We start from the raw sequence: 54853 nt of genomic DNA, 5'->3' as shown, positions 1-54853 counted from the left end.
CTGGTGGGCGAGGGCGCGCAGAAAGCCCTGGGAATCGGTGTGGTTGCCCGGCCAGGACGGCGGCAGCGGCGGCAAGGCCGCGACGCGCACCTGCACGATGGCGGCCAGCAGTTCCGCCAGCTCCGTCAGCAGGGTCCCGTCGACCGGTTCGCCGGGGCCGCTCAGCTCGGCCAGCGAGGTGCCCTCGACATGGCTGTGGAGGGCGAAGCCGTCCCCCTCCAGCAGGCACTCCGGCACGTTCGGCAGCACGGCCCGCACCGCCCGCAGGATCTCCGGCTCGCCGGCCCAGGTCCGGATCACCACCGGCGGTACGTCGGGCCGCGGCACCCGCACGGTCACCGGGGTGCCCGGCTCCCGGCCGAGCAACCGGGCCAGCGGCTCGGTCAGCGGCAGCACGTGGTCGTCGTGGTGGAAGCCGGTGCCCCTCGGCCGGGTGGCGACCGCGCGGGCCACGAAGGCCCGGACGACGTCCGTCCGAACTCTGCCGGCGTGTCCCTGGGCCGCGGCACGGGGAACAGGCGGTGCGCCCACTGGCCGCTCCGGGGTCGATCGCGCGGAGAGGAAGGCTGGCCGTTCCTCCCGCGCGGTTACGCACGCGCCCGAGCGGTGACTCGGACGTGTCGGCATGCTAGCCGACCGGGCGGCTGCTCCGGAGCAATCGCAGCAGAGGCTGGAGCGACCGTACGACCCGTTGGGCGCCCGCGGCGCGCAGCACCGCCTCCTTCGCCTCGTTACGCGCGTAGCCGAGGAACGGAACGCCCGCGGCGCGGGCCGCGGCGAGGTCCGAGGGGGCGTCGCCGATCATCAGGGCGGCCGAGGGCGCGGCGCCCATCGCGTTCAGGGCCCGGTTGAGGCACTGCGGGTGCGGTTTGAGGTGGTGCAGCTGATCGGTGCGGCCGTACAGATGCGGGCTGAAGCAGCCGGTGAGGCCGCGGGTCTCCAGGTAGGTGCGGGCCGCGCGGGGCGAGTTGTTGGTGGTGACGGCCAGCCGGGCGCCGACGGCCGTCCAGGTGCGGATCAGCGGGTCGGCGTAGGCGGTGGGCAGCGCGGAGGCGGCGGCCCGCAGCTCCTCCTGGGTGAGCCGCTCCTCCAGCCCGGCGACCAGGTCGCTGCCCGGGCGTCTGCGGCCCACCGCGCGCAGCACGACCTGCGGGTCCAGGGTGTCCCGTTCGGTGTCGGTGAGCAGACCGTGCAGGCCCTGCCGGGCGAGCCACTCCACGAGGTCCGCGGCCACCCGTTCCGCCTTGTGCCCGGCGAAGAGCCGGCAGATCGGCCCGTCGAAGTCCCAGAGCACGAACCGGGCTGGTGTGATCAGTTCCCGAAGCTTCTCGATCTCATGGGCACCAGAGGTCGCACCAGACGTTGCATCAGAAGTCGCATCAGAAGTCACTAGGAGAGTGTCAGGTCCGTCGTGATGGTTTCCCAGAGGGCGTCGAACCACTTCTGTGATTGCTCCACGAACGCCGCGTCCCGCTGACCGGCCCGCTGTTCGAAGGAGAACAGCAGCGACTCGGAGCCGACGGCGTCGTACATCTTGAGCGTCCCGCTGTCCGTGGGCTCCTCGCGGCGCTCGATCTTGTAGTACGCGAACAGCGCCTCCGCCCCGTTGAGCAGGTACAGCTTGACCGGAGGGGTGAACGGCAGGGCCCGGAAGGTGACGTGGACGTCGATGTCGTGGGTTCCGCGCAGCGCCTGGAGGTTGTACTGGAGCACCTGGCCCTGGGCGTTGCGCATCGCCAGCCAGCGCTGGTGGACGGCCTCGTCCTCCTCGCTCCCGGCGTCGACCGAGACCGGGAAGGCGAGGTTGATGTCGCGGGACGGCAGCAGGACGCGGGCGTCGATCCGCTCGGGGCGCAGCCGGCCCTCGTGGACCAGGCGCAGCGGCTCACCGAGCGCCGGGATCAGGCTCTGCGCGGTCAGGCAGACGGCGTCGATGCGCACGTGCGGCGCCGAGAACGCCTCGGTCAGCCGGGGCGCGAGCGCCACCATCGTCGGCTGGGGCTCCTCCCGTCCGGGCTGCGGCTCGGCGACCCGGGGCGGGCTGCCCTTGGTGACGCCGCTGAGCAGCCCGTCCTCGTGCAGCAGCCGCAGCGCCTGGCGCACGGCACCCCGCTCGACCCCGAACTCCCCGGCCAGCTCGGCCTGGGTCGGCAGCCGCTGGCCGGGCCGCAGCACACCGGTGCGGATGCGCTCGCGCAGGGTGCCGGCGATCTCCTGAGGCGTGCGTCTTCCGCTGCCGTTCACTGCCATATGCTCCTGGGTCACGACCAAACGCTACAACTCTGATCCATCTAGGGGGAGTTGGCTGCCAACGTTTGCGAGTTGGCGAAGCCGCGCGGCACGCGGGAATGTGACGCCGGGGCCTAGGGGCTGAGCAGCAGGTCCGAACTGATCGTCTCCCACAGCGCCTCGAACCACAGCCGCGACTCCTCCACGAACGCGGCGTCCCGCCGCCCGGCCCGCTGCTCGAACGCGAACAGCATCGAGCGCGTGCCGTCGGCGTCGTACAGCTCCAGGTGCGCCTGCTCGATCTCCCGCTCGCGGCGCTTGAGCGTGTAGTACGCGAACAGCGCCTCCGAGCCGTTGAGCAGGTACAGCTTGACCGGCGGGGTGAACGGCAGGGCCCGGAAGGAGACCCGTACGTCGACGCCGTGCGTGGCGTACAGGGCCAGCAGGTTCTGCCGCAGCACCTGGCCCTGGGCGTTGCGCTGGGCCAGCCAGCGGCGGTGCAGCAGCCCTCCGTCGTCGGCGGACACCGGCGCCGGGAAGGCGAGGTCGATGTCCCGGCTGGGCAGCAGCACCCGGACGTCGATCTTGGCCGGTTTCCGCCGCCCCGCATGGATCTGCCGGAGCGGCTCGCCGATGGCCAGCGTGAGCGACACCGCGGTCAGGCACAGCGCGTCGATGCGCACGTGCGGGGCGGCGAAGGCCTCCGCGATGCGGGGGGCGAGGCCGGCCAGGGTGGGCCGCGGCGACGCGGCCGGGCCGACCGGCGGGGACACCGGCCCCGGCACCGCCGCCACCCTGGCCGGGCTGCCCTTCGAAACGTTGGTCAGCAGCCGCTCCGACTGCAGGATGCGCAACGCCTGCCGCACCGCGCCCCGTTCGACCCCGAACTCGTCGGCCAGTTCGGCCTGTGTGGGCATGCGCTGCCCCGCCCGCAGCACACCGGACCTGATCCGGGTGCGCAGTTCGTCGGCGATGTCGCGGGACGCGTGAGGCCGGTGTGACCTCGTCCGTCCACTGACGGAGGCGTGCTCCGGGTCCACGGACAAACACTACAACTTCCCGCCAAGTTACGGCAGTTCACCGACAGCTGGTTATGAGCCGCCACCCAACGGAGATAAGTACTGTGAGTTGGCTGCCAACTCGCACGACATGGTCAAGCTTCCCAGTGGTTGGCCGACCGGGCTCCCTTCCGGAGGGGAGCCGGGAGCCCGGACAGGGGACGGCCACCGAAGCGCACAGTCACAACTGAACACGACATCGCACAGTCACAACCGAACACCGCGGCACAGCCACAACTGAACAGCTCGCTACGGATGCACAGTCAGCGTCACCGGGTGAGAGGAGCGGTCAGAACATGTCCGGGCACCACGGCCGCCCGGGCGAGCGGAACAGGGCGTCGGCCTTCCGGGCGGCGCCCTCTCGTTCTTCCTGGACCCGGCCGAGCGCGGCGAGCCGCAGCACCGACTCGCCACCGAGCCAGACCGAGGCCAGCTCCGCCACGTCCAGCGTGAGATCGGCGCCCTGGGCGCGCGTCGGCACACAGGACACCCCCTCGGGCGAGGCCTCCAGCCGGAAGCGGCCCCCCGCCGACCCGGCGGCGTCCACGACCTCCAGCACCACCGTGCCCGCCGCGTCGTACGTCCGCGCCTCCAGGGCCCGTACGACGTCCAGGATCCGCAGCCAGAGCCAGTCCGCGTGCCCGGTGATCCGGGCGGCGCGCGGGTCGGGAAGATGCAGGGGGAGCAGGTCGTCGGGGCCGCGGTAGCCGCTCTTGACCTTGGTGATCCAGTCGATCGAGCACAGGAAGTGCCACAGGGCGCGCTCGGCCCGCGGGGTCGTGGCGATGAGCCCCAGCACGCTGGCGGTCTGATCCGGCTGCTTGCCGTGCCAGACCTCGTCCGACGTGTACGCCACCAGGCCCTCGACCTCGCCGTGGGCCGCTCGGTAGACGGCGTAGAAAGGCTCGGTCCAGTCGCCGTGGTAGCGCAGCACGCCGGTGTTCATCTGCCACCACAGCGCGTCGCGGCTGACCGCGCCGGGCTGCAGACGGCGGAACCGCTCGAACAGCTCGGGGCCGAGCTTGCGCACGTCCTCGCCGTCCACGAGGTCGATCCGGCCGCCGTCGGCGGGCCCGGACCAGCGCGGGTCGAGGCCGGCCCGGGGCACCTCGACGGTCCACTGGGTCGACCAGGTGACCGGGCCGAAGCCGTAGCGGCCGTAGATCGGGTACTCGGCGGCGATCAGGGTGGCGACGACGTCACCGCGCTCCTCCGCCGCCGCGAGGTCCTGCTCCACCATGCGGCTCAGCAGGCCGCGGCGGCGGTGGGTGGGGCTGACGCTGACGTTGGTGATCGCGTTCGCGGCCACCGGCGCGCCGCCGACCGCGGTCAGTTCCTGGGCGAAGGAACGGTAGGTGGCCACGCAGCGGCCGTCGTCGAAGGCGCCGAGCAGCCGGCCGGGCTCGAACAGCGCCCGCCGGGCCTCGATCTGCTCGGGTGTCAGGACGGGCGGCCGCACGAACCCGACGGCATGCGCGCGCAGCCAGTCCCTGTGCTCGGCCTCGGTGACGATGCGGACGTCGCTCATGGGCTCACCGTAGGCGGCGGCCCGGAAGCTGTCGCCCACATTTCGCCACCCGCACCGCCTCGCCGTCGGCTCACAGCAGCAGGTCGTCCACCTGGGCCTCGCCCACCCGGTAGCGGCGGGCGATCTCCGCGCTGCAGTCGTCGGCCGTGCGCTGCAGGTGCTGGCGTCGGCGGGAGACCTCCTGCTCGTAGCGGACCAGGCGGCCCATCGCGGCGGTCAGTTCGAGATCGGTGCGCGCCTGGAGGTCCGACAGCTCGACCTCGGCGAGCATCTCGGCGGCCAGCTGCCGGTACTCCTCGTTGTGCGGAGTGCCGAGCGTGACGTGGCGGGCCGAGGAGCGGTGCCGGGCCGGGGCGTCCTTGAGGATCTCCGGGAGCCGGTCGACCATGGAGCCGTCCGCCGGCGCGGGCACCGCCGCCCGGCCGCGCCGGCACTGCTCGGCGCGCAGGATGTCGATCCGGCCCTGCAGCAGCCGCCGCACATAGCTGAGGTCGGCCTCGTCGCGCTGGGCGTCACGGCGCAGGACGCGCAGCTCGGGCAGGCTCAGCCGGGCCAGATCGGGCTCGGGAGGCTCCGCGGGCAGGGCCGGGCCGGGCGGAGCGTCCGCGCGCTGGGCGGGCGGGAGGCGCGTCCCCTGCGTCCCCTGTGTCTCCAGCCGCCCGCTGGTACTCGGTGTGCTCATGTGCTTCTGACCGTCCCCTCGACCGGCGTGTGGAAGCATCGTGCCACCCCAACTGGCCACTATGTGACCGAGTGCCCCCGAAGGGCCCCAGATGGGGGGTAAGGGATCTATATTGGACCCCCTGTGGCCGCGTCCGGGGCACCCGGCATCATGGTCCGCATGCGTGCGGTGGTGCAGAGAGTGGACGGCGCGAGCGTCGTCGTGGACGGCGAGACGGTCGGCGCGATCGAGGGCGAGGGGCTGTGCGTCCTCGTCGGGGTCACCCATGAGGACACCAAGGAGAAGGCGGCGCAGCTGGCCCGCAAGCTCTGGTCGATCCGCATGCTCGGGGACGAGAAGTCGTGCAGCGACATCGCCGCGCCGCTGCTGGTGATCAGCCAGTTCACCCTGTACGGCGACGCCCGCAAGGGCCGCCGGCCCACCTGGAGCGCGGCGGCCCCGGGGGACGTCGCCGAGCCGCTGGTGGACGAGGTGGTGGCCCAGCTGCGGGGGCTGGGCGCGACGGTGGCCACGGGCCGGTTCGGCGCGCAGATGCGGGTGTCCCTGACGAACGACGGGCCCTTCACGGTGTTGCTGGAGATCTGAACGCGGTCGGCCGTGGCGGGGGACAGACGCCGCTCGCAGCGGCGCAAGCGCCCGAAGGGGCGCGGGGAACCGCGCGACCGGCCACAGCCCGCCCGCAGCCGCTCATGGTCCGCGCCCGGACGGCGTTACGGCTCGACGATCACTTCCTGAGCCGCCGCCGTGTTCCCGGCCAGGAGCCGCGCAGCGACAGGCACGTTCCGCTTGACCAGCGCCAGCGCCACCGGACCCAGCTCGTGGTGGCGCACCGACGTCGTCACGAAACCGATCTTCCGGCCGTCGGGCCCCTCGTCCGCGACGCGGATCTCCGTGCCCGGTACGGGCAGATGGACGTCGCTGCCGTCCAGGTGCAGGAAGACCAGCCGGCGCGGCGGCTTGCCCAGGTTCTGGACCCGGGCGACCGTCTCCTGGCCGCGGTAGCAGCCCTTCTGCAGGTGCACCGCCGAACCGATCCAGCCCAGCTCGTGCGGGATCGTCCGGTGGTCGGTCTCGAAGCCGAGCCGCGGCCGGTGGTGCTCGACGCGCAGCGCCTCGTGGGCCAGCAGGCCGACGGCCGGGCCGTGCGTGGCCGCGAAGGACTCCAGGTCGGCGCGGGGCAGGAACAGATCACGGCCGTACGGCGTCTCCCGTACGACGACACCCTGCGGGACCTCGCCGATGGAACCGGCGGGCAGGTGCACCAGGGCGATGTCACCGGTCCGGTCGGCGACCTCCACCCGGTAGAAGAACTTCATCGACTCCAGATAGGCGATCAGCGCGTCCTGCGTGCCGGGCTCGACGTGGGCCCAGACGGTACTGCCGTCGTCCACCAGGTACAGGGCGTGCTCGATGTGCCCGTTCGCGGACAGGATCAGCGCCTCGGTCGCCTCGCCCGCCGGCAGGTCGCTGACGTGCTGGGTGAGCAGCAGATGCAGCCAGCTCAGCCGGTCCGCACCGGAGACGGTGACGACTCCCCGGTGCGAGAGGTCGACGAATCCGGTGCCGTCGGCGAGGGCACGCTGCTCGCGGAACAGGTCGCCGTAGTGGGCGGCGACACCTTCGTCCACGCCCTCGGCGGGGACGGCGCCGGGCAGCGACAGCAGGGGGCTCTTCATATGGCCAGCCTACGCCGTGGTAGTTGAACCCTTCAGCGAACAGTCCTTGCACCGGCCGAAGATCGCGAAGTGTTTCATGTCGGTGTCGAAGCCGAACTGCGCGCGCAGCTTCGCCGTGAACTCCGAGGCGACGTCCACGTCGGCCTCGATCACGTTCTCGCAGTCCCGGCACACCAGGTGCAGATGGTGGTGACGGTCGGCGAGGTGGTAGGTCGGCGCACCGTGCCCGAGGTGGGCATGGCTGACCAGGCCCAGCTCCTCCAGCAGCTCCAGGGTCCGGTAGACCGTGGAAATGTTGACCCCCGACGCCGTCTTCCTCACTTCCACGAGGATGTCGTCGGGGGTCGCGTGCTCAAGGGTGTCCACGGCTTCGAGGACAAGCTGCCGCTGCGGCGTCAGCCGGTAGCCGCGCTGCCTGAGATCACTCTTCCAGTCGGTGCTCACCACACCGCCGAGTCTATGACTACTTGAAGAACGCGATCCCGTCGTCCGGCATGTCGTCGGGCAGGGCCTTGGCCCAGCGCTCGACGTCCTCCGGGGTGACGACCTTCTTCAGGTGGGCCGACATGTAGGGGCGCAGCTCGACCTCGGGGGTCTGCTTCTCGCCGACCCACATCAGGTCGCTCTTGACGTAGCCGTAGAGCCGCTTGCCGCCGCTGTACGGCTGCGAGGCGGCCGTCCGGGCGACGGCGTCCGTGACCAGGTCGATCTGCGGCTTCTTGTCGGCCATCTCGCCGTACCAGATCTCGATGACGCCGTCGTCGCGGACCATCGTGATCTCGACCTTGCGGTCGGCGTCGATCCGCCAGAAGCCGGACTCCGACTCCAGCGGGCGGACCTTGTTGCCGTCGTTGTCCAGCACCCAGGTGTGGGAGTGGTACTCCAGGAAGTCCCGGCCGTCGTGGGTGAAGCTGACCTCCTGGCCGAAGTTGCACTTCTCCGAGCCGGGGAAGTCGTGCACGCCCGCACCGGCCCAGTTGCCGAGCAGGAAGGCGAGCGGGACGAGGTCCTTGTGCAGGTCGGACGGGATCTCGATCATGAGGGAAGTTTCCTGGATCTTTCCTGGATATCGGTCAGCGCTGGCCCTGGTACAGCTTCTTCACGGTCAGACCGGCGAAGGCCAGCACACCGGCGCAGACCAAGGCCAGCAGGGCTTCGAAGAAAATCTCCACGGGGTGCTCCTTGAGCGAGGGCGGGCATACGGCAGAGCCGGGGCCCAGCTTACGCGGCCGGGCTCCGGCTCTCTTGGCGAGGTGGGCCGTCACGATGACGTCACGGCGGTGATGTAGGCCTGCCGGACCTGCTCGCCGCTTTTCGGCGTACGCGTCCAGGTCGCTGTGCACGTCGGTGGCGGCCGTGCGGAACGAGTCGTCCATCCTGTTCGAGGGCGCCCCGCGCAGGGCGTGGGCCGGCCCGTCGTAGCCGGAGAGCTCGTCCTGCTGGACGAGCTCGGCGATCAGACCGGTCTCGAACTGCAGCAGGCAGATCCGGGTCCGGGTGCCGTCGGGCATGGTCCAGCCACGCGCGGCGATGTGCCTCAGGCCCCGGCCGGTGAGCGCGCCCCGGAGGCTGTCCCGGTCGTCCTTGCGCGCGAACTCCGCCAGGAACACGTTCGGGTTCACCCGTCCGTGGTCCTCGGCGAGTGCCGCGTCGGCCTTGGCCCCGACCGGCGCGGGCAGCACCAGTCCGCGCAGGTCGGCGTAGTGGATGTCAGCCTTGTCGCGGTCGGTGAACGGGGCGGGGCTGCCGGCGGGCAACGGCGGCCGGACGAGCGGCGGATAGTCCCAGCGGCCGTCCGTGCGGGTGGCGAGGCCGGGTACGTCGGTGCGCTCCATCCGCGGGATGCCGTACACCGTCGAGGCGCCCGCCACCGCGAAGACCAATCACGATTCGGCGCGCTTGACCCCGCCGACGAAGGCCGCCCAGGCGGGAGCGCCGAAGAGGAGGGGGGTGCGGGTGGTGTCCTTGCTGTCACGGACGGGGACGAGGGGGAGGTTTTCGGCGACTTCGACGCACTCGCCGCCGTCCGGGTTGCTGTAGCTGCTCTTGCGCCACCTCACGCCGCTCAGGTCGATGGCTCGCACGGCATTTCCTCCAACGTCCGCATGATGAACTTCCGCGACTCGGCTGGGTACAGAGCCTGGTCCCTCATCGCATCGTACGCACGCTGCAGCCGCTCAACAGAGGCGTTTTCCTCGACCAGTTCACCTCGGAGGGCGTTCTCCGTGTACGCCACCGTCCGGCCGTCCAGAAGCCGCAGGAACATCACTGCTGTGCTCACCAGACCATGTAGTCCGACGTCTTGCGGCAACACCTGGATCGTGATGTGCGGCCACTGCGACACCGCCAGCAGGTGCTCCAACTGCACTCGCCACTCGCCCACGTCTCGGAGGGGTGTCCGCAGCACCGCCTCGGCGAGGAGGGCCCGGAACGGGGGCGCGTCGTCTTCCTCCAGTAGCTTCCGCCGCCCGGTGCGGGCTTCGACCCGCTGGTCCAGTTCCCCACCCTTGGCGCCTCCGAGCCCGAGCACCTCACGGGCGTACCCCTCCGTCTGAAGAAGTCCGGGCAGGATGCTGACCCCGTAGTGCCACAGACTCACCGCCTCCGACTCCAGAACCATGTACCGGCGGTACTGCTCCTTGAACTGTGTCGGGTCCGCCGCCGCCAGCTCCCACAGGGTCACCAGCAGCCCAGGCGTCCCGTAGTACTGGTCCAGCGCCTGGACGACCTCCGGACCGCCCAGCGTCCGCCCACCCTCCATCTTGCTGAACAGGGACGCGTCCCAGCCCACCTCCTTCGCGAGGTCCCGCAGGCTCAGGCCCCGCTCGCTCCTCAGGCGCCGTAACTCCTCGGCGAACCGCCCCCTCGGCTCCTGACTCCGCCCCGTGATCACCAGCCGCTGCGGCATCGCGCTCCTGTTGAATTTGTTGAATTTGGCCGCCCCAGCGTTGAATTTGGGCCGCTCAACAGCCCAAACGCCGTTTCCATGCGCCATGCTCATAAGCAATCCCGAACACGCAGCGTAGCCCTGGCGGTGCGCTGCGCACAGGCGTTCACGGAAAGGTGCGAAGCCCGATGACAACGAAGTCGGAGCCGCTCGAACCCGGATCCCTCCTCTACGACCCCGCCACCCGCCGCGTCGGCGAGTACCAGGACCGCTCGGGGCCGTACGCGATGCTGCGCCCCGTCGGCGGTGGCCGGGAATGGCAGGCCGACCCCGCCGCACTGCGCCCCGCCACGGACCGCGAACGCCTCAGCGCGAGCGTCCACGCGGTGAACGTGCGGACCCGGGCCGTACCCCCCGACCCCGACGACCTCAGCCGGCCGCCCCGGCCGGTGCCCGGCTGCGCGGCGTGCGGAAGGCTGGCGGGGCTGCGGGACGCGGCGCGGACGGCGCACGACCGGAGCGCGGAGACCGACGCCAACGTGCTGCTCCGCAAGCACCAGCGACAGGAGCACCGGGCATGAGCGGCGTCCAGGGCGGTCTTCCGTACGAGGAGTGCAGGCGGTACCGGGCGGAGCACGGCACACCGCATGAGCGGACCCCGCTCTCGCCGGGCTACGCGATCCCACCCTTCCACCCCGGCCACGCCGACCGGCACCGGCACCGCCACCGGCGTCGCCCCCGGCTCGACGGCGCCACCGTGAGCGGCGTACTCACCGTCCTCTGTGTCGCCACGCTGCTCGTGACGATCGTCGCCGCGACTACGCTTCCCGCATGACCAAGAAGCTCGTGATCAAGGTGACGGCAGGGGCGGACGCCCCCGAGCGCTGCTCGCAGGCGTTCACCGTGGCGGCGGTGGCCGTGGCCAGCGGCGTCGAGGTGTCGCTGTGGCTGACCGGGGAGTCGTCCTGGTTCGCGCTGCCGGGGCGGGCCGCCGAGTTCGAGCTGCCGCACGCGGCGCCGCTGCCGGACCTGATCGACTCGATCCTCGCCGCCGGGCGCATCACGCTGTGCACGCAGTGCGCGGCCCGGCGGGAGATCACCGAGAAGGACGTCATCGACGGCGTACGCATCGCGGGCGCTCAGGTCTTCGTGCAGGAGGCCCTCGGCGACGACACCCAGGCGCTCGTCTACTGACGCGACCGGCCTAGGAGCGCGGGCGCTTCTTGCCGTCCAGCTCGTCCCACCACTCGTCGGACTGGGGATCGCCGGAGGGGTCGTCCCACCAGCGGTCCTCCGGGCCCCGCCGGTTGGCGACCATCGCGGCGACCGGCGGGATGACCATGGCCACGATGCACATGCCGACCGCCGCCGGCACCGACCACAGGCGCACGACCCCCCACGCCAGGACGAAAAGGCCGATGCACGTCCCCATCATGGCGAAGTAGAGGTGACGCCGCCGCGCGTACATGAGTCCAGGGTAGAACCGCCGCTGCCGCCCCGTAGGCCACACCGGTCGGGGGTTCCGGCCGTTCGGTGGACGCTCGGGGCGTGCCCGGGGGAGGCCCGGCCCGGCCGGGCATCCGTTCTTGCTGACGTGGGCGGCTCGGGCTGCCCGGGTACGACGAGCAAGGAGACGCCGGATGCGCAAGCGACCCGTTGCCCGGACCGTGTCGGCGGGGACCCTCGCCCTGGCCGTCGGTCTGGCCGGAGGCGTGCCCGCCGCGGCGGCACAGACCTTCCAGGTGAACTGCCCCGGCCAGAACCTCCAGACGGCGATCGACAACGCCCCGTCCGGGTCGACGATCGTGGTGACCGGGGTCTGCGTCGGTCAGTTCACCATCGCCGGCAAGAACCTGACGCTGGTGGGGTCGGGGTCCGGCGCCACCCTGGACGGCGGTCAGGCCGGCCGCACCCTGACCAAGTTCGGGCCCGGCAACACGGTCCAGCTGAACAACCTGACCGTCGCGCACGGCGTGGACCCGAACTTCGGCGGCGGCATCATCAACTACGAGGGGACGCTGTCGCTCACCCGCGTCACGGTGCGGCAGAACGTCGCACCGGACGGCGGCGGCATCTTCAACGGGGGCACGCTGGTCGTGAGCGGTTCCGTGGTGCGGGACAACTCCAGCGGCTCGGCCCCGCAGGGCACGGGCGGTGGCATCTTCAACAACAACCCCGGCACCGCGACCGTGGTCAACTCCCTCATCCAGCACAACACGGTGAGCGGCACCGGCAGCGCGGGCGGCGGTCTGTACGAGAGCGTCAACAGCTCGGTGACGCTGAACCGGACCACCGTCCAGAACAACAGCGCCGAGTTCGGCGGGGGGCTCTTCAGCCACAGCACCATGACGGTGAACCACTCCACGGTGCAGTCCAACGCCGCCACCGGCGGCCCCGGCAGTGGCGGGGGCATCTACCAGGGCGGGGAAACGGGTGTGGTGACCCTCCACCACACCACGGTCCGCAACAACACCCCTGAGAACTGCGCCCCGGACAGCGTCATCCAGGGGTGCACCAACTGACCGGACCGTTCACGGCACCCCCTGCGGGGCCTGTCACAAGTGATCCACAATTCCCCCCGGCCCGGCCCCGCGGAGTTACCGTGGCGTAGCCACACATCGTCGCTCCGGGGGGAAACACCACATGCGCGCCCTGCGAATCATCCTCATCCTCGTCGTGATCCTGGGCGGGCTGTTCGTGATCGCGGACCGGGTCGCCGTGCACTTCGCCGAGGGGGAGGCCGCCGACAAGCTGAAGGCGACCGAGAACCTGGCCTCGACGCCGGACGTGGACATCAAGGGGTTCCCGTTCCTCACCCAGGTGGCGGGCGGTTCGCTGGACGACGTCGAGGTCGGCATCAAGGACTACGAGGCCGCCACCGGCAAGCCCGGGCAGACCGTCCGGATCGACGACCTGAAGGCCGACATGAAGGGCGTCTCGTTCTCCGGGGACTACAGCTCCGCCACCGCCTCCAGCGCCACCGGCACCGCGACGATCTCCTACTCCGAGCTGCTGAAGACCGCCGACTCCCGGCCGGCCGAGGTCGCCCCCGGGATCACGGCCCGGATCGTCGGCCTCTCCGACGGCGGCAACGGCAAGATCAAGGTCATGGTGGAGGGCACCGTCTCGGCCCTCGGGATCAAGCAGACCGTGCCCGTGCTCAGCACGGTGACCGTCGAGAACGACAAGGTGCAGGTGCACGCCGACTCGCTGCCCAAGCTCGGCGCCGCCGCGATCGCCGAGAACCGCATCCGCGAGATCACCGACTTCCAGCAGGCCATCGACCGGCTGCCCGGCGGCATCAAGCTGGACCGCGTGGAGGCCGCGAAGGACGGCGTGGAGATCACGGTGAAGGGTTCCGACGTCAAGCTGGCGGGGTAGGAACACGGTCGGCGGACGCCGATCGTCCGACTGGCGAGACGACGTCGTCCGTACCGTAGATGCACCGCCCCGCACGAGCGCCCGGCAGGCCCCCAGACGGCCACCGGGCGCTTTTCTCATCCCGCTATACGGACGATCGTGTCTCGCCATATGACACGCCGGTGACATGCCCGCCCGGACGTCCCTACGATCGAGCCCATGAAGCGACAGGCGGATCTCACGAAGCGGCGGGCAGTGGACCTGTGCCGCGTTGCCGCCATGCTCTGTCGCCCCTTCTGAGCGAAAGTCCCCGACTTCCGCATCTCTCAGCCGCCCTGCTGGAAGGGCACCCGTGCGCCCCCGCCTTCGAGCGCGCGCACCCCTCTACTCGCACGCCCCGCCGCAACTGCCCCGGAGGAGAAAGAGCATGAGCCGCACCGACGTCCTGGTCGACGCCGACTGGCTGCAGGAGCACCTGGACGACCCGGCCATCGCCATCGTCGAGGTGGACGAGGACACGTCCGCCTACGAGAAGAACCACATCAAGAACGCCATCCGCATCGACTGGACCAAGGACCTCCAGGACCCGGTGCGCCGTGACTTCATCGACCAGGAGGGCTTCGAGAAGCTCCTGTCGAAGAAGGGCATCGCCAACGACACGCTGGTGATCCTCTACGGCGGCAACAACAACTGGTTCGCGTCCTACGCCTACTGGTACTTCAAGCTCTACGGCCACGAGAACGTCAAGCTCCTCGACGGCGGCCGCAAGAAGTGGGAGCTGGACGCCCGCGAGCTCGTCGCCGGCGACGACGTTCCCGAGCGCCCGGCCACCGACTACAAGGCCAAGGCCCAGGACACCTCCATCCGCGCCTTCCGTGACGACGTCGTCGCCGCGATCGGCTCGCAGAACCTCGTCGACGTCCGCTCGCCCGACGAGTTCTCCGGCAAGCTGCTCGCCCCGGCGCACCTGCCGCAGGAGCAGTCGCAGCGTCCGGGCCACGTCCCGAGCGCCCGCAACATCCCGTGGTCGAAGAACGCCAACGACGACGGCACCTTCAAGTCGGACGAGGACCTCAAGGCCCTCTACGCCGAGGAGAACGTGGACCTCGCCAAGGACACGATCGCCTACTGCCGCATCGGTGAGCGCTCGGCCCTGACCTGGTTCGTGCTGCACGAGCTGCTCGGCGTCGAGAACGTCAAGAACTACGACGGTTCCTGGACCGAGTACGGCTCCCTCGTCGGCGTGCCGATCGAGCTCGGCGCCGGCAAGTAAGACACACCCCTTCATCAGGAGAAACAGCATGTGCGGAGCGAAGGCCGGCGGTCCCGACGCCTCTACGATCAAGCCCGGTGAGACCACGATCCAGGGTCAGGTGACCCGCGACGGCGAGCCGGTGACGGGCTACGTCCGTCTGCTCGACTCGACCGGCGAGTTCACCGCGGAGGTGCCCACCTCGGCGACCGGTCAGTTCCGGTTCTACGCGGCCGAGGGCACGTGGACCCTCCGGGCGCTGGTGCCGGGCGGCTCCGCCGACCGCACGGTCGTCGCCCAGCAGGGCGGCCTTGCGGAGGTCGCCATCGCGATCTGATCGGGTCCCGTGACGGGCCGAAGGGCCGTACCCCTGGGTTGGACGCCAGTGGGGTACGGCCCTTCGGCTTCCCGCCGTGGAGGTGGGGTCGTCCGCCGGGTGCGGGTCGGTCGTGGCTGATCGCGCAGCCCGACGGCGACTAGCCCAGGGCGCGCCCCAGCACCCACACCACCGGCGCCGCCGCCGACAGGGGCAGCGCCACGCCCGCGGTGAAGTGCACGAAGCGGGACGGGTAGTCGTAGCTGGCGACCCGGTGTCCGATCAGCGCGCAGACGCCGGCCGCCGCTCCCAGGGCGGCGCCCTTCGCGCCCGTCCCGGTCATCCCGCCCACCGCGATCCCCGCGCCGGCGGCGGCCATCAGGGACACCACGACGGAGACCAGGGTCGGCAGGGGCAGGGCCCGGGCCAGGACCGCCACCGCCACCGCCGCCGCGCCCACGGACACCGCGTGCGGATCGGCACCCAGATACCCGGTGGCCAGGATCGACAGCGCCGCCGAGACGACCGTGGCCATCAGGCCGTACATCCGCTCGTCCGGCGAGGCGTGCGAGCGCAGCTGCAGGACCAGGCTCAGCAGGACCCAGACACCGAGCGGGCCGAGGATCGCGGCGGGCACGTGGTCGCGGCCCGCGGCCAGGACGGCCACGTCCGCGGCGAGCCCGCCCGCGAAGGCGAGCGCGATGCCCTGCCGGGCCGGCCACATGCCGTTCAGCCGGAACCAGCCCGCCGCGGTCACCGCCTGGAGCAGCACCAGCGGGACGACCAGCGCGAACGAGGCGACCGGCGCCGTCGCGGCCAGCAGCAGGCCCAGCACCGCGGTCAGCAGCGCCGGCTGCATCCCGGGCTCGATGATCGGCGAACGGCCCTCCAGGCGCGCCCGCTGGGCATCCGTGATCCGGGCGTTGCCGCCGAGCGTGGCGGGCCCGTAGGCCGGCTCGTCCTCCGGCCCGGCTTCCGGTGCCGCGGCTGCCGGTGCCGGCTCGGACTGCGGCTGCGGCTGGGGCTGCGGCTGCGTGTGCGGCTGGGGAGCGGCCGGGTACGCCGCCGCGTACTGCTGCTGGTACTGCCCCTCGAACGGCTGCGGCTGCGGATACCCCGCCTCAGCCTGCGCGGGCATCTGCACCGACGCGTGCGTCTGCGTCTCCCAGGTCTGCCCCTGCCAGTGCTGGGTGAGCTGGGGGTCGTAGCCCGCCTGCTGCCCGTACTGCTGCTGGTCGTACCCGGACCACTGCTGCTGGTACGGGTCGTAGCCCTCGTACGGGCCGCCCTGGTACGGCTGTCCGCCCTGATACGGCTGGTCGCTCATCGCCTCATCCTCCTGCGAACGGCGGGAGCACCTCGACCGTGCCGCCCTCGGCCAGCCGTACCGTCTCATGCGCGCGGGTCCCGACGGGGTCACCGTCGACGAGGAAGGAGCATCGCTGCAGCACGCGCGTGAGTTCACCGGGGTGTCGCGCGCGCACGGCGGCCAGCGCGTCGGCGAGCGTCTCCGCGTCGTACGGCTCCTCGGCGACCTGGGCCGCGGCCTTGGCGGCGGCCCAGTAGCGCACCGTGACCTTGGGCATCTCGTTCCTCAATCGGCGGCAGGAAGGGACAAGGACAGAAGACAGATGGTGTCAGGCTAGCCCGCCCGGCCCACAGCCCAGTGCGCGATCCGGGCGAGGAGCGCGTCGTCGGCCGCGTGCTCGGCGTGGCCCATGCCCGGCTCCACCCAGAGTTCCCCGTGGTCACCGGCCGCCTCGGCGAGCATCCGGGGGTGGTCGAGGGGGAAGTAGCCGTCCCGGTCGCCGTGCACGATCAGCAGAGGCGTGGGGGCGATCCTGGGGACGGACTCCACCGGGGACAGCGGCACCGGGTCCCAGTCGCGGTGGTGGATGCGGGTGCGCAGGCCGTAGCGGCCGACCAGGCGGCCCGCGGGGCGGGTGACCAGCCAGTGCAGCCGGCGCATGGGGGCCGTGCCCCGGTAGTACCAGCGGGCCGGGGCGCTGACCGAGACCACGGCCTCGGCCGCGCCGGGGTGCAGGGCCGCGTGCCGCAGCACCACCGAGCCGCCCATGGAGAAGCCGACGGTCACCACGCGCGCGTGCCCGAGACCGCGGGCGTGCGCCACGGCCGCGGCGAGGTCCAGGACCTCCCTGTCGCCGACCGTGGAACGGCCGCCGGAGCGTCCGTGGCCGCGGAAGGAGAAGGTGAGGACCGCGCCGTAACCGCGCAGGACGCCCGCCACCCGTCGCACGTGCGGACGGTCCACGTCCCCGGTGAACCCGTGGGCGACGACGAACACAAGGTCGCGTGCAGGTGTACGGGAGGCATCCGGAGGCGTTTCGTATACGGCCGCGCCCGGGTCGTATACGGAATCGACCGGAACACCGTCGGCCGTGCGCAGAAACGTCCGGATAGGCGCCCGTCTGCCTGTCTCGCGATACGGACGAACGGTGGAACGCGCCACATGACCTGCCGGACCGTTGCTCATGTGGGCTATTCTGCTGGGCAGAGGACTCGGGCAGCGCAGCCCCCGGGTCCTTTTGTGCTTTCGGACGCGTTGTATACGAAGCGGGAAACCGCAGGTGTACGGGGCCTTCGGGATCGCAGAGCAGTGCCCGTCCGCACAGTCCTCGCAGGGACCGAGGAGGAACCAGACGTATGAGTTCTCTGCTACTGCTGACCAACGCCCTCCAGCCGTCGACGGAGGTGCTCCCCGCCCTCGGCCTGCTGCTGCACAACGTGCGGGTGGCCCCGGCGGAAGGCCCGGCCCTGGTCGACACCCCCGGCGCCGACGTCATCCTCGTCGACGGCCGCCGCGACCTGCCCCAGGTGCGCAGCCTGTGCCAGCTGCTGCGCTCCACCGGCCCCGGCTGTCCGCTCGTCCTCGTCGTCACCGAGGGCGGCCTGGCCGCCGTCACCGCCGACTGGGGCATCGACGACGTGCTCCTCGACACCGCCGGCCCCGCGGAGGTGGAGGCCCGGCTGCGGCTGGCCATGGGCCGGCAGCAGATCGTCAGCGACGACTCCCCGATGGAGATCCGCAACGGCGACCTGTCGGTGGACGAGGCGACGTACAGCGCGAAACTCAAGGGCCGGGTCCTCGACCTCACCTTCAAGGAGTTCGAGCTGCTGAAGTACCTCGCCCAGCACCCGGGCCGCGTCTTCACCCGCGCCCAGCTGCTGCAGGAGGTGTGGGGCTACGACTACTTCGGCGGCACCCGTACGGTCGACGTCCACGTGCGGCGGCTGCGCGCCAAGCTCGGCCCCGAGCACGAGTCGCTGATCGGCACCGTCCGGAACGTCGGTTATCGATTCGTTACCCCCGAGAAGAACGACCGGTCCGGCGAGGAGGCCAGGGCCAAGGCGGACCGGGCAAAGGCGGAGGATGCGGATGCATCGGCCGCCCGGGACGGCGCCGAGATCCCCGCGGACGCCTAGACACCGGAAAGTTACCGGCGGGTTCCCGCCGGGCCGGTGTCAGGGCCGCCCGTACGGGCGTCGACGGCGCACATCCAAGGACTGGTACGCCCTGCCCAGAGCAGGTCAATCCGCGTAGACTCCGCGCGTGGCCAAGGTGACTCGGGATGACGTGGCACGGCTGGCTGGAACCTCCACCGCCGTCGTCAGTTATGTCATCAACAACGGACCCCGGCCGGTCGCCCCGGCCACGCGCGAGCGTGTCCTCGCGGCGATCAAGGAACTGGGGTACCGCCCCGACCGGGTCGCCCAGGCGATGGCGTCCCGGCGCACCGACCTCATAGGCCTGATCATCCCGGACGCCCGCCAGCCCTTCTTCGGAGAGATGGCGCACGCCGTCGAGCAGGCCGCCTCCGAGCGCGGAAAGATGGTCCTGGTCGGCAACACCGACTACATCGGCGAACGCGAGGTCCACTATCTGCGCGCCTTCCTCGGCATGCGCGTCTCGGGCCTGATCCTCGTCTCCCACGCGCTGAACGACCTCGCCGCCGCCGAGATCGACGCCTGGGACGCCCGGGTGGTCCTGCTGCACGAGCGCCCCGAGGCCATCGACGACGTGGCCGTGGTCACGGACGACCTCGGCGGCGCCCAGCTCGCCGTCCGCCACCTGCTGGAGCACGGCTACGAGTACGTCGCCTGTATGGGCGGTACGGCCGAGACCCCGGCCGTCGGCGACCCGGTCTCCGACCACGTCGAGGGCTGGAAGCGGGCCATGGACGAGGCGGGCCTGTCCACCGAGGGCCGCCTGTTCGAAGCCCCCTACAACCGCTACGACGCCTACCGCGTCGCCCTGGACATCCTCTCCGGCCCCGACCGTCCGCCGGCGATCTTCTGCTCCACCGACGACCAGGCGATCGGCCTGCTGCGGGCCGCGCGCGAGCTGCGCATCGACGTGCCCGGCAAGCTGGCGGTGGCCGGGTTCGACGACATCAAGGAGGCCGCGCTGGCCGACCCGCCGCTGACCACGGTCGCCTCGGACCGCTCGGCGATGGCCCGTGCGGCGGTCGACCTGGTGCTGGACGACGGGCTGCGCGTGGCGGGGTCCCGGCGGGAGCGGCTGAAGACGTTCCCGTCCCGGCTGGTGGTCCGCACGAGCTGCGGCTGCGAGAACTGAGCGCTTTCTGAAGGCCGGGTGAGAGTCCGGCCGAGGAATGCGGGAGCGGCTTTATATCGGGCAAACAAGGTTCTGCCGGGCTTCTCAGCGGGCACTCAGGAAGCTCTCATGGTCACGGGGGACTCTTCTGGACATGACCGAGAGCCAGGGTGCACACCCCCAGCAGCCGCACAGCTACTCCGCTCCCGTGAACCCCGAGTGGCCGCCCCCACCGTCGTACGAGCCCCCGACAGCGACGGGCGCCCTGCCCGCACCCGAGCCGCGGCGCAGGCGCAACCGCGGCCCCGTCGCCCTCCTCGCGGCCGTCGCGATCGTGGCGGCGGCGGTCGGCGGCGCCACCGCCTACGGTTTCCAGGAGCTGACCGGCAAGGACACGGTCGCCTCCACCGGTACGGCCACGAACGTGGTGCCCGCCGGAAAGAAGGGCGACGTCGCCACGATCGCCGCCGCGGTCAGCCCGAGCGTCGTCGAGATCAACGCCACCCTCGGCAACGGCTCCTCCACCGGCTCCGGCGTGGTCATCACGTCGAACGGCGAGGTCGTCACCAACAACCACGTCATCTCCGGGGCGCAGTCCATCAAGGTGCGCACCAGCGACGGCAGGAGCTACACCGCCGACGTCGTCGGCACCGACAGCTCCAAGGACCTCGCGCTGATCAAGCTGCGGGGCGCCGCCGGGCTGAAGCCGGCCTCGCTCGGCAACTCCTCCGGCGTCCAGGTCGGTGACTCGGTCGTCGCGATCGGCTCCCCCGAGGGGCTGACCGGCACCGTCACCAGCGGCATCGTCTCCGCTCTCGACCGGGACGTGACCGTCTCCACCGACGAGAACCAGGGTCAGGGCCAGGGCGGCGACGGCCGGTGGCCGTTCCAGTTCGGCGGCCGTGAGTTCAACGGCGACACGGGCTCGTCCACGACGACCTACAAGGCGATCCAGACCGACGCCTCGCTGAACCCCGGCAACTCCGGCGGCGCGCTGATCGACGCGAGCGGCAACGTCATCGGCATCAACTCCGCGATGTACTCGTCGAGCCAGCGGTCCTCCTCGTCCTCGGACGCGGGCAGCATCGGCCTCGGCTTCGCGATCCCCGTCAACACCGTCAAGTCCGACCTGGCCAAGCTGCGGGCGGGCAGCGGCAACTAGCCCGCGCACAGGCAGTACAGGCAGCACAGGCAGCACAGGCACCACTGTCAGCAGGGAGTACGTCATGATCCAGCATTTCTCGCACAAGATCGCCGGCCTCCGTCCCGCCGACGTCACCCTCGCCCTGTCGATCGTCCGCGATCTGCACGCGCCCGTCCCGACGCCCCGCGTCCCGGGAGTGGCCGCGCCGCCCGTACCCACCGAGCTGATGGGCCTGCGCACCTCCGCCGCCCGCCTGCACCGCCGCAAGGTGCCGCTGCGCCGCCTCACCGCGGTCCAGGCCTGAACCCGGCGGTGTGCCGCCCGGCCCGCCGGCCGTGGCAGGCTGAGAGACGTCCGTTTCATCCCTCAGCCCCGTTCACCCCGTCCACCGCACCCCGAGGAATCGCGAGCGATGAGCCCCGCCGAAGGCGACCGTGAACCCCAGCGCATCCTGATCGTCGACGACGAGCCGGCCGTACGCGAGGCGCTGCAGCGCAGCCTCGCGTTCGACGGGTACGACACGGAGGTGGCCGTCGACGGCGCGGACGCGCTGGAGAAGGCGACCGCCTACCGGCCCGACCTGGTCGTCCTCGACATCCAGATGCCCCGCATGGACGGCCTCACGGCGGCCCGCCGCATCCGCGGGGCCGGCGACACCACCCCGATCCTGATGCTCACGGCCCGCGACACGGTGGGCGACCGGGTGACCGGGCTGGACGCGGGCGCCGACGACTACCTGGTCAAGCCCTTCGAGCTGGACGAGCTGTTCGCCCGTATCCGCGCGCTGCTGCGGCGCAGCTCCTACGCGGCCGCCGTGTCGGCCCAGGCCCAGGAGGACGAGGCCCTCACCTTCGCCGACCTGCGGATGGACCTGGCGACCCGCGAGGTGACCCGGGGCGGGCGCCGGGTCGAGCTGACCCGCACGGAATTCACGCTGCTGGAGATGTTCATGGCCCACCCGCGCCAGGTCCTCACCCGCGAGCAGATCCTGAAGGCCGTCTGGGGCTTCGACTTCGAGCCCTCCTCCAACTCGCTCGACGTCTACGTCATGTACCTGCGGCGCAAGACCGAGGCCGGCGGCGAGCCGCGCCTCGTGCACACGGTGCGGGGCGTCGGGTACGTGCTGCGCCAGGGCGGCGCGGAGTGAACAAGCTGGTGCGGCGCTGCCGGGCGCTGCCCATCCGGGCCCGGCTGGCGATGCTGGTCGCGGCCGCTGTGGCGTTCGCGGTGGCGGCGGTGTCGATGACCGCGTGGTTCATCGTGCAGCGGAAGATGTACGACCTGGTCGACCGGGACCTGGAGAACACCTCGCAGCACGCCGTGCCGTCCGGGAGGGTGCTCGACCTGCTGACGGCGTGCCCGCAGAAGCCGACGGAGACGGTGTACAACGGCCCGCGCGCCTACTCCCAGCTGGTCAAGGCGGACGGCACCCCGTGCGTCTGGCCCGAATCCGCGGGCGTGGTGAGGACCACCCCGGCCGACCGGGTGATCGTCGGACGCGACACCAGCCAGGGCGGCATCCTCCGCAACGGCACGGACGCCGAGGGCCACTCCCTGCGGGTGCTCACCATGCCGCTCGTGGTCATGACCGACAACGGGCCCGCGTCCTATCCCGGTGCCGCCTGGATGACCGCCGTCCCGCTGGAGAACACCGAGAAGACCCTCAACGACCTCGCGCTCATCCTCCTTCTCGTCTCCGGCGTGGGGGTCGTCGGCGCCGGCGCCGCGGGCCTCGCCGTCGCCCGTGCGGGCCTGCGCCCCGTGGACAAGCTGACCGAGGCCGTGGAGCACGTGGCCCGGACCGAGGACCTGACCGTACGCATCCCGGTGGAGGACGACAGCGAGGACGAGGTCGCCCGGCTCTCCCGGTCCTTCAACTCCATGACCGCCTCGCTGGCCAGCTCCCGCGACCTCCAGCAGCAGCTGATCGCCGACGCCGGCCATGAACTGCGTACGCCCCTCACGTCGTTGCGCACGAACATCGAACTGCTCACCCGCAGCGAGGAGACGGGCCGTCCGCTTCCGCCCGAGGACCGCAGGGCCCTGCTCGCCTCGGTGAAGGCGCAGATGACCGAACTGGCCGCGCTCATCGGTGACCTGCAGGAACTGTCCCGCTCGGAGGGGCAGCGCGGCGAGCGCGTGCAGGTGGTGTCGTTCCGGGACGCGGTCGAGGCGGCCCTGCGCCGGGCCCGCCTGCGCGGGCCGGAGCTGACGATCACGGCGGACCTGGAGCCCTGGTACGTCCGGGCGGAGCCCTCCGCGCTGGAGCGGGCGGTCGTCAACGTCCTCGACAACGCGGTGAAGTTCAGTCCGGTGGGCGGCACGATCGAGGTGCGGCTGGCCGGGGGCGTCCTCACGGTCCGCGACCACGGTCCCGGCATCGCCGAGGACGAACTCCCGCACGTCTTCGACCGGTTCTGGCGCTCCCCCAGCGCCCGCGCCCTGCCCGGTTCGGGCCTCGGCCTGTCCATCGTGGCCCGCACGGTCGAGCGGGCGGGCGGCCAGGTCGCCCTGGCCCGGGCCGAGGGCGGCGGCACCACGGCGGTCCTGACGCTCCCGGGCGCCCCGACACCCCCTCCGGACGCCCCCGGCACCCCGGGCACCCTGGTCGGCCTGGACACACCCGGCGCCCCGGCCGACGCCGCGGACCTGCCGGGCTGACCGGACCGGGCCGACCGGGTACGGCGGCGGCTCAGTCCTTCTTCGGCAGGGCGCGCAGGCGTTGGATCTGGGTGTGGCTGAGGTCGTTCGCGCGGCGCATGTGGCGGGTGATCACCCTCAGCTCGTCCTCGCTGTGGTCGTCGAAGAGGGTCTGCCAGGTCCGGCCCAGTTCGTCCCAGACGGCGGTGACCCGGGCGACGCGCTGCGGCACCGGGGTGACCAGGACCCGGCGCCGGTCCTGCCGGTCGGGGGTGCGGGCCACATAGCCGCCGCGTTCGAGCCGGTCCACCAGCCGGGTGGCCGAGCCCGTGGTGAGGCCGGTCATGTCGGCGATCTGCCGGACCGTGAGCGGCTCCGGCTCGGCCGTCAGCAGGCTCAGGGCCTGCACATCGGTCGGGTGCAGGCCGAGATGGTCGGCGACGGCCTGGTTGAACAGCACATACGCCGCCAGGTAGCGGCGTGACTCGGTCGCCAACTCCTCGTACAGCCGGTCCCGGTTCGGGTCCGTCACGGTGGCTCGCCTCCCAATTCACTGCGCGGCGCAGCGAAACTCCGCTACTATCTCCTGCGTGACGCAGCTAATGCGTCACGCAGACAACGCCATCCTATCCACCGGGGGACACCCATGCTCACCGTCGCCGTCACCGGCGCCACCGGCGCCCAGGGCGGAGCCACCGCCCGCGCCCTGCTGGCCGCCGGCCACCGCGTCCGCGCCCTGACCCGCCACCCGCACGCCCCGGCCGCCCAGGCCCTGCGCACCGTCGGCGCCGAGATCCGCCGCGCCGACTTCGACGACCGCGCCTCGCTCGACGCGGCGCTCGCCGGCGCGGACGCGCTCTTCGCGGTCACCACCCCCTTCGGCACCGACACCGCCACCGAGATCCGGCAGGGCAGGACCCTCGTCGACGCCGCGGCGGCCGCCCGCCTCGGGCACGTCGTCCTCACCACCGCCGCGCACGCCGACCGCGCCACCGGCATCCCGCACTACGACAGCAAGCACCAGGTCGAGCAGTACCTGCGCGCCTGCGGCGTGCCCTGGACGGTGATCGCCCCGGCCGCGTTCATGGACAACTACACCGGCGGCTGGACCCTGTCCGGACTGCGCGACGGCGTCTTCGGCTGGCCCATGCCCGCCGGCCGGCCCTTCGCCCTCATCCCCGCCGCCGACATCGGCGCGTTCTCCGCGCTGACCCTCGCGCGCCGGGCCCAGTTCACCGGCCGCCGGATCGACATCGCCTCCGACACCCGCACCCCGGAGCAGATCGCCGCCGCCCTGACCGCGGCCACCGGCCGCCCGGTCCGGCACCACGAGGTCGCCCTCGACCACGTCCGCACCCGATCCGCGGACCTCGCGGCCATGTTCGCGTACTTCACCACCACCGGTCTCGACGTCGACACCGCCGCCCTGCGCCGCGCCCACCCCGAGATCGCCTGGCACTCCTTCACCGACTGGGCCGCCGCCCAGGACTGGACCGCCCTGCTGGACACACCGCACACCGAGGGGACCCCCGTATGAAGCCCATCGGCCACTGGCTCAACCGCACCGACAAGGCCCTCACCCGCGCGATGAACGGCGTCCTGTCCGAGTTCGGCCTCACCCGCCTCGACTGGCAGGTCCTCAACGTCCTCGTCGACGCCGCGCCCGAGGCCGGCGACGCCGACGTCCTGTCGGCGCTCGCCGCCCACGCGGACGTCCGCACCCTGGGCGCCTCGGTCGACGCCGTGCTCGCCGGCGGCTGGGCGGCCCGCCCCGCACCGCACCGCCTGGCCCTCACCCCCGACGGCCACCGCCGCCTGGCCGCCGTCACCGAGCGCGTGGCGGCGTTCCGCGAGCGGTCCATGACCGGCATCCGGCCGGACGAGTACCGCACCGCCGTCCAGGTCCTGGAGCGCATGGCCCGCAACGCGGAGGACGACCACGCGGACCACGGCCCGTCGACCGCACCCTGAAACAAAGCCGCCAGAATTCCGGCACGGAAAGCATTACGGCATTCCAAAGCCAGGAAATGACAATTCCCGCGGGCCCTGAATTACCGGGTGCCTGCCGTACCCTCTACGCATGAGCAGCGACGACACCGCACGCCCCGCAACCGCCCGCTCCATCGACACCCATTCCGCGCTCACCCCGGAACAGGCCGAGGCCGTGCTGGCCTTGCTCACCGAGGCCGCCCGGATCGACGGGCAGCAGCCGGTGTCCGAGCAGGGCCGGCTGCAGTTGCGCGGAGGTGCCCGCGAGGGCGTCTCGCATCTGCTGCTGCACCTCGACGGCGAACTCGTCGGCTACGCCCAGCTGGAGGACACCGACCCGGTGGAGGCGCCGGCCGCGGAACTCGTCGTCCACCCCGCGCACCGCGGGCACGGGCACGGCCGGGCCCTCGGCTCGGCGCTGCTCGCCGCCTCCGGCAAGCGTCTGCGGGTGTGGGCGCACGGCGGACACTCCGCCGCCCGGCATCTCGCCCAGGTGCTCGGCCTGACCCTGTTCCGTGAACTGCGCCAGATGCGGCGGCCGTTGACCGACCTGGCGCTGCCCGAGCCGGTGCTGCCGGAGGGCGTGAGCGTACGCGCCTTCGTGCCCGGCAAGGACGACGCGCCCTGGCTTGAGGTCAACGCGGCCGCCTTCGCCCACCACCCCGAGCAGGGCTCGCTGACCCAGCGCGACCTCGACGACCGCAAGGCCGAACCGTGGTTCGACCCGGCCGGGTTCTTCCTCGCCGAGCGACGCGGGGAGTTGATCGGCTTTCACTGGACGAAGGTGCACGCGGAGGAGGGCCTCGGCGAGGTGTACGTCCTCGGGGTCCGCCCCGGCGAACAGGGCGGCGGGCTCGGCAAGGCGCTCACCACGATCGGCCTGCGCCACCTGGCCGCCCAGCAGCTGCCGACCGCGATGCTCTACGTCGACGCCGACAACCAGGCGGCGGTCTCGGTGTACGAGCGGCTGGGCTTCAGCACGTACGAGACGGACCTGATGTACCGCACCGAGACCTGAGCACGTACCGCACCGAGACCAGCACCGGCGCCGGGCCGGCGGAGCGGCGGGGCGCCTCCCGCGAAGGGCGTAATCCGCGGGGGCAAACCGTCACGATCATGACCAGGACCCCCCGGAGCCGCCCCCCGCTATCCCGCACGTCATGTCTCCGTAACCATTGATTCAGCCAAGCTTGCGACGCTCGGCGAATGAAGCCCGCCGTGCCAGAGCCTTCGCCGCCCCCCGAGGGGCCCGCGGGGAACGGGGCCGTGACGCTCCCACCCGCACGTTCCGACGCGCCCGTCTCGCCCATGGCGCGGAAGAATGGGTTCATGAGTCAGCAAGACACCCAGGCAGCAGAGGTCCAGCACGTCCAGCCCTCCGTGGGCTCCATCGCCGCGCACCGCCCGCACACGGTGTCCGCGACCGTCTCCGACCTGGAACCCGACATCGATGCCGACCTCGACGCTTACGAAGAGTCGCAGGCCGACGGCACACCGTTGCCGCAGGGCCGGTTCCTCGACCGCGAACGCAGCTGGCTCGCCTTCAACGAGCGCGTCCTGGAGCTCGCCGAGGACCCGAACACCCCGCTGCTGGAGCGGGCGAACTTCCTCGCGATCTTCGCCAGCAATCTGGACGAGTTCTTCATGGTCCGGGTGGCCGGCCTGAAGCGGCGTATCGCCACCGGCGTGGCGACCCGGTCCGCCTCCGGGCTGCAGCCGCGCGAGGTGCTGGAGATGATCTGGGCCCGCTCCCGCGAGCTCATGGCCCGGCACGCCGCCTGCTACCACGAGGACGTCGCCCCCGCGCTGGCGGAGGAGGGCATCCACCTGGTGCGCTGGAGCGAGCTGACCGACAAGGAGCAGGCCCGCCTGTTCACGCTCTTCCGGCACCAGATCTTCCCGGTCCTGACCCCGCTGGCCGTCGACCCCGCCCACCCCTTCCCGTACATCTCCGGCCTCTCCCTGAACCTGGCCGTCGTCGTACGCAACCCGGTCAGCGGCCACCGGCACTTCGCGCGCGTCAAGGTGCCGCCGCTGCTGTCCCGCTTCCTGGAGAGCAGCCCCGGCCGGTACGTCCCCATCGAGGACGTCATCGCCGCGCACCTGGAGGAGCTGTTCCCGGGCATGGAGGTGCTGGAGCACCACACCTTCCGCCTCACCCGCAACGAGGACCTGGAAGTGGAGGAGGACGACGCCGAGAACCTGCTCCAGGCCCTGGAGAAGGAGCTCATGCGGCGCCGCTTCGGCCCGCCGGTCCGCCTGGAGGTCGAGGAGTCCGTCCACCGCGAGGTGCTGGACCTGCTGGTCCGCGAGCTGAAGATCAGCGAGGCGGAGGTGTACCCGCTGCCGGGCCCGCTGGACCTCACCGGTCTCTTCCGCATCCACAGCCTCGACCGGCCGGAGCTGAAGTACCCGAAGTTCGTCGCCGGCACCCACCGCGACCTCGCCGAGGTCGAGTCCGCGTCCGCGCCGGACATCTTCGCCGCCCTGCGCACCCGCGACGTGCTCCTGCACCACCCGTACGACAGCTTCTCCACCTCCGTGCAGGCCTTCCTGGAGCAGGCCGCGGCCGACCCGGACGTCCTCGCGATCAAGCAGACCCTGTACCGCACCTCCGGCGACTCCCCGATAGTCGACGCGCTCATCGACGCCGCCGAGTCCGGCAAGCAGGTCCTCGTCCTGGTCGAGATCAAGGCCCGCTTCGACGAGCACGCCAACATCAAGTGGGCGCGCAAGCTGGAGGAGGCCGGCTGCCACGTCGTCTACGGCCTCGTCGGCCTGAAGACGCACTGCAAGCTGTCCCTGGTGGTCCGCCAGGAGGGCGAGACCCTGCGCCGCTACAGCCACGTCGGCACCGGCAACTACCACCCGAAGACGGCGCGCCTGTACGAGGACCTGGGCCTGCTCACCGCCGACCCGCAGGTCGGCGCGGACCTCTCCGACCTGTTCAACCGCCTGTCCGGCTACTCCCGCCGGGAGACCTACCGCCGCCTGCTGGTGGCCCCCAAGTCCCTGCGCGACGGCCTGGTCTCGCGGATAGACAAGGAGGTCCAGCACCACCGCGCGGGCCGTCCGGCCTTCATCCGCCTCAAGGTCAACTCGATAGTCGACGAGGCGGTCATCGACGCCCTCTACCGCGCGTCCCAGGCGGGCGTGCCGGTGGACGTGTGGGTGCGCGGCATCTGCGCGATCCGCCCCGGCGTCGCCGGCCTGTCCGACAACATCCGGGTCCGCTCGATCCTCGGCCGCTTCCTCGAACACTCCCGCCTGTTCTCCTTCGGCAACGGCGGCGAGCCCGAGGTGTGGATCGGCAGCGCCGACATGATGCACCGCAACCTCGACCGCCGGATAGAGGCCCTCGTGCGGGTCGTCGACCCCGCTCACCGCGCGGCCCTGAACCGGCTGCTCGACACCGGCATGTCCGACACGACCGCCTCCTGGCACCTCGGCCCCGACGGCGAGTGGACACGACACGCGGTCGACGCGGACGGCCAACCCCTGCGCAACGTCCAGGAGATGCTCATAGACGCCCGGAGGCGCCGGCGTGGCACAGCAACACCTTGACCCGACGGACCCCACGGCCGAGGCGGTGACCGGGGACGCCCTCGCGGCGTACCTGCGCGCCCAGGCCACGGAGTTCCTCCGCGCCCTGCGCCTGCACCGCGAGACGGGAGGCAACGCGGCCGTCGGTGCGGAGGAATCCGTCGACGCGGCCCGCCTGCTGCGCCGCTCGGCCCGCCGCATCAGCGGCAGCCTGCACACCTTCCGCCCCCTCCTGGACCCGGACTGGTCCGAGGAGATGCGTCCCGAACTGGCCTGGCTTTCGGGCACGTTGGGTCTGGAGCACGCGTACGGGGCGCGTCTGGAGCGGCTGTTGCTGGCGCTGCACCGCCTGTCGGGCGCGCTGGTGTTCCCGGGCCAGACGGTGGCGGCGCCCGCGGCCGTCACCGCGGCCGCGGGCAGTCGCGCCTCCGGGGCGGCCCGGGTGCGCGCGGCGGCACCTGTGCACGCCGGCGGCCCCGCCGACCCGGCTCCCACGGCGGAACGCGGCACCCTGACGGTCGGCGCGGCGAAGGCAGGCGCCCTGCTGGAACGCCAGCTCACCCTCGCCCGGACGAGGGCCCACTCCACCGCCCTCCAGGCACTGGGGTCGAGCCGGTTCCACGCCGTCGCCGACAAGGTCGCCGTACTCGCCAGCGAGGTCCCCCTCACCCCCACCGCCCCCACCACCGGCCTGCACCCGCAGGCAGCCGCCGCGGAGGAACGGCTGACCGCCGCCGTCGCCGCGCTGCCCCTGCTCACCGCGGGCCACCCGTACAACGCGGAGGCCCTCGTCCACGGCCTGTCCCCGGACCCGTCCCCCCACCCCCAGGACGGCCCCTGGCACCAGGTCCGCCTGCTGCTGCGCCTGCACCGGTACGCCCGGGAGGTGCTGCACGCGGGCAACGCGCCGGTGGACGTACGCCTGTTGGCGGCCGGGCAGGCCCTGAACCGGCACCGGGACGCCTCGGAGGCGGCAGCGGCGGCGGCCCAGGCCGCCCGTACGCCCCGGATCGCCCCGGCGACGGCGTACGCGCTCGGTGTGCTGCACGCCGACCAGCGGCACGAGGTGGAGGCCGCCAGGTTCGCCTTCCAGCAGGCCTGGCAGAAGGAGACCGTGGAGGCGGTGTGAACGACACCCTGGTCCAGGCGGCCGGCTGCGTCCTGTGGCGCCGTTCCCCCGTGGACGCCTGTCTTGAGATCTGCCTGGTCCACCGGCCGAAGTACGACGACTGGTCACACCCGAAGGGCAAGCTCAAGCGGGGCGAGGACGCGCTCGCGGGCGCCCTTCGGGAGGTCGCCGAGGAGACCGGGTACACGGCCGAGCCCGGAGACGAGCTACCGACCGTGCGCTATCTCGCCAACGGCCGCCCCAAGCAGGTGCGTTACTGGGCGGCCAAGGCGGTTTCCGGCCATTTCACCCCGAACGACGAGGTGGACCGGATCCTGTGGCTCTCCCCGGCCGCGGCCCGCGGCCGCCTCACCCAGCCCCGCGACCGTGACCTGGTGGACGCGCTTCACAGCTCCGCCGCGTGACCTTCCGCGTCCGTGCGGGCCTGGCTGCGGGCTCTGCGGGCGGGACCCCGCCAGCCGCAGCTGCAGCGGGCCACGCAGAAGCGGCCCTGTTCGGTCGTCGTGGTGAGGTGTTCCCGCCCGGACCGGGCCGGCTCCGGCTCGTCCTGCTGCGCCGCTTGGAATGCCACACCGACAACGTTACCCACCGCCCGGTGAAGCGCTCGCACACCCGTCCCCGCTCCCCGGCCCGCGCGTGACGGCGCCACCTACCGGTCGTTAACCGGACGACAGGGGGCCCGTGACGGACGTACCGGCTGGGGGTAGGCAGGCGATGGATCGGCGGCAGCACAGGATCGCGGGCAGGACGGTCGTCGCGGTCGGCATCATGCTCGGTCTGGGGGCGGGTGCCACGGGCTGTTTTGGCGGGGCCGCCGCCGAGGACGTCAAGGGCGGGGGCGATCCGGTCGCCGTCCTGCACCGGGCCGCCGACACGCTGCGCGGGGCGGGCAGCTCCAAGGCCACCACCTCCATGGAGATGGCCACGGGCGGCACCCGCGTCACCATCCGCGGCAAGGGCGTCTACGACTTCCACAGCCGCCTCGGCCGGCTCACGGTCGTCCTGCCCGAGGACCCGGCGGGCACCGCCGAGCACCAGCCGATCACGGAACTCCTCGCCCCCGGCGCGCTGTTCATGAAGAACCGGGGCGCGGGCGTGCCCGCCGACAAGTGGGTGCGGGTGGACACGGCCACCCTGTCCGACGGCAATCTGGTCACCGGCGGCGTGACCGACCCGTACGCGGCGGCCGAGGTGCTGCGCGGCACCCGTACGGCGTCCTACGTCGGCAGGACCGAGGTCGGCGGCACGGCCGTACGGCACTACCGGGGCACGGCGGACCTGCGCAGCGCGGCCCGACTGGCCTCCGCCGAGAACCGGGAACCACTGGCCGCGGCGGCGAAAGGGTTCGCCACGACCCGGGTTCCGTTCGACGCCTACCTGGACGACCAGGGCCGCATCCGCAAGCTCAGACAGCGCTTCAGCTTCGTCAACAGCCGGCAGAAGGCCCCGGTGGCGGTCGCCTCGACGACGCTGCTGTACGACTACGGCATCCCCGCGGACGTACGGCTGCCGCGCTCAGCGGACATCTACGCGGGCCGGATCGCCGAGGGCGGCGACTAGTCCCTCCCACCACCCCGTAAGTAGCCCGTCCGTGCCATGCGCGGTGTGTAGAGCGCTGCCTACCCTAGGAAGTCGGTGACGGCAGAGATGAGGTGAGGCAGGTGGCTCCGCTCGGCGGTACGGCGGTGCAGGACCACGTGGCCCTCGCCGAGATCGAGCTGTGCGGGGAGCTGATCATCGCGGCCTCCGCGGCCGAGGACCGGCTCAGCCTGGAGAGCATCGACGAGGTGCTGCGGGTCGCCGACGAGAAGGACACCTGAGGCCCCCGGGCGCGGCTCAGGTGCGCAGCAGACGGCCGATCGCCTTCGTCGCCTCGTCCACCTTCGCCTCGATCTCGTCGCCCCCCTTGAGGGCCGCGTCCGCGACACAGTGCCGCAGGTGCTCCTCCAGCAGCTGCAGCGCGAAGGACTGCAGCGCCTTGGTGGAGGCCGAGACCTGCGTGAGTATGTCGATGCAGTACGTGTCCTCGTCGACCATGCGCTGCAGGCCGCGGATCTGCCCCTCGATCCGGCGCAGCCGCTTGAGGTGCTCGTCCTTCTGCTTGTGGTAGCCGTGCGTGGCGCCGGCCTCGGTCGTCGTCATCGCGGGCCTCCATCTCGGGACGAGCTGCGGATACATACCCCTACTGGGTATATGGTAACGAATTTTCCGGGGTAGTGAGCCCTTGGTACGCCCCCGTGCTGATCACTCTGCCCGATGGGCGACACTGGGATGCGGCCCGATAGCCGTGGCCGGATGATGCGCCTAGCATCAGCCTGACCGAAACCGAAGCACCCCGAGGACCCCACGTGCGCTTTCGTCTGACCCCCAGGGAGACGAGCTTCTACGACATGTTCGCCGCATCCGCGGACAACATCGTCACGGGCTCGAAGCTCCTGATGGAACTGCTCGGGGCGGACGCACCTGCCCGAGCCGAGATCGCAGAGCGTATGCGGGCCGCGGAACACGCGGGTGACGACGCCACGCACGCGATCTTCCACCAGCTGAACTCCTCGTTCATCACGCCGTTCGACCGCGAGGACATCTACGCCCTCGCCGGCTCACTCGACGACATCATGGACTTCATGGAGGAGGCCGTCGACCTGGTCGTCCTCTACAACGTCGAGGAACTGCCGAAGGGCGTCGAGCAGCAGATCGAGGTGCTGGCGCGGGCCGCCGAGCTCACCGCGGAGGCGATGCCGAACCTGCGCACGATGGACAACCTCACCGAGTACTGGATCGAGGTGAACCGCCTGGAGAACCAGGCGGACCAGATCCACCGCAAGCTCCTCGCGCACCTCTTCAACGGCAAGTACGACGCCATCGAGGTGCTCAAGCTCAAGCAGATCGTGGACGTCCTGGAAGAGGCCGCGGACGCGTTCGAGCACGTGGCGAACACGGTGGAGACCATCGCCGTCAAGGAGTCCTGAGGCGTCGATGGACACCTTCGCCCTGGTCGTGACCATCGCGGTCGCGCTCTTCTTCACGTACACGAACGGCTTCCACGACTCCGCGAACGCGATCGCGACGTCGGTGTCGACGCGGGCGCTGACCCCCCGGGCGGCCCTCGCCATGGCGGCGGTCATGAACCTGGCCGGCGCCTTCCTGGGCTCGGGCGTCGCCAAGACCGTCAGCGAGGGACTGATCGCCACGCCCGAGGGCTCGACGGGGATGGGCATCCTCTTCGCGGCACTCGTCGGCGCGATCACCTGGAACCTGATCACCTGGTACTTCGGCCTGCCGTCCTCGTCCTCCCACGCACTGTTCGGCGGCCTGGTGGGCGCGGCCCTGGCGGGCGGTACGGCGGTCCACTGGAACGGCGTCGTGGACAAGATCATCATCCCGATGTTCCTGTCCCCGGTGGTCGGCCTGGTCGGCGGCTACCTGGTGATGACGGCGATCCTGTGGATGTTCCGCCGCTCCAACCCCCACAAGGCCAAGCGGGGCTTCCGCATCGCCCAGACCGTCTCGGCGGCCGGCATGGCCCTGGGCCACGGCCTCCAGGACGCCCAGAAGACCATGGGTGTCGTCGTCATGGCCCTGGTGATCTCCGGCCACGAGACGTTCGGCGACCCGATCCCGGTCTGGGTGAAGATCGTCTCGGCGATCATGCTCTCCCTGGGCACCTACGCCGGCGGCTGGCGCATCATGCGCACCCTGGGCCGCAAGATCATCGAGCTGGACCCGCCGCAGGGTTTCGCGGCGGAGGCGACCGGGGCGTCGATCATGTTCGGCACGGCGTTCCTCTTCAAGGCGCCGATCTCCACGACCCACGTCATCACCTCGGCGATCATGGGCGTGGGCGCGACCAAGCGCGTCAACGCCGTCCGCTGGGGCGTGGCCAAGAACATCGTCCTGGGCTGGTTCATCACCATGCCGGCCGCCGCGCTCGTCGCCGCGCTGGCTTTCGGGGTCATCGACCTCGTGGTGCTGTAGCGCTCCGGCCGGCCGCCCCGGACACCCGCCCGCCCGTCCCGATCGGCTGAGAAGCCGGCCGAGGGGCGGGCGGTGGCGTATCCGGGCGCCGGGTGCGCTGCCGGGGGCGTCCGGCCAGGTGCGCTGCCGCGGCCGTGCGGCAGGTGCGCTGCCGGTATACGCAGGAGCCCGCCCCCGGGAGCCAGGGGCGGGCTCTTTTGCGTCCTCGCGGTGGCACCGCCATGCAGCACCGCGAGGGGTCTTTGCGGGGCGCCCGGCCTAGCCGAAGCGGCCCGAGATGTAGTCCTCGGTCGCCTGGACCGACGGGTTGGAGAAGATGCGCTCGGTGTCGTCGATCTCGATCAGCCGGCCGGGCTGGCCGACGGCGGCCAGGTTGAAGAACGCCGTACGGTCCGAGACACGCGCGGCCTGCTGCATGTTGTGCGTCACGATGACGATCGTGAAGCGCTCCTTCAGCTCACCGATCAGGTCCTCGATCGCGAGGGTCGAGATCGGGTCCAGGGCGGAGCAGGGCTCGTCCATGAGGAGCACCTTCGGCTCGACCGCGATCGCGCGGGCGATGCACAGCCGCTGCTGCTGGCCACCGGACAGACCGGAGCCCGGCTTGTTCAGGCGGTCCTTGACCTCGTTCCAGAGGTTCGCGCCCTTGAGCGACTTCTCGACGACGTCGTTCAGCTCGCTCTTGCGGTACTTGCCGTTCAGCCGCAGGCCCGCCGCCACGTTGTCGAAGATCGACATCGTCGGGAAGGGGTTCGGCCGCTGGAACACCATGCCGACCTCGCGGCGGACCGACACCGGGTCGATGCCGGCGCCGTACAGGTCCTCGTCGTCCAGCAGCACCTTGCCCTCGACGCGGCCACCGGGGGTGACCTCGTGCATCCGGTTCAGCGTGCGCAGGAACGTCGACTTGCCGCAGCCGGAGGGGCCGATGAACGCCGTCACCGAACGCGGCTCGACGGTCATCGATATGTCTTCGATCGCCTTGTGGGAGCCGTAGTAGGCGGTCAGTCCGCTTACGTCGATTCGCTTGGCCATGTCTACTTCACTTCCAGAATTCAAGCTCGGTCGCTGAGGGGCCCCGCCCGGCGGAGCCGGAAATAGTCGCCTTAGCGACCGGTCTTCGGGGCCTTCCAGCGGGCGATGCCGCGGGCCACCAAGTTGAGGATCATCACGAAGGCGATCAGCGTGAGGGACGCCGCCCACGCGCGGTCGTACGCCGCGTTGGCGCCCGCGCTCTGCGCGTACTGCTGGTAGATGTACAGCGGCAACGACGCCTGCGCACCCTCGAACGGGTTGTTGTTGATGAACGGGTTCCCGAACACCAGCAGCAGCACCGGGGCGGTCTCGCCCGCGATACGGGCGATGGCCAGCATGACGCCGGTGGTGATACCGCCGATGGAGGTCGGCAGGACCACCTTCAGGATGGTCCGCCACTTCGGCACACCGAGCGCCAGCGAGGCCTCGCGCAGTTCGTTCGGGACGAGCTTGAGCATCTCCTCGGTGGAGCGGACGACGACCGGCATCATCAGGATGGCCAGGGCCAGCGAGCCGGCGAAGCCGAACGGCTGCATCTCGAAGATGAGCATCAGCGACAGGATGAACAGACCCGCGACGATCGACGGGATACCGGTCATCACGTCCACGAAGAACGTGACGGACTTGGCGAGCTTGCCCCGCCCGTACTCCACCAGGTAGATCGCGGTGAGGATGCCGACCGGCGCACCGATCACCGTGGCGAGACCGACCTGCTCCAGGCTGCCGATGATGGCGTGGTAGATGCCGCCACCGGGCTCGGAGTCGGCGACGACTCCCATGGAGTGGGTGAGGAAGTAGACGTCGAGGACCTTCACACCGCGCGAGACGGTCGTCCAGACCAGGGAGACCAGCGGGATGACGGCGAGCAGGAAGGCGACCCAGACGAGGGAGGTGGCGACCCGGTCCTTGGCCTGCCGGCGGCCCTCCACCCGGGCGGCGATGCCGTAGGTGCCGAGGACGAACAGGATCGCGGCGATCAGACCCCACTGGATCTTGCTGCTCAGTCCGCCGATCAGGCCGATGGCCACGGCCACGACGACCGAGCCGGCGGCGATGGCCCACGGGGACCACTTCGGGAGGCTGGCGCCGCGCAGCGAGCTGGGGCGCTTGTCGGTGACGGCTGCGGTGCTCATGCGTTGGCCCCCGAGTACTCCTTGCGGCGGGCGATGATCGCGCGGGCCGCGCCGTTGACCAGCAGGGTGATGACGAACAGGACGAGACCGGAGGCGATCAGCGCGTCACGGCCCTGCTCGGTGGCCTCACCGAACTTGCTGGCGATGTTCTGCGCGAAGGTGCCACCGCCCGGGTTCAGCAGGCTGAGGTGGATGACGTAGTCCGGGGAGAGCACGGTGGCGACGGCCATCGTCTCGCCGAGGGCGCGGCCGAGGCCGAGCATGGACGCGGAGATCACACCGGAGCGGCCGAAGGGCAGGACGGCCATGCGGACGACCTCCCAGCGGGTGGCGCCGAGGGCCAGCGCGGCCTCCTCGTGCATCCGCGGGACCTGCCGGAACACCTCACGGCTGACGTTGGTGATGATCGGCAGGATCATGATCGCCAGCAGGATGCCGACGGTGAGCATGGCGCGGGGTGCGCCCTCGTCCCAGGAGAACAGGCCGGTCCAGCCCAGGTAGTCGTTCAGCCAGCCGTACAGGCCCGTCATGTGCGGGACGAGGATCAGGGCGCCCCAGAGGCCGTAGACGATGGACGGCACGGCGGCGAGCAGGTCGATCACATAGGCGATGGGACCGCTCAGCCGGCGCGGGGCGTAGTGGGTGAGGAACAGCGCGATCGCGACGGCGACGGGGACCGCGATGACCATGGCGATGATCGAGGAGATGACCGTGCCGTAGGCCAGCACCGCGATGCCGAAGGTCGGCGGGGTGAGGTTGGTGTTCCACTCGAAGGTGGTCAGGAAGTTGCCGTGGTCCTTGCTGATCGCGAGGGAGGCGCGGTAGGTGAGGAAGACCGCGATCGCGGCCATGATCACCAGCAGCAGGATGCCGGAGCCCCGGGACAGGCCGAGGAAGATGCGGTCGCCGGGGCGGGACGCGCCGCGGGCGTTGCGCTTCTGCTCGGTCACCCCGGGCTGGGGCGTGGGGGGAGGTGCGTCAGTTGTCTTGGTCGATATGTCCATCGGGTTCTCCGGTCTGCGGAGCCGGGCGCCCTCACGGGCGACGGCTCATGGCGGCGGTGCACCGGACGGTGCGGCCCGGGCCCTGTCGGGCACGGGCCGCACTCTCGGATCAGGTCAGCTCAGGCCCTCGATGGTGGTGCGGACCTTGGCGATGATCTCGTCGGGGATCGGGGCGTAGTCGTTGCTCGACAGCACCTTCTGGCCGTCCTCGCTGGCGATGTAGCGCAGGAACGCCTTGGTGGCGGGCAGGGTGTCGGCCTTGTTGCCCTTGTCGCAGACGATCTCGTACGTCACCAGGGTGATCGGGTAGGCGTTCTCGGCCTTGGTGGCGTAGTCCAGCTTCAGCGACAGGTCCTTGCCGGTGCCGACGACCTTGGCGGCCGCGATGTCGGCGGTCGCGCTCTCCACGGACGGCTTGACCGGGGTCTTGGCGCCGGTGGCGATGGAGACGGTGTTGATGTCCTTGGCGTAGGACAGCTCGAAGTAGCCGATCGCGCCGGAGTTCTGCTTGACGCCCTGGGCCACACCGGCGGAGCCGGAGGCCGCCTGGCCGCCCTGCGCCTGCCAGGCCTTGCCGCCGGAGTACTTCCAGTTGGCCGGGGTGGTGGCGATCAGGTACTTGGTGAAGTTGTCCGTGGTACCGGAGTCCTCGGAACGGTGGAAGGCCTGGATCTTCAGGTCGGGCAGCTTCGCCGACGGGTTCAGCTTCTTGATCGCCGGGTCGTTCCAGTTCTTGATCTTGCTGTCGAAGATCTTGGCGATCGTCTGGGCGTCCAGGACCAGGTTGTCGACACCCGGGACGTTGTAACCGAGGGCGATCGGGCCGCCGACCATCGGCAGGTCGATGCCCTGGCCGCCGGAGCAGACCTTCTTGGAGGCGGTGACCTCTTCGGGCTTCAGCGCGGAGTCCGAACCGGCGAACGCGAGCTGGCCCTGGTTGAAGGAGGTGACACCGGCGCCGGAGCCGCCGCCCTTGTAGTTGATCTGCACGCCGCAGGCCTGCGAGAACGCCTTGACCCACGCGTCGATCGCGTTCTTCTGCGCGGAGGAGCCGTCGGCCAGCAGCTGGCCCTTGGCGCCGTCGCACTTGGCCGAGGAGGCGTTGGCGGAGCCGGACGCGTTGCCCGACGCCTTGCCGCCGTTGTCGTCGGAGCCGCACGCCGTCAGGGCCAGGGCACCGGTCACGGCGATCGCACCGAGCGAAAGGGCGCGCAGCCGGTTCTTGCGCTGAAGCTTCACTTTCGGGAGTTCCTTCCAGGAGCCGCCGCGGGTCGGCGGCGTGCGAGGGAGTGAGATGCCCGAGCACACAAACGACCGCGCTCCAGCACCGTGCACGGCCGAAATTAGGCAGAACAGGTGAAGCCGCCGATGGCCGGAAGTGAACGGGGGGTGAACCCCTGCCATCGGCCCGGTGAGGTCACGGAATGCTTACGGGGAGAACACATGGAGGTTCCGACGATCGGGTTACGCGCACGCGTATTCGATGCTCGGTTCCCTGTGCGCGAACTGTTACGAACCAATGTGCCCACAGGGTCGTCTCACCCCAGGGAAGGGCCAAGGAGGCCCGCGGAAAGGCGACAGACGACGATGCACATGGAACGCCGTACGTTCATCGCGGGCGGCACGGCCGCGCTGGCCGCGACCGCACTGACCGGGTGCGGCTCGGGTTCGGGCAGGTCCACCACGTCGGCGACCACGGGCTCATCGTCCCTCACGTCCCTCAAGACCACCAGCGAGAACGCCGCCGCGAACTGGGCGGGCCTCGCCCGCGACCTGGACGGCCCCCTGATCCGGCCCGGCGACGCCACCTGGAAGACGGCCCACCAGCTGTACAACACCCGCTTCGACGGTCTGAAACCGGCCGCGGTGGCCTACGTGGCGCACACCGACGACATCCGTACGACCCTGGCCTACGCCCACGCGCACGACATACGGGTCTCCATACGCAACGGCGGCCACTCCTACGCGGGCTACTCCTCCGGCGACAACCGCCTCGTCCTCGACGTCTCCCGGCTGAACCGCATACGGGTCAGCGGCGGACAGGCGGTGGTCGGCGCCGGCTCCAAGCTGATCGACGTCTACCGGGCGCTCGCCGCCAAGGGCGTGACCATACCCGCGGGCTCCTGCCCCACCGTCGGCGTCTCCGGCCTGGTCCTCGGCGGCGGCCACGGCGTCGCCTCCCGCGCCTACGGCCTCACCTGCGACAGCCTCACCCAGGCGACGGTCATCACGGCCGACGGCACCCAGGTGACGGCGAACGCCTCCTCCCACTCCGACCTCTTCTGGGCGCTGCGCGGCGCGGGCAACGGCAACTTCGGCGTCGTCACCGAGCTGCAGTTCAAGACCCACGCGGCCCCGCAGGCGGTCACCGCGTACATGACCTGGCCCTGGGCCAAGGCCGCCGCCGTGCTGAAGGCCTGGCAGGAGTGGGGCCCGAGCCAGCCCGACGAGATCTGGTCCTCCCTGCACCTGGCGGCCACGCCGGGCGGGACCCCGACCATCTCCGTGGCCTGCTTCTCCCTCGGCACCTACGGCGAACTGCAGAACGCCGTGGACCGCCTGGCCCACGCGGCCGGCGCGAACGCCACGTCCGTCAGCCTGCGCCGCCGGGGCTACGAGGAGGCGATGGAGATCTACGCCGGCTGCTCCTCCTTCTCCACCGACGCCCAGTGCCATCTGCCCGGCTCCACCCCGGGCCGCTCGCCGCAGGGCAGGCTCGGCCGCGAGACGTACGCGGCCCGCTCGGACTTCTTCGACCGCTCGCTGTCCGCGGCGGGCATCCAGACGGTCCTCAGGCAGATCTCGTCCGTCCGGGGCGGCGCGGGCAGCATCGCGTTCACGGCCCTCGGCGGCGCGGTCAACCGCGTCTCGCCCACGGCGACGGCCTTCGTCCACCGCCGCTCCCGGATGCTGGCGCAGTACATCGCGTCCTGGGGAGCGGGGGCCTCGGGCGGTACGGCCCAGTCGTGGCTGGCCTCGGCCCACCAGGCGATGGCGCCCTACGCCTCCGGGGCGGCGTACCAGAACTACACGGACCCCACGCTGGCGAACTGGAAGAAGGCGTACTACGGGGACGCGGTGACGCGGCTGGGAAAGGTGAAGAAGCAGTACGACCCCGCCCGGTTCTTCTCTTACGGGCAGGGGTTGTAGGACGGGGTCCGTGGGGGGTGGCTCGGCAGGGAACCCGACTGCGGTCCGGCGTGGCTGGTCGCGCGGTTCCCCGCGCCCCTTACGGGGCGCCCGGCCGCAGCACCGGCTACGCCGCCAGGTCCCGTTCCTCGGACTCGACGCGGCGGGCGCTGGGGACGACGGGGACCCCCGGCGCCGATCGCCCGCGCACGATCCACCCCGCCCGCGGCGACCGCTCCACCGCCCGCATCAGCGGTGTGAGCAGTGCCATGGCCGGCGGCGACAGCAGCAGCGCGACCGCCGTACCGAGCGCGAAGCCGCCGACGACGTCCGTCGGGTAGTGCACACCCATGTACACCCGGCAGAAGCCCTCCAGCAGCGCCAGCCCGATCCCGGCGATGCCGAACCGCCGGTTGGCGACGAACAGCCCGACGCCCAGCGCCATGGTGATCGTCGCGTGGTCGCTGACGAAGGAGAAGTCGGTCTTGCCGGAGACGAGGACGTCCAGTCCCTGGTGTTGCACGAAGGGCCGGGGCCGCTCCACGAACCCGCGGATGGGCACGTTCACCATCACCGCGACACCGGCCGCGAGCGGCGCCCACACCAGCGCGGCGACGGAGGGCGCGGCGTCCTCGCCGCCCCGGCGCCGCACGGTCCCCCAGCACCACAGCACCAGCAGCACCATGGCCACCAGCAGCCCGTACTCGCCCACGAACTCCATGACCCGGTCGAACCAGTGCGGCGCGTCCTTGGCCAGGCCATTGATGTCGTAGAGCAGGTCGACGTCGGGGTTCGATCCGGATTCGGCGAGTACAGCCATGGTGCTGCGGCCCCTTCCTCGTCTACCGGACGCACCTCGTGTGCGCCGCTCCTACCCCCGTGGTCCCGTAGATCCGCTTCCGCTGCACTGCCGCACTGACGTCCGCTCGGCTACGTCAACAGGAACGCACGACTCCCATCAATACGTTCCACTCTCCACTGAATGATCACTCAGACGTTATCGAAGAGAGACTCATCACCCCAGCTCAGGGGGCGGGTTCACACTGGGTCACACCTTGGTGGGCAGTGCTTTCGCGCCATCTGCGGTGACCCGGGTGGCGCCGAAGTAGTCACCGGTGTCGACGGGATCGAACCGGATGACGGCCCCGGTGCGCGGTGCGTCGATCATATAGCCGCCGCCGACGTAGATCCCCACGTGGTGAATGGCCCGCGAGTCGCTGAGGTTGGTGGAGAAGAACACCAGATCACCCGGCAGGAGCTGGTCCCTTGAGGGGTGCGGTCCGGCGTTGTACTGGTCGTTGGCCACGCGCGGCAGGCTGATCCCGACCCTCGCGTACGCCGCCTGGGTCAGCCCCGAACAGTCGAAGCGGCCGCCCTGCTCGGCCCTGCCCTCGCCGCCCCACAGGTAGGGCGTGCCGAGCTTGCTCTGCGCGAAGGCGATGGCACCGGCGGCCTGCCGGGTGGGGTCGATCCGGGTGACGGGCGCGGCGAAGCTCTGCTCCAGGCTGCGGATCCGCTTGACGTAGTTCTGCGTCTCGCTGATGGCCGGAACCCCGCCGGCCCTTATGACCCGGTAGGCACCGGCGTTGTAGGCGGCGAGCATGTTGTCGGAGACGTTGCCCGGCACGCCCTTCACGTCCTTGGCGAGCTCGCAGTCGTACGAAGCGGCCGACGGGATCGCGTCGTCGGGGTCCCAGATGTCCCGCCTGCCGTCGCCGTTGCCGTCGATACCGTGCGTGGCCCACGTGCTCGGGATGAACTGGGCGATGCCGCGCGCGTCGGCGGGGCTGACGACGGTCGGATTCCAGCCACTCTCCTGGTACAGCTGGGCGGCGAGCAGCGCCGGGCTGAGCGCCGGGCACAGATTGCCCCACTGCTGCACGAGCGTCTTGTAGGCGGCGGGTACGGCGCCCTTCGCGAGCCCCCGGCTGCCCGAGGTGGCGCTGTTGAGGAGGTTCCCGGCGACGACGTAGACCCCGACGACGAGCAGCATGACGAAGCTCAGCCCGGCCCCCACGAGGGCACCCCCGACGACCCACGCCTTACGCACCGTCAACCGCCCCTCGCCACCGGCAAGTCCACCGGCAGCAGTCTAAGAGCGGACCCGCCCCCGCACGAGAACCCCGGAGCGGCGCACCACACCCGCGGCGGCCACCCGCCGCTGACGGGGCATCACACCGCGGGCGGGCGGCGGTGGCTCAGGAGCCGCCGACCGCGTCCCGGTACAGCTCGGCCGCCTCGCCGCCCAGCACCACGCTGTACGACACGTCGTCGGTCGAGCCGCCGTGTTCATGGCCGCCGAGCACTCCGACCACCTGCCCGTCGCCGTTGATCCAGGGGCTGCCGCTGGTGCCGTCGGCGAAGCCGGGGCAGTCGATGCGCTGCTGGGTGCGACTGTGCGGGCGCGGCTTGTTGGTGCATCTGATGGGCACCTCGCGGGAGTTCGGGTAGCCGGCGAGGGTCACGGCGGTGGCGCCGGTGGCCGCCCCCGTCACGAACCGGTTCGCCCCGACGACGTCTTCGACCGCCTGGCCGTCCCGGTCGTCCACGACGACGAACGCGAGGTCGCTGTCCTCGTCCTGGTCCTTGGCCCACCCGTCCGGAAGGAACCGCCTCCCCACCTTCCACACCCCGTACGGCGCCTGCCCGTCCCGGTAGCCCGGCACGAACACCAGGCCGTCGGTGCCGTCGACGCAGTGCGCGGCGGTGACGAGGAGGTCGCGCTGCGGGCTGTGCACGACCGAGGCCGTGCAGAAGTGCCCGCCGGACAGGTGGTCGGCCCGGTCCGCGCCGAACAGCGCGCCGACCCGCGCGGTGTGCCGGTTGGCCACGGCATCGCCGGTGACCCCGAAGGGCCCTGGTTCCTCGGCGGCCGCCACGGACGCGGAGGTCAGGGCGAGCATCACCACAGCTCCGAGCAACGCGGGACGCGAGGTGACCGTGATGCGTGAGATGCGCTTCATCAGTCCTCACTGTGTCCCACGAAGGTGAGATTCCGGCTCCGACTTCACTGAGATTTTCCTGTGAAACCTCGTCGAAGCGCCACCGCAGCGCGGCCGGATTCGTCGTCTCGGGGCAATGCGGCGGAAACGTCAGCCCGTCTTCGCCCCGAGACCCCACTCCACCCCGGTCAGCTCCTGTGACAGCGTCCACAGCCGTCGGGCCGCCTCCGGATCGCCGGCCGCCGTGCTGCGGCCGACCAGGGTGGGGGCACCGCGCATCTCGCCGAGGCCGGCGGGGCCGACGTAGGCCGCCCCGGGCAGGTCCTGGCTCGCGGCGTAGAGGGTGGGCAGGGCGCCGGCCTTGTCGGTCTGCGCGAACACCCTGTTGCCGATGGCCATGACGGCCCTGGCCAGCGGATTCGCGCTGTGGCTCTGGAGGTTGGTGGCCGCGTAGCCCGGATGGGCGGCGAGGGCGCGGACAGCGGACCCGGCCTCGGTCAGACGGCGCTGGAGCTCCAGGGTGAACAGGAGGTTGGCCAGCTTGGACTGGGCGTAGGCGCGGACCGGGGTGTAGCGGCCGCGCAGATTGACGTCGGCGAAGTGGATCACACCGTCGCCGAAGCGGTGGGCGCCGGAGGACACCGTCACCACCCGGTCGGTCAGGTACGGCAGCAGCAGGTTGGTCAGCGCGAAGTGCCCGAGGTGGTTCGTGCCGAACTGCATCTCGAAACCCTGCCTGGTGCGCTGCTCCGGCAGCATCATCACGCCCGCGTTGTTGACCAGCAGGTCCAGCGGGCGGTCCCAGGCGTCCGCGAACTCCCGCACCGAGTCCAGGTCGGCCAGGTCCAGGCGGCGCACCTCGGTGCTGCCGCTCACCGTCGCCGCGGCGGCGCCGCCCCGCGCGAGGTCCCGTACGGCGAACACCACATGCGCTCCGGCCCGGGCCAGCGCCTCGGCGGTCGCGAGGCCGAGGCCGCTGTTGGCGCCGGTGATCACGGCCGTGCGGCCGGTCTGGTCGGGCAGGCGGGTCACGTTCCACTTATCCGTCATACCTCCAAAGTAGGCACCGACAACAATGATGTCAACGACAACATCGAGTTACGATGGTCCGCATGCCGCGCATGTCCCCGTCACCGACGAACCGCCCCTATCACCACGGAGACCTGCGCGCCGCCCTGCTCAAGAGCGCCGAGCGCACCCTGCGCGAGAAGGGAGCCGGCGCGCTCTCCCTGCGCGAGCTGGCCCGGGACGTCGGAGTGAGCCATGCGGCCCCCGGCCGGCACTTCAAGGACAAGCAGGCCCTCATGGACGCCCTCGCCCTGGACGGCTACGAGCGGCTGAACCGGGCACTGGGCAGCGCCGCCGGACAACCCGGACTCAGCTTCGAGGGGCGGATGGCGGCCCTCGCGCGGGCGTATCTCGGCTTCGCCGTCGAGAACCCCGAACTGCTGGAGCTGATGTTCACGCGCAAGCACGACCCCGACAGCTCCGCCCAGCTCGCCGCGGCCGTCGACGAGTCCCTCGGCTCCTTCACCCGGATGATCGCGGACGCCCAGGAGCGGGGCGAGATCGTCGCCGGCGACCCCGAGCGGATCACCATGATCGCCGCCGCGAGCCTGCACGGCCTCGCCGCCCTCATCGCCGCCTGCGCGCTCGACGCCGAGGACGCCATGAACGGCCTGGACGAACACGTCCACCTGCTGCTCCACGGCCTCACGCCCCGCTGACCCCGCCACGCCGCGGCCGGCTCCACCGCGAACCTGTGCACCGGGTCAAGTGGCGCCCAGCACAGCGCCAGCACACCGTCATTGATCAGTAAGCCCCCCACCGCCTTGGGTAACGCGGAAGTCAGAATTCCGAAAGCCTCTTGTTGTCGCGTACTCAACAAGCGATGGTCGACGCGGGCCGCCGCCCCCACCGGTCACCCACCCGGTGGAACCCCCACACCCGCAGGCCTCGGTCCACCACTTCCAGGAGGCTGTACCTTGCGTACCCCCACTCCCGACTCCCCCCGCATACGCGGCAGATGGACCCGGATGGGCTCGGCAGCCGCGGCCACCGCCGCACTCGTCGTCGCCGGCCTCGGCACCGCGGCCACCGCCCACGCGGACACCGCCGCCGCACACCACAAGGTGAGCACCAGGACCATCGCCGCCCAGGTCGCCAAGGCCCATGTGCGCTACGAGAAGGCGTGCGGCACCACCCCCAAGAAGGGCTACGCCGCCTGCGACGCCCTGCGCGTCACCGGCGGCACCACCGCCTTCATGGAGAAGCAGGCGGCCCTGAAGGGCACCGCGCCGAAGACCGTCTCCCCGAAGGCCTCCTCCGACTCCCCCACGGGCTACGGCCCCTCGGACCTCCAGTCGGCCTACGGCCTCACCGCCGCCGCCTCCTCGGCCGGCTCGGGCGAGACCGTCGCCATCGTCGACGCCTACGACGACCCCGACGCCGAGTCCGACCTCGCGGCCTACCGCTCCCACTACGGCCTGCCGGACTGCACCACCGACAACGGCTGCTTCACGAAAGTCAGCCAGACCGGCTCCACCACCTCGCTCCCCTCCGCCGACAGCGGCTGGGCCGGCGAGGAGTCCCTCGACCTCGACATGGTCAGCGCGACCTGCCCGAACTGCAACATCCTGCTGGTCGAGGCGAAGTCCGCGTCCGACGCCAACCTGGGCACCGCGGTGAACGAGGCCGTCAAGCTGGGCGCCAGGTTCGTCTCCAACAGCTACGGCGGCCCGGAGTCCTCCTCCGACACCTCCTACGACTCCAAGTACTACAACCACCCGGGCGTGGCCATCACCGCCAGCGCGGGCGACGAGGCCTACGGCGCCGAGTACCCGGCCGGCTCGAAGTACGTGACCGCCGTCGGCGGCACCGCCCTGAAGACCTCCTCCGACAGCCGCGGCTGGACCGAGTCCGTCTGGAACACCTCCAGCACCGAGGGCACCGGCTCCGGCTGCTCCGCCTACGACGCCAAGCCCAGCTGGCAGACCGACACCGGCTGCGCCAAGCGCATGATCACCGACGTGTCCGCGGTGGCCGACCCCGCCACCGGCGTCTCCGTCTACGACACCTACGGTTCCGACGGCACCGGCTGGAACACCTACGGCGGCACCAGCGCCTCCTCGCCGATCACCGCCTCGGTGTACGCCCTCGCCGGCACCCCCGGCAGCGGCGACTACCCGGCCCGGTACCCGTACAACGCGGCCGGCACCTCCGCCCTCAACGACGTCACCAGCGGCAGCAACGGCGCGTGCTCGACGTCGTACTTCTGCACCGCCCGGTCCGGCTACGACGGCCCGACCGGCTGGGGCACCCCCGAGGGCACCGCCGCCTTCGGCGCGAGCTGAGCACCATCCGAACCACCCCGTCGGGTCACGGGGAGCCGCCAGGTGAGGGGGACGTGGGGTCCCCTCGGCGGCGCGGACAGGAAGACGGGTCACGGCAGCCGGCCGCGGCCCGTTTTCCCTGTCCGAGACCCGTGAACCACCCCGACCACGCACCTCACAGGCCCCGGCGGCCACCACCGCCGGGGCCTTGCCGGCTTCCGCTCCCCCGCCCGTGAGAACATCATCCCGACGCCTCACCCGACCAGCCGTCAGAAACCGGCCCAGGTCGTAAAGGAGGACAACGACGGAACCACACGACAGGTTCCGGTGGCACCTCGTTGCCCGGCGTGACCTGCCGTGATACACAGAGTCACCATACGGGCTACACGTACGAAACCCACCGGCCAATGACGTCAAGTCGACATACGTTGGCGGCGTTGTCGGCGACAATGAGGCCTGACCTCTGCACCCCGCAGGGGGTCAAGCGGAACTACCCACCAGGGGCGGTGACTTACATGCTCTTTGCGGCCGACAAGGGAGACATCAACACCATCATCGGCGGGATCGCTCCGGACTGGGGCCCCTTCGGCAGCCTGGGCAACGAGGCCAAGGTGATGATCGAGGTGGTGATGGCCGTCGCCATCCTCCTGTGCCTCGGCATCGCGGTCTGGGGCGCGGCGAAGCAACGTATCGGCGCCACGGCCCTGCGCGACACCTTCAGCGCCGAACAGGGCAAGGGCCTCATCATCGCCGGCCTGACCGGGGTCTTCATCATCGGCTCCCTCGGCACCCTGTTCACGATCGTGTACGGCATGGCGGTCTGACCCCGCCTTCCTCCTCCGGCTGAGGTTGCGTCTCCCTGATGTCCCTGACGACGAGTCACCACACCGCGCCCGCGCGGGAACCAGCACGGCTACCGTCATATCTCTACGAGGCGGAGAGGGCGTACGCGGCATGAACCCCGGAGACGAACAGACCTACGCCGACACCGGCCACACCAGAACCCGCCTCCCCGACAGCGACCCCTACGGCGGCGCCCCCCGCCGCACCCCCCGCCGCTCCTCCCCCCGAAGCCTGGTCACGGTGGTCGGCGTAGCAGTACTCCTCATCGCAGCCATCGCCTTCGCCAACAGAGGCGACCATGCACCAGCCGACGGCACGACACCAAAGGACCCCCACCCCAAATCCGCCGCCACAGCCCCCTCAGGCACCCGCCCGGTAGACACAAAAACCGGCGGAATTCCCTCGGGCTTCGCCCATACGGATCAGGGGGCGGAGAGCGCGGCGGCGAACTATGCGGTGGCCCTGGGGTCAGCGGACATGTTCAACAAGGCCAGACGGGACTACATCCTTCAGACCGTCATCACCCCATCCAAGGTGATCAGTTCTGAAGCCGCGTTCGACAAGGCCTACACGCCTGCCTTCAACACAACGCTCGGCCTGAACCAAGACGGCACGGCACCGAAGGGCTACACGTTCGTCTCCCGTACAAGCCCCATCGGCACCAAGGTCACTGCGGCCACCAGCGACACAGCCACGGTCGAGGTCTGGTGCAGCGGCCTGCTCGGACTCGCAGGCGACAGTTCCAAGAACCCGGTGACCAACAGCTGGTTCACCATCACAATGCGACTCGAGTGGGCCGCTGGCGACTGGAAGATCATCACGCACTCCCAGAAGGAAGGCCCGGCGCCTGTCCCGGGGGATGACAAGGCTTCTAGCGCCAACGAAATGTCGAATGCCGTCAACGAGTACGGAGGGTTCACCTATGCCCGCTAAGCGCCGTGTACTCGCTCTGGCTGGCGCAATCACAGCCATCCAGCCGGCAGCCGTCCTTATGGCGACACGTGCCTTCGCCGCCCCCACCCCCTCACCCTCCAAGAGCAACGACCCGTGCGATCTCATCCACGGAGCCGCACGAGACTTCTGCGAAAAGGACAACGGCGGCTCCAAAGGGGGGCTCACCCGATCCAACAACCCCCTCACCGACACCCTCGACCCCCTCTCCTCCCTGGCCAAGGGTTGTGCCGATGCCGCTTCCTGGACCATCGGGAAGCTCAGTGACGCCGTGAAGGAGACCGCCAACGTCGACTTCACCAATCCCAAGTTCCTGCAGCAGTACGCCATCGTGTTCGCCGCCTCCACGATCCTCACCCTCGTGCTGTGGCTGCTCGCCGTAGCCAAGCGAGCCGTGCGCGGCGTCCCGCTCACCACCGCCATCTCCGAAGCCATCGGCTTCCTCTGGCTCACCGTCCTCGCCTCCGCCTTCACCCCCCTCATCCTGTACACCGTCGTCTCGGCGACGGACGGCGTCACCGACGTCCTCGCCAAGACCACCGGCGACCAGGCCGACACCTTCTTCGGCACCTTCTCCGGCGCCCTCAACAAGGGCACCGACATCGGCGGCGGCCCCATCATGCTGATCGTCGTCTCCCTGGTCAGCATCCTCGCCGCCGGCGTCCTCTGGCTGGAACTCGTCATCAGGGCCGCACTCCTCTACGTCGGCGCCCTCCTCGGCACCGTCGTCTACGCAGGCCTCGTCGACAAGAACCTCTGGGGCCACGTACGCCGCTGGGCGGGCATCATGATCGCGGTCATCCTGGTCAAGCCCGTCATCGTCATCGTGCTCGGCCTCGCCGGCGCCCTCTCCTCCGGCAACGGCCCCGACGCCTTCTCCGCCGTGGTCTCCGGCCTCGCCATCATCCTGCTCGCCATCTTCGCCAGCGCGATGATCTACCGCTTCGTCCCCGGCTTCGGCGACGACATCGCGAACGGCCGCAACAACCGCATCATGCAGGGCGCCGAAAGCAAGGCCGCCGCCGTCATCAGCTCCCCCGCCACCCTCGTAGCCCAGGGCATCAAGACCCACAGCACCCGCGCGGACAACAACGGAGCGGCCGCCGGCGCCTCCAGCAGCCCCCGCCCCGCCAACCCCGCAACCGGCGGCGTCGCCGCCCACAGCGGCCGTACCCCCACCGGGGGCGGCGGAGCCGTCCCCTCCGCCACGCCCGCGCCCCGCGCGCCCAGCCCGGTCAACACCCCGCACGCAGGCAACACCCGCAACAACCGCTCGGGAGGTGAAGGGCGTTGACGACCGAGTCCCACCTGTCCCATCCGATCACGCCCCGCCGTACGTATCTCATCGGCCGCGCCCGGCCGAACGCGATCATCGGCCGGAACCGCGAGTCCGGCGAGATCGTGCTGATCATCGCGGGCGCGTTCCTCGGCATGATGTGCGGCCTCGTCGTCCCGGTCCTGTCCCTGCGGATCGTGCTGCTCATGGGCTTCCCGCTGCTCGCCCTCGCCGCGGTCTACGTGCCCTACAAGCGCCGCACCTTCTACAAGTGGGTCGAGATCAACCGCAGCTACAAGCGAACCGTCAAGTCCGGCAACGCCGTGTACCGGTCCACCGCCATGGAGGCCGGCACCGCCCTCGACGGCCGCGAGGTCGAAGTCGGCCCACCGCCCGGCATCGGCCGCATCACCTGGCTCGCCGCCCCCTTCGGGCCCGACGAGATCGCCGTACTGCTGCACGCCGACCGCAAGACCGTCACCGCCGCCATCGAGATCGAGGGCCCGGGCGTCGGCCTGCGCGACTCCGAGGACCAGGAAGCCCTCGTCGACCGCTTCGGCACACTCCTCAAGCACGTCGCCAACGGCGACGGCTTCGTGACCCGGCTGCAGATGCTCGCCCGCACCCTGCCCGCCGACCCCGACGCCCACGCCAAGGACGTCAGCCTGCGCGGCGACGAGAAGGCCCCCGACTGGCTGGCCCGGTCGTACGACCAACTGCAGTCCATGGTCTCCACGAGCAGCGAACAGCACCGCGCCTACCTCGTCGCCTGCATGCACTACAACCGCGAACTGGCCGCCGAGGCCCAGGCCATGGCCCGCGCCGTCCGCACCCACGGCGGCAAGGTCGACCGCGACGCCGGCCTCGCCGTCGTCATGGCCCGCGAGCTGACCGACATCTGCTCGCGCCTGCAGGAAGCCGACATCCGGGTACGACAGCCCCTCGGCCAGGGCCGTCTCGCGTCCCTCATCCACTCCATGTACGACCCGGACCACCCCATCGACCACATCCAGGCCATGACCCAGCGCAACGCCTGGCCGGCCGAACTGGACGCCATGGAGCCCACGTACCTCCAGGCCAAGACCCGCGAGTCCAACACCCGCGCCCCCTGGTGCCACGCCACCGCCTGGGTGAAGGAATGGCCGATGACCCCGGTCGGGGTCAACTTCCTCGCCCCCCTCCTCGTCCACACCCCGGACGTCATCCGAACGGTGGCCGTCACGATGGATCTCGAACCCACCGAGGTAGCCATCGAACGCATGCTGACCGAGAAGACCAACGACGAGGCCGAGGCCTCCCGCGCCGCCAAGATGAACCGCACGGTGGACCCGCGGGACATCGCCGCCCACAACCGGCTCGACCAGAGAGGCGAAGACCTCGCCAGCGGTGCCGCCGGCGTCAACCTCGTCGGCTACATCACCGTCTCCTCCCGCTCCCCGGAAGCCCTCAACCGCGACAAGCGGACCATAAGGGCATCCGCCGGAAAGTCGTACCTCAAGCTGGAGTGGTGCGACCGCGAGCACCACCGCGCCTTCGTGAACACACTTCCCTTCGCCACCGGCATCCGCAGGTAGGGGCTGATTCGCCGATGCGGGATCCGCTGTCCGTCCTCACCGACGCCTTCACCTCCTTCCTCTTCGGGAAGGTCGAGACGACCCGGCTGCCAGTGCGCACCTCCACAGGCCAGGCCCAGGCCGTCTACCTGCCCACGGCCGCACCCGGCCTCGGCGACTCCGGCGTCATCATCGGCCGCGAGGTGTACTCCGGAAAGGGCTACATCTACGACCCCTTCCAGCTGTACGGCCAACAGCTCCCGGCCCCGCACTGGCTCGTCCTCGGCGAGTCCGGCAACGGCAAGTCGGCCCTGGAGAAGACCTACGTCCTGCGCCAGCTGCGCTTCCGGGACCGCCAGGTCGTCGTCCTGGACGCCCAGGGCGAGGACGGCGTCGGCGAATGGAACCTCATCGCGCAGGAGCTGGGGATAACTCCCATCCGACTCGACCCCACGGCCGCACTGGACCACGGGATCCGCCTCAACCCCCTCGACCCGGCGATCACCACCACCGGACAGCTCGCGCTGCTCCGGACGATCATCGAGGTCGCGATGGGCCACGGCCTCGACGAACGCTCCGGCTTCGCCCTCAAGGTCGCCCACTCCTACGTCAACGAGACGATCGTCCACCGCCAGCCGGTCCTCACCGACATCGTCGAGCAGCTACGACACCCCGAGCCCGAGTCGGCCGAGGCGATGAACGTCGCCATAGACGACGTACGCGCCTGGGGACTCGACGTCGCCCTGGTCCTCGACCGCCTGGTCGACGGTGACCTGCGCGGCATGTTCGACGGTCCGACCACCGTCGGCATCGACCTGGACGCCCCCCTGATCGTCTTCGACCTCTCCCACATCGACCGCAACTCCATCGCCATGCCGATCCTCATGGCGATCGTCGGCGTATGGCTGGAGCACACCTGGATCCGCCCCGACCGGAAGAAGCGCATCTTCCTGGTCGAGGAGGCCTGGCACATCATCAACAGCCCGTTCGTGGCCCAGCTGTTCCAGCGGCTGCTGAAGTTCGGCCGCCGGCTCGGCCTGTCCTTCGTCGCCGTCGTCCACCACCTGTCCGACGTGGTCGACGGGGCCGCCGCCAAGGAAGCGGCGGCGATCCTGAAGATGGCGTCGACCAGGACCATCTACGCCCAGAAGGCGGACGAGGCACGGGCCACCGGCCGCGTCCTGGGTTTGCCGAGGTGGGCGGTGGAAATCATCCCCACACTGACGCCCGGCATCGCCGTATGGGACGTCAACGGCAATGTCCAGGTGGTCAAACACCTGGTCACAGAGACGGAACGCCCGCTGGTCTTCACCGACCGCGCGATGACCGAGTCCTCCAGCGACCTCCTGGCCGACGAAGCCATGCGCGCCGCCGAGCTGGAGGCCGAACAGCGGGCGGCGGCCTTCGTGGAACAGCACCTCGGCGACTCCGAATCCACGGTGGCGTAGGAACAGAGGGAGGAACGGTGAGACCGGACGCGCGCGATCGCCGCGACGACCGCAGGGAAGGCCAGGGCGGCATCCCGGACGGCCTCCTGATCGGCATACTCGCGTTCCTCCTCGGCATGACCGTGCTGGTGTGGACGGCCACGGGCCTCGCCGCCCTCTTCGCCCACGGCGTCTGGCCCGACGGCGTCTCCTTCACCCGCACCCCTCTGGCCATGCGTCACCTCATCGCCCGGCCTCACGACATCACCGGCGCGTGGCCGGACACCCACACCTCCCAGCTGTCCGGCTGGGGACTGTTCTGGGGCCTGTTCATCGGCCAGCTGATGGTCCTCTTCGTCCTCACCCTTTTCGCGATAGGAGCGGTGGCACGATGGCGGGCCGGCAGGGCCCGGCGCACCGCGACCGCCAAGACCACGACCCGACCGGCCGCGCCCACCACGGCCCCGTCCACCCAGACCCAGCCCACCGAAACCCAGCCCACCGAAACCCAGCCCACCGAAACCCTGCCCGTCACAACCGTGCCCGTCGAGCAGCGGTACGAGGTCCCACCACCGCGCACCGAGCCGACGCCCACGCTGACGGTGCCCCGCCGGCAGACGCCGCCTCCCGGCGACCCCGCCGCGCACCTCCCCGCCGACGGGGAACGGGTGGGTGGATGGGAACGAGTGGTCGTGGCACCCCGGGAAAGCCGGCAACCGGCCGCGGCCCAGGCCGTACGTGACGCCGAGGGCCCCGCCCTCGTCGTCACCTCGAACCCCGCCCTCTGGTCGGACACGAAGGACGCCCGCGCCAAACTGGGCCCCACCCTCCTCTACGACCCCAGCCACCTCTGTGACAGCCCGGCCCGACTCCACTGGTCCCCCACGGCGGGCTGCGAGGACAAACAGACCGCGCTGCGGCGAGCGACCGCACTGCTCGCTCCCGTCCAACCCACGGCGAAGATCGACCAGGCCGTAGCGGACGCGGCGACCACCCTCCTGCGCAGCTACCTCCACGCCGCCGCCCTGGAGAACCGCACCATCCGCCATGTGCACCGCTGGTCCCAGGGCACCCAGATCCAGGACGCCGTACGCACCCTGCGCACCCACCCCAAGGCCGCCCCCGGCGCCGCCGGCGAACTCGAGTCCGCGCTCACCGCCCACCCCGAACGCCGGGACATCGCCCAGGAACTGACGAGCCGTGCCCTGTCCGCACTGTTCACCGTGAACATCCGCGAGGCCTGCACCCCAAACCGAACTGATGCCCTCACCTTGGATTCCTTCGTCCACGAAGGGGGCACGCTTTATGTGGTGGGGGAATCCATCGAGGACCCCAGGACAAACCCCGGCGCCATGCCCCTCCTGACGGCCCTCGTCTCGAGCGTGGTCGAGCGCGGCCGGCGCATGGCCGAACGGTCATCCTCCGGTCGGCTCGACCCACCACTCACCCTGGTCCTGGACGACGTCGCAGCGGTGGCCCCGCTCCCCCAGCTTCCGGACCTGCTCGCCACCGGCCACGACCAGGGTCTGCCGACCCTCGCCCTGCTCCGCTCCCGCGAACAGGCCCGCTCCCGCTGGCCGCACCAGGAACTACCGGTCTAGGGACGCCACTCCAGCACGAACTCCAGCTCGTTCTGCGCCCCGTCCTTCACGAACGGCACGGTCACCCCGCTCGGCACGAACCCCGCCTTGCGGTAGGCGCCCTGGGCCCGGGCATTGTCCTCGTGCACCAGCAGCCGTACGCGCTCGGCACCGCGCTCCCGCGCCCATCCCACCCCCGCCTCGAACAGGGCCTTGATCAGCCCGTTCCCACGGTGCTCGGGTCGGACGTACACGCCGACGACATGCCCCTGCCGGCGCTCGACGGCCAACCCCGCCCAGTCCTTCGTGCCGGCCTCCTCGATGAGCACGGTCACCGAGCCCGCCCAGACCCCGTCGGACGCCTCGGCGATGAACTGCCGGGCCGCCGTGGAACCCGCACCGGATCCGACCGCCCGGTCCTGCCAGAAGGCGTCCGTCCGGGCCACGGCCTCCTCGTACGTCTCCAGAAAGGCAAGGTGAGCGTCCGGGTCCCGCAGCGCGTCCAACCGCAGCTGCTTCACCTCGGCCCACTCCTCGGGGTCTATGGACCGGATGTCGTAGTCATAGCGCATGCGGTCGAGCATAAACGCAGAAAGGCCCACGCCAGATGGCGTGGGCCTTTCTCAAAAATTGTTCGGCGGCGTCCTACTCTCCCACAGGGTCC

General features: G+C 70.9%; 62 protein-coding genes (1 of these 62 cut by a window edge). 34 read left to right on the top strand and 28 right to left on the bottom strand.

Annotation, left to right across the window (positions count from 1 at the left end; all coding sequences use genetic code 11):
- The 6 genes from IE244_RS39130 to IE244_RS39105 form a co-directional block, all read right to left on the bottom strand.
- Positions 1–531, bottom strand: the start of a protein-coding gene (locus IE244_RS39130) for a phosphotransferase (RefSeq protein WP_308436312.1). It extends 1716 nt beyond the left edge of the window; the window shows 531 of its 2247 coding nt (coding positions 1–531); its start codon is at positions 529–531; its stop codon lies off the left edge, out of view.
- A gap of 97 nt (positions 532–628) precedes the next feature.
- Positions 629–1294 (bottom strand): HAD family hydrolase, encoded by a 666-nt coding sequence (locus IE244_RS39125; protein ID WP_031173335.1) that lies wholly within the window; start codon positions 1292–1294, stop codon positions 629–631.
- A gap of 95 nt (positions 1295–1389) precedes the next feature.
- A complete protein-coding gene (locus IE244_RS39120; RefSeq protein WP_229854739.1) occupies positions 1390–2271 on the bottom strand; it encodes a winged helix-turn-helix domain-containing protein in 882 nt (293 codons plus the stop codon).
- Positions 2272–2363: 92 nt separating this feature from the next.
- Positions 2364–3275: a winged helix-turn-helix domain-containing protein gene (locus IE244_RS39115; RefSeq protein ID WP_191878336.1), complete on the bottom strand. Its 912-nt coding sequence runs from the start codon at positions 3273–3275 to the stop codon at positions 2364–2366.
- 301 nt (positions 3276–3576) lie between these two features.
- Positions 3577–4815 (bottom strand): GNAT family N-acetyltransferase, encoded by a 1239-nt coding sequence (locus IE244_RS39110; protein ID WP_191878335.1) that lies wholly within the window; start codon positions 4813–4815, stop codon positions 3577–3579.
- 70 nt (positions 4816–4885) lie between these two features.
- Positions 4886–5497 carry an RsiG family protein gene (locus tag IE244_RS39105; protein WP_191878334.1) on the bottom strand — a complete coding sequence of 204 codons (612 nt, stop codon included), beginning with the start codon at positions 5495–5497 and terminating at the stop codon, positions 4886–4888.
- Between the two features lie 159 nt (positions 5498–5656).
- Between IE244_RS39105 and dtd the strand changes: the two genes are divergently transcribed.
- Complete coding sequence (gene dtd / locus IE244_RS39100; RefSeq protein ID WP_191878333.1) at positions 5657–6082, top strand: D-aminoacyl-tRNA deacylase; 426 nt, start codon at positions 5657–5659, stop codon at positions 6080–6082.
- A gap of 125 nt (positions 6083–6207) precedes the next feature.
- Here dtd and ygfZ read toward each other — a convergent pair whose 3' ends face one another.
- From ygfZ to IE244_RS39070, 6 genes are read right to left on the bottom strand one after another with little or no spacing between them, the layout of a single operon-like run.
- Positions 6208–7173 carry a CAF17-like 4Fe-4S cluster assembly/insertion protein YgfZ gene (gene ygfZ, locus IE244_RS39095; RefSeq protein WP_191878332.1) on the bottom strand — a complete coding sequence of 322 codons (966 nt, stop codon included), beginning with the start codon at positions 7171–7173 and terminating at the stop codon, positions 6208–6210.
- Between the two features lie 9 nt (positions 7174–7182).
- Entirely contained in the window at positions 7183–7620 is a 438-nt protein-coding gene (locus IE244_RS39090) for a Fur family transcriptional regulator (RefSeq protein ID WP_191878331.1), read from the bottom strand.
- 16 nt (positions 7621–7636) lie between these two features.
- Complete coding sequence (locus tag IE244_RS39085; RefSeq protein ID WP_031173319.1) at positions 7637–8212, bottom strand: heme-binding beta-barrel domain-containing protein; 576 nt, start codon at positions 8210–8212, stop codon at positions 7637–7639.
- Positions 8213–8246: 34 nt separating this feature from the next.
- Positions 8247–9044, bottom strand: coding sequence for a hypothetical protein (locus IE244_RS39080; RefSeq protein WP_191878350.1), 798 nt, complete (start codon positions 9042–9044; stop codon positions 8247–8249).
- Between the two features lie 12 nt (positions 9045–9056).
- Positions 9057–9257, bottom strand: a complete 201-nt coding sequence (locus IE244_RS39075; protein WP_191878330.1) for a DUF397 domain-containing protein — start codon at positions 9255–9257, stop codon at positions 9057–9059.
- Complete coding sequence (locus IE244_RS39070; protein ID WP_191878347.1) at positions 9239–10081, bottom strand: helix-turn-helix domain-containing protein; 843 nt, start codon at positions 10079–10081, stop codon at positions 9239–9241. Before IE244_RS39070 ends, IE244_RS39075 begins: the two co-directional genes overlap by 19 nt.
- 167 nt (positions 10082–10248) lie before the next feature.
- On the opposite strand from IE244_RS39070, the gene IE244_RS39065 reads away from it, so the two are divergent.
- From IE244_RS39065 to IE244_RS39055, 3 genes are read left to right on the top strand one after another with little or no spacing between them, the layout of a single operon-like run.
- Positions 10249–10641: a hypothetical protein gene (locus IE244_RS39065; RefSeq protein ID WP_191878329.1), complete on the top strand. Its 393-nt coding sequence runs from the start codon at positions 10249–10251 to the stop codon at positions 10639–10641.
- On the top strand, positions 10638–10895 hold the full coding sequence (locus IE244_RS39060; RefSeq protein ID WP_191878328.1) for a hypothetical protein: 258 nt from the start codon (positions 10638–10640) through the stop codon (positions 10893–10895). Before IE244_RS39065 ends, IE244_RS39060 begins: the two co-directional genes overlap by 4 nt.
- The gene (locus IE244_RS39055; protein WP_191878327.1) at positions 10892–11254 is read left to right on the top strand and encodes a DsrE family protein; all 363 of its coding nucleotides are present in this window, start codon (positions 10892–10894) and stop codon (positions 11252–11254) included. Before IE244_RS39060 ends, IE244_RS39055 begins: the two co-directional genes overlap by 4 nt.
- 10 nt (positions 11255–11264) lie before the next feature.
- Here IE244_RS39055 and IE244_RS39050 read toward each other — a convergent pair whose 3' ends face one another.
- Positions 11265–11528 (bottom strand): DUF3099 domain-containing protein, encoded by a 264-nt coding sequence (locus IE244_RS39050; RefSeq protein ID WP_191878326.1) that lies wholly within the window; start codon positions 11526–11528, stop codon positions 11265–11267.
- 172 nt (positions 11529–11700) lie between these two features.
- On the opposite strand from IE244_RS39050, the gene IE244_RS39045 reads away from it, so the two are divergent.
- The 5 genes from IE244_RS39045 (at position 11701) to IE244_RS39030 (ending at position 15009) form a co-directional block, all read left to right on the top strand.
- A complete protein-coding gene (locus IE244_RS39045; protein WP_191878325.1) occupies positions 11701–12582 on the top strand; it encodes a right-handed parallel beta-helix repeat-containing protein in 882 nt (293 codons plus the stop codon).
- Positions 12583–12703: 121 nt separating this feature from the next.
- Entirely contained in the window at positions 12704–13441 is a 738-nt protein-coding gene (locus IE244_RS39040) for an LmeA family phospholipid-binding protein (RefSeq protein WP_191878324.1), read from the top strand.
- A gap of 198 nt (positions 13442–13639) precedes the next feature.
- Positions 13640–13720, top strand: coding sequence for an Ms5788A family Cys-rich leader peptide (locus IE244_RS43305; protein ID WP_350751515.1), 81 nt, complete (start codon positions 13640–13642; stop codon positions 13718–13720).
- Between the two features lie 127 nt (positions 13721–13847).
- On the top strand, positions 13848–14693 hold the full coding sequence (locus IE244_RS39035) for a sulfurtransferase (protein ID WP_191878323.1): 846 nt from the start codon (positions 13848–13850) through the stop codon (positions 14691–14693).
- A gap of 28 nt (positions 14694–14721) precedes the next feature.
- Entirely contained in the window at positions 14722–15009 is a 288-nt protein-coding gene (locus tag IE244_RS39030; protein ID WP_031173301.1) for a DUF1416 domain-containing protein, read from the top strand.
- Between the two features lie 139 nt (positions 15010–15148).
- Here IE244_RS39030 and IE244_RS39025 read toward each other — a convergent pair whose 3' ends face one another.
- Genes IE244_RS39025 through IE244_RS39015 form a run of 3 tightly spaced genes read right to left on the bottom strand, consistent with a single transcriptional unit; the run spans position 15149 to position 17482 of the window.
- On the bottom strand, positions 15149–16315 hold the full coding sequence (locus tag IE244_RS39025; protein WP_191878322.1) for a hypothetical protein: 1167 nt from the start codon (positions 16313–16315) through the stop codon (positions 15149–15151).
- A 4-nt stretch (positions 16316–16319) separates the two neighbouring features.
- Positions 16320–16574, bottom strand: a complete 255-nt coding sequence (locus IE244_RS39020; RefSeq protein ID WP_191878321.1) for a MoaD/ThiS family protein — start codon at positions 16572–16574, stop codon at positions 16320–16322.
- A gap of 56 nt (positions 16575–16630) precedes the next feature.
- Entirely contained in the window at positions 16631–17482 is an 852-nt protein-coding gene (locus tag IE244_RS39015; RefSeq protein WP_191878320.1) for an alpha/beta hydrolase, read from the bottom strand.
- 170 nt (positions 17483–17652) lie between these two features.
- Here IE244_RS39015 and IE244_RS39010 point away from each other — a divergent pair, with 170 nt between their 5' ends.
- The 6 genes from IE244_RS39010 (at position 17653) to IE244_RS38985 (ending at position 23369) form a co-directional block, all read left to right on the top strand.
- The gene (locus IE244_RS39010; RefSeq protein WP_031173294.1) at positions 17653–18432 is read left to right on the top strand and encodes a winged helix-turn-helix transcriptional regulator; all 780 of its coding nucleotides are present in this window, start codon (positions 17653–17655) and stop codon (positions 18430–18432) included.
- Positions 18433–18559: 127 nt separating this feature from the next.
- A complete protein-coding gene (locus tag IE244_RS39005) occupies positions 18560–19585 on the top strand; it encodes a LacI family DNA-binding transcriptional regulator (protein ID WP_191878319.1) in 1026 nt (341 codons plus the stop codon).
- 133 nt (positions 19586–19718) lie between these two features.
- Positions 19719–20726: a S1C family serine protease gene (locus IE244_RS39000; RefSeq protein WP_191878318.1), complete on the top strand. Its 1008-nt coding sequence runs from the start codon at positions 19719–19721 to the stop codon at positions 20724–20726.
- A 64-nt stretch (positions 20727–20790) separates the two neighbouring features.
- Positions 20791–21012 (top strand): hypothetical protein, encoded by a 222-nt coding sequence (locus tag IE244_RS38995; protein ID WP_191878317.1) that lies wholly within the window; start codon positions 20791–20793, stop codon positions 21010–21012.
- A 108-nt stretch (positions 21013–21120) separates the two neighbouring features.
- A complete protein-coding gene (locus tag IE244_RS38990; protein ID WP_191878316.1) occupies positions 21121–21855 on the top strand; it encodes a response regulator transcription factor in 735 nt (244 codons plus the stop codon).
- Positions 21852–23369 (top strand): sensor histidine kinase, encoded by a 1518-nt coding sequence (locus tag IE244_RS38985; protein WP_191878315.1) that lies wholly within the window; start codon positions 21852–21854, stop codon positions 23367–23369. Before IE244_RS38990 ends, IE244_RS38985 begins: the two co-directional genes overlap by 4 nt.
- Positions 23370–23400: 31 nt before the next feature.
- On the opposite strand, the gene IE244_RS38980 is transcribed toward IE244_RS38985, so the two are convergent.
- Positions 23401–23880, bottom strand: coding sequence for a MarR family winged helix-turn-helix transcriptional regulator (locus IE244_RS38980; protein WP_191878314.1), 480 nt, complete (start codon positions 23878–23880; stop codon positions 23401–23403).
- A gap of 114 nt (positions 23881–23994) precedes the next feature.
- Between IE244_RS38980 and IE244_RS38975 the strand changes: the two genes are divergently transcribed.
- The 6 genes from IE244_RS38975 (at position 23995) to IE244_RS38950 (ending at position 30413) form a co-directional block, all read left to right on the top strand.
- Positions 23995–24885 carry an NmrA/HSCARG family protein gene (locus tag IE244_RS38975; protein WP_191878313.1) on the top strand — a complete coding sequence of 297 codons (891 nt, stop codon included), beginning with the start codon at positions 23995–23997 and terminating at the stop codon, positions 24883–24885.
- Entirely contained in the window at positions 24882–25319 is a 438-nt protein-coding gene (locus IE244_RS38970) for a MarR family winged helix-turn-helix transcriptional regulator (protein WP_191878312.1), read from the top strand. Before IE244_RS38975 ends, IE244_RS38970 begins: the two co-directional genes overlap by 4 nt.
- A gap of 109 nt (positions 25320–25428) precedes the next feature.
- Complete coding sequence (gene mshD / locus IE244_RS38965) at positions 25429–26355, top strand: mycothiol synthase (RefSeq protein WP_191878311.1); 927 nt, start codon at positions 25429–25431, stop codon at positions 26353–26355.
- Between the two features lie 188 nt (positions 26356–26543).
- Positions 26544–28901 carry an RNA degradosome polyphosphate kinase gene (locus IE244_RS38960; RefSeq protein WP_191878310.1) on the top strand — a complete coding sequence of 786 codons (2358 nt, stop codon included), beginning with the start codon at positions 26544–26546 and terminating at the stop codon, positions 28899–28901.
- Complete coding sequence (locus IE244_RS38955) at positions 28882–30009, top strand: CHAD domain-containing protein (RefSeq protein ID WP_191878309.1); 1128 nt, start codon at positions 28882–28884, stop codon at positions 30007–30009. Before IE244_RS38960 ends, IE244_RS38955 begins: the two co-directional genes overlap by 20 nt.
- On the top strand, positions 30006–30413 hold the full coding sequence (locus tag IE244_RS38950; RefSeq protein ID WP_191878308.1) for an NUDIX hydrolase: 408 nt from the start codon (positions 30006–30008) through the stop codon (positions 30411–30413). Before IE244_RS38955 ends, IE244_RS38950 begins: the two co-directional genes overlap by 4 nt.
- On the opposite strand, the gene IE244_RS38945 is transcribed toward IE244_RS38950, so the two are convergent.
- Complete coding sequence (locus IE244_RS38945; RefSeq protein ID WP_078964043.1) at positions 30395–30580, bottom strand: hypothetical protein; 186 nt, start codon at positions 30578–30580, stop codon at positions 30395–30397. The two genes, IE244_RS38950 and IE244_RS38945, sit on opposite strands and share 19 nt — an antisense overlap.
- Positions 30581–30723: 143 nt before the next feature.
- On the opposite strand from IE244_RS38945, the gene IE244_RS38940 reads away from it, so the two are divergent.
- Positions 30724–31569: an SCO4651 family lipoprotein gene (locus IE244_RS38940; RefSeq protein ID WP_191878307.1), complete on the top strand. Its 846-nt coding sequence runs from the start codon at positions 30724–30726 to the stop codon at positions 31567–31569.
- 101 nt (positions 31570–31670) lie between these two features.
- Positions 31671–31829: a hypothetical protein gene (locus IE244_RS38935; RefSeq protein WP_191878349.1), complete on the top strand. Its 159-nt coding sequence runs from the start codon at positions 31671–31673 to the stop codon at positions 31827–31829.
- 16 nt (positions 31830–31845) lie between these two features.
- Here the strand turns inward: IE244_RS38935 and IE244_RS38930 are convergent, their stop codons facing one another.
- Positions 31846–32151 (bottom strand): metal-sensitive transcriptional regulator, encoded by a 306-nt coding sequence (locus IE244_RS38930; protein ID WP_031173267.1) that lies wholly within the window; start codon positions 32149–32151, stop codon positions 31846–31848.
- A 206-nt stretch (positions 32152–32357) separates the two neighbouring features.
- Between IE244_RS38930 and IE244_RS38925 the strand changes: the two genes are divergently transcribed.
- Positions 32358–32978 carry a DUF47 domain-containing protein gene (locus IE244_RS38925; protein WP_031173265.1) on the top strand — a complete coding sequence of 207 codons (621 nt, stop codon included), beginning with the start codon at positions 32358–32360 and terminating at the stop codon, positions 32976–32978.
- Between the two features lie 7 nt (positions 32979–32985).
- Positions 32986–33984, top strand: a complete 999-nt coding sequence (locus IE244_RS38920) for an inorganic phosphate transporter (RefSeq protein ID WP_191878306.1) — start codon at positions 32986–32988, stop codon at positions 33982–33984.
- A gap of 258 nt (positions 33985–34242) precedes the next feature.
- Here IE244_RS38920 and pstB read toward each other — a convergent pair whose 3' ends face one another.
- The 4 genes from pstB to pstS all read right to left on the bottom strand — a co-directional run bounded on the left by pstB (position 34243) and on the right by pstS (position 38395).
- Entirely contained in the window at positions 34243–35019 is a 777-nt protein-coding gene (gene pstB, locus IE244_RS38915; protein WP_191878305.1) for a phosphate ABC transporter ATP-binding protein PstB, read from the bottom strand.
- 71 nt (positions 35020–35090) lie between these two features.
- Positions 35091–36152, bottom strand: a complete 1062-nt coding sequence (pstA, locus tag IE244_RS38910; RefSeq protein ID WP_191878304.1) for a phosphate ABC transporter permease PstA — start codon at positions 36150–36152, stop codon at positions 35091–35093.
- Positions 36149–37156, bottom strand: coding sequence for a phosphate ABC transporter permease subunit PstC (pstC, locus tag IE244_RS38905; protein WP_191878303.1), 1008 nt, complete (start codon positions 37154–37156; stop codon positions 36149–36151). Before pstC ends, pstA begins: the two co-directional genes overlap by 4 nt.
- A gap of 114 nt (positions 37157–37270) precedes the next feature.
- The gene (gene pstS / locus IE244_RS38900; protein WP_191878302.1) at positions 37271–38395 is read right to left on the bottom strand and encodes a phosphate ABC transporter substrate-binding protein PstS; all 1125 of its coding nucleotides are present in this window, start codon (positions 38393–38395) and stop codon (positions 37271–37273) included.
- Between the two features lie 354 nt (positions 38396–38749).
- On the opposite strand from pstS, the gene IE244_RS38895 reads away from it, so the two are divergent.
- Positions 38750–40306, top strand: a complete 1557-nt coding sequence (locus IE244_RS38895; RefSeq protein ID WP_191878301.1) for an FAD-binding oxidoreductase — start codon at positions 38750–38752, stop codon at positions 40304–40306.
- Between the two features lie 106 nt (positions 40307–40412).
- On the opposite strand, the gene IE244_RS38890 is transcribed toward IE244_RS38895, so the two are convergent.
- The 4 genes from IE244_RS38890 to IE244_RS38875 form a co-directional block, all read right to left on the bottom strand.
- Positions 40413–41105 carry a phosphatase PAP2 family protein gene (locus tag IE244_RS38890; protein ID WP_191878300.1) on the bottom strand — a complete coding sequence of 231 codons (693 nt, stop codon included), beginning with the start codon at positions 41103–41105 and terminating at the stop codon, positions 40413–40415.
- A gap of 228 nt (positions 41106–41333) precedes the next feature.
- Entirely contained in the window at positions 41334–42341 is a 1008-nt protein-coding gene (locus tag IE244_RS38885; protein ID WP_229854735.1) for a C40 family peptidase, read from the bottom strand.
- Between the two features lie 142 nt (positions 42342–42483).
- The gene (locus IE244_RS38880) at positions 42484–43248 is read right to left on the bottom strand and encodes a trypsin-like serine peptidase (protein ID WP_191878298.1); all 765 of its coding nucleotides are present in this window, start codon (positions 43246–43248) and stop codon (positions 42484–42486) included.
- 129 nt (positions 43249–43377) lie between these two features.
- Positions 43378–44277: an oxidoreductase gene (locus IE244_RS38875; protein WP_191878297.1), complete on the bottom strand. Its 900-nt coding sequence runs from the start codon at positions 44275–44277 to the stop codon at positions 43378–43380.
- Positions 44278–44339: 62 nt separating this feature from the next.
- Here IE244_RS38875 and IE244_RS38870 point away from each other — a divergent pair, with 62 nt between their 5' ends.
- From IE244_RS38870 to IE244_RS38835, 8 genes are all read left to right on the top strand, one after another.
- Positions 44340–44954, top strand: a complete 615-nt coding sequence (locus IE244_RS38870; RefSeq protein WP_191878296.1) for a TetR/AcrR family transcriptional regulator — start codon at positions 44340–44342, stop codon at positions 44952–44954.
- 258 nt (positions 44955–45212) lie between these two features.
- The gene (locus IE244_RS38865; protein WP_191878295.1) at positions 45213–46580 is read left to right on the top strand and encodes a S53 family peptidase; all 1368 of its coding nucleotides are present in this window, start codon (positions 45213–45215) and stop codon (positions 46578–46580) included.
- A 494-nt stretch (positions 46581–47074) separates the two neighbouring features.
- Entirely contained in the window at positions 47075–47383 is a 309-nt protein-coding gene (locus IE244_RS38860) for a DUF8827 family protein (RefSeq protein ID WP_014673544.1), read from the top strand.
- A 130-nt stretch (positions 47384–47513) separates the two neighbouring features.
- Complete coding sequence (locus tag IE244_RS38855) at positions 47514–48335, top strand: DUF8175 domain-containg protein (protein WP_191878294.1); 822 nt, start codon at positions 47514–47516, stop codon at positions 48333–48335.
- Positions 48325–49647: a hypothetical protein gene (locus tag IE244_RS38850; protein ID WP_191878293.1), complete on the top strand. Its 1323-nt coding sequence runs from the start codon at positions 48325–48327 to the stop codon at positions 49645–49647. The genes IE244_RS38855 and IE244_RS38850 overlap by 11 nt, the downstream gene beginning before the upstream one ends.
- Positions 49644–51203, top strand: a complete 1560-nt coding sequence (locus IE244_RS38845) for an SCO6880 family protein (protein ID WP_191878292.1) — start codon at positions 49644–49646, stop codon at positions 51201–51203. Before IE244_RS38850 ends, IE244_RS38845 begins: the two co-directional genes overlap by 4 nt.
- 14 nt (positions 51204–51217) lie before the next feature.
- Positions 51218–52630 carry an ATP-binding protein gene (locus IE244_RS38840; protein ID WP_191878291.1) on the top strand — a complete coding sequence of 471 codons (1413 nt, stop codon included), beginning with the start codon at positions 51218–51220 and terminating at the stop codon, positions 52628–52630.
- Positions 52631–52647: 17 nt separating this feature from the next.
- The gene (locus tag IE244_RS38835) at positions 52648–54210 is read left to right on the top strand and encodes a type IV secretory system conjugative DNA transfer family protein (protein WP_191878290.1); all 1563 of its coding nucleotides are present in this window, start codon (positions 52648–52650) and stop codon (positions 54208–54210) included.
- Here the strand turns inward: IE244_RS38835 and IE244_RS38830 are convergent.
- A complete protein-coding gene (locus IE244_RS38830; protein ID WP_191878289.1) occupies positions 54207–54761 on the bottom strand; it encodes a GNAT family N-acetyltransferase in 555 nt (184 codons plus the stop codon). The two genes, IE244_RS38835 and IE244_RS38830, sit on opposite strands and share 4 nt — an antisense overlap.
- Positions 54762–54853: the final 92 nt, after the last annotated feature.

Origin of the sequence: Streptomyces filipinensis (assembly GCF_014649495.1) — a bacterium.
Lineage (GTDB): Bacteria > Actinomycetota > Actinomycetes > Streptomycetales > Streptomycetaceae > Streptomyces > Streptomyces filipinensis.
This window is presented reverse-complemented; position numbering and strand designations above follow the sequence as displayed.

Bases quoted from the DNA above. Each gene is read 5' to 3' on its own strand.
- IE244_RS39050 (WP_191878326.1), bottom strand. From the start codon at position 11,528: ATGTACGCGCGGCGGCGTCACCTCTACTTCGCCATGATGGGGACGTGC.
- IE244_RS38930 (WP_031173267.1), bottom strand. From the start codon at position 32,151: ATGACGACGACCGAGGCCGGCGCCACGCACGGCTACCACAAGCAGAAG.
- IE244_RS38850 (WP_191878293.1), top strand. From the start codon at position 48,325: ATGCCCGCTAAGCGCCGTGTACTCGCTCTGGCTGGCGCAATCACAGCC.
- IE244_RS39000 (WP_191878318.1), top strand. From the start codon at position 19,719: ATGACCGAGAGCCAGGGTGCACACCCCCAGCAGCCGCACAGCTACTCC.
- pstB (WP_191878305.1), bottom strand. From the start codon at position 35,019: ATGGCCAAGCGAATCGACGTAAGCGGACTGACCGCCTACTACGGCTCC.
- IE244_RS39105 (WP_191878334.1), bottom strand. From the start codon at position 5,497: ATGAGCACACCGAGTACCAGCGGGCGGCTGGAGACACAGGGGACGCAG.
- pstC (WP_191878303.1), bottom strand. From the start codon at position 37,156: ATGGACATATCGACCAAGACAACTGACGCACCTCCCCCCACGCCCCAG.
- IE244_RS39010 (WP_031173294.1), top strand. From the start codon at position 17,653: ATGAGTTCTCTGCTACTGCTGACCAACGCCCTCCAGCCGTCGACGGAG.
- IE244_RS38860 (WP_014673544.1), top strand. From the start codon at position 47,075: ATGCTCTTTGCGGCCGACAAGGGAGACATCAACACCATCATCGGCGGG.
- IE244_RS38890 (WP_191878300.1), bottom strand. From the start codon at position 41,105: ATGGCTGTACTCGCCGAATCCGGATCGAACCCCGACGTCGACCTGCTC.
- IE244_RS38990 (WP_191878316.1), top strand. From the start codon at position 21,121: ATGAGCCCCGCCGAAGGCGACCGTGAACCCCAGCGCATCCTGATCGTC.
- IE244_RS39035 (WP_191878323.1), top strand. From the start codon at position 13,848: ATGAGCCGCACCGACGTCCTGGTCGACGCCGACTGGCTGCAGGAGCAC.
- IE244_RS38970 (WP_191878312.1), top strand. From the start codon at position 24,882: ATGAAGCCCATCGGCCACTGGCTCAACCGCACCGACAAGGCCCTCACC.
- IE244_RS38870 (WP_191878296.1), top strand. From the start codon at position 44,340: ATGCCGCGCATGTCCCCGTCACCGACGAACCGCCCCTATCACCACGGA.
- IE244_RS39065 (WP_191878329.1), top strand. From the start codon at position 10,249: ATGACAACGAAGTCGGAGCCGCTCGAACCCGGATCCCTCCTCTACGAC.
- IE244_RS39045 (WP_191878325.1), top strand. From the start codon at position 11,701: ATGCGCAAGCGACCCGTTGCCCGGACCGTGTCGGCGGGGACCCTCGCC.
- IE244_RS38920 (WP_191878306.1), top strand. From the start codon at position 32,986: ATGGACACCTTCGCCCTGGTCGTGACCATCGCGGTCGCGCTCTTCTTC.
- IE244_RS39085 (WP_031173319.1), bottom strand. From the start codon at position 8,212: ATGATCGAGATCCCGTCCGACCTGCACAAGGACCTCGTCCCGCTCGCC.
- IE244_RS38975 (WP_191878313.1), top strand. From the start codon at position 23,995: ATGCTCACCGTCGCCGTCACCGGCGCCACCGGCGCCCAGGGCGGAGCC.
- IE244_RS39070 (WP_191878347.1), bottom strand. From the start codon at position 10,081: ATGCCGCAGCGGCTGGTGATCACGGGGCGGAGTCAGGAGCCGAGGGGG.
- dtd (WP_191878333.1), top strand. From the start codon at position 5,657: ATGCGTGCGGTGGTGCAGAGAGTGGACGGCGCGAGCGTCGTCGTGGAC.
- IE244_RS38995 (WP_191878317.1), top strand. From the start codon at position 20,791: ATGATCCAGCATTTCTCGCACAAGATCGCCGGCCTCCGTCCCGCCGAC.
- IE244_RS39060 (WP_191878328.1), top strand. From the start codon at position 10,638: ATGAGCGGCGTCCAGGGCGGTCTTCCGTACGAGGAGTGCAGGCGGTAC.
- IE244_RS39025 (WP_191878322.1), bottom strand. From the start codon at position 16,315: ATGAGCGACCAGCCGTATCAGGGCGGACAGCCGTACCAGGGCGGCCCG.
- IE244_RS43305 (WP_350751515.1), top strand. From the start codon at position 13,640: ATGAAGCGACAGGCGGATCTCACGAAGCGGCGGGCAGTGGACCTGTGC.
- IE244_RS38880 (WP_191878298.1), bottom strand. From the start codon at position 43,248: ATGAAGCGCATCTCACGCATCACGGTCACCTCGCGTCCCGCGTTGCTC.
- IE244_RS39040 (WP_191878324.1), top strand. From the start codon at position 12,704: ATGCGCGCCCTGCGAATCATCCTCATCCTCGTCGTGATCCTGGGCGGG.
- ygfZ (WP_191878332.1), bottom strand. From the start codon at position 7,173: ATGAAGAGCCCCCTGCTGTCGCTGCCCGGCGCCGTCCCCGCCGAGGGC.
- IE244_RS38960 (WP_191878310.1), top strand. From the start codon at position 26,544: ATGAAGCCCGCCGTGCCAGAGCCTTCGCCGCCCCCCGAGGGGCCCGCG.
- IE244_RS39015 (WP_191878320.1), bottom strand. From the start codon at position 17,482: ATGAGCAACGGTCCGGCAGGTCATGTGGCGCGTTCCACCGTTCGTCCG.
- IE244_RS38895 (WP_191878301.1), top strand. From the start codon at position 38,750: ATGGAACGCCGTACGTTCATCGCGGGCGGCACGGCCGCGCTGGCCGCG.
- IE244_RS39110 (WP_191878335.1), bottom strand. From the start codon at position 4,815: ATGAGCGACGTCCGCATCGTCACCGAGGCCGAGCACAGGGACTGGCTG.
- IE244_RS38855 (WP_191878294.1), top strand. From the start codon at position 47,514: ATGAACCCCGGAGACGAACAGACCTACGCCGACACCGGCCACACCAGA.
- pstA (WP_191878304.1), bottom strand. From the start codon at position 36,152: ATGAGCACCGCAGCCGTCACCGACAAGCGCCCCAGCTCGCTGCGCGGC.
- IE244_RS39030 (WP_031173301.1), top strand. From the start codon at position 14,722: ATGTGCGGAGCGAAGGCCGGCGGTCCCGACGCCTCTACGATCAAGCCC.
- IE244_RS38940 (WP_191878307.1), top strand. From the start codon at position 30,724: ATGGATCGGCGGCAGCACAGGATCGCGGGCAGGACGGTCGTCGCGGTC.
- IE244_RS38875 (WP_191878297.1), bottom strand. From the start codon at position 44,277: ATGACGGATAAGTGGAACGTGACCCGCCTGCCCGACCAGACCGGCCGC.
- mshD (WP_191878311.1), top strand. From the start codon at position 25,429: ATGAGCAGCGACGACACCGCACGCCCCGCAACCGCCCGCTCCATCGAC.
- IE244_RS39020 (WP_191878321.1), bottom strand. From the start codon at position 16,574: ATGCCCAAGGTCACGGTGCGCTACTGGGCCGCCGCCAAGGCCGCGGCC.
- IE244_RS38840 (WP_191878291.1), top strand. From the start codon at position 51,218: ATGCGGGATCCGCTGTCCGTCCTCACCGACGCCTTCACCTCCTTCCTC.
- IE244_RS39055 (WP_191878327.1), top strand. From the start codon at position 10,892: ATGACCAAGAAGCTCGTGATCAAGGTGACGGCAGGGGCGGACGCCCCC.
- IE244_RS38830 (WP_191878289.1), bottom strand. From the start codon at position 54,761: ATGCGCTATGACTACGACATCCGGTCCATAGACCCCGAGGAGTGGGCC.